This is a genomic window from Mycobacterium sp. GA-0227b (assembly GCF_001499855.1).
Classification (GTDB): Bacteria; Actinomycetota; Actinomycetes; order Mycobacteriales; family Mycobacteriaceae; genus Mycobacterium.
This window is the reverse complement of the sequence record NZ_LQIK01000034.1, coordinates 1-56626: the sequence shown is the minus strand read 5'-3', so window position 1 is coordinate 56626 and position 56626 is coordinate 1. Positions and strand designations below refer to the sequence as shown.

55 protein-coding genes, 1 pseudogene and 1 riboswitch (1 of these 57 cut by a window edge) are annotated in these 56626 nt (G+C 66.5%); of the genes and pseudogenes, 36 read left to right on the top strand and 20 right to left on the bottom strand.

Annotation, left to right across the window (positions count from 1 at the left end):
* A protein-coding gene (locus AU185_RS23480) for a Zn-ribbon domain-containing OB-fold protein (protein ID WP_059101581.1) crosses the window boundary here: on the bottom strand, nucleotides 1–363 show its 5' end (the start). 642 nt of this gene lie to the left of the window's left edge; only the first 363 of its 1005 coding nucleotides appear in the window; the start codon lies at nucleotides 361–363; its stop codon lies beyond the left edge, outside the window.
* 58 nt (nucleotides 364–421) lie between these two features.
* On the opposite strand from AU185_RS23480, the gene AU185_RS23475 reads away from it, so the two are divergent.
* The 3 genes from AU185_RS23475 to AU185_RS23465 are packed head-to-tail and all read left to right on the top strand — an operon-like array spanning nucleotide 422 to nucleotide 3406.
* Nucleotides 422–1453 (top strand): LLM class F420-dependent oxidoreductase, encoded by a 1032-nt coding sequence (locus tag AU185_RS23475; protein ID WP_059101580.1) that lies wholly within the window; start codon nucleotides 422–424, stop codon nucleotides 1451–1453.
* Nucleotides 1454–1496: 43 nt separating this feature from the next.
* Nucleotides 1497–2216 carry an acetoacetate decarboxylase family protein gene (locus AU185_RS23470; protein WP_059101579.1) on the top strand — a complete coding sequence of 240 codons (720 nt, stop codon included), beginning with the start codon at nucleotides 1497–1499 and terminating at the stop codon, nucleotides 2214–2216.
* The gene (locus tag AU185_RS23465) at nucleotides 2213–3406 is read left to right on the top strand and encodes a cytochrome P450 (protein WP_059101578.1); all 1194 of its coding nucleotides are present in this window, start codon (nucleotides 2213–2215) and stop codon (nucleotides 3404–3406) included. Before AU185_RS23470 ends, AU185_RS23465 begins: the two co-directional genes overlap by 4 nt.
* Nucleotides 3407–3487: 81 nt before the next feature.
* On the opposite strand, the gene AU185_RS23460 is transcribed toward AU185_RS23465, so the two are convergent.
* Nucleotides 3488–4288, bottom strand: a complete 801-nt coding sequence (locus tag AU185_RS23460) for a crotonase/enoyl-CoA hydratase family protein (RefSeq protein ID WP_059101577.1) — start codon at nucleotides 4286–4288, stop codon at nucleotides 3488–3490.
* A gap of 33 nt (nucleotides 4289–4321) precedes the next feature.
* On the opposite strand from AU185_RS23460, the gene AU185_RS23455 reads away from it, so the two are divergent.
* Nucleotides 4322–6010: an acyl-CoA synthetase gene (locus AU185_RS23455; RefSeq protein ID WP_172800352.1), complete on the top strand. Its 1689-nt coding sequence runs from the start codon at nucleotides 4322–4324 to the stop codon at nucleotides 6008–6010.
* A gap of 19 nt (nucleotides 6011–6029) precedes the next feature.
* Nucleotides 6030–7160, top strand: a complete 1131-nt coding sequence (locus AU185_RS23450; RefSeq protein ID WP_059101575.1) for an NAD(P)H-dependent flavin oxidoreductase — start codon at nucleotides 6030–6032, stop codon at nucleotides 7158–7160.
* A 79-nt stretch (nucleotides 7161–7239) separates the two neighbouring features.
* On the opposite strand, the pseudogene AU185_RS24905 reads toward AU185_RS23450, so the two are convergent.
* The 5 genes and pseudogenes from AU185_RS24905 to AU185_RS23430 all read right to left on the bottom strand — a co-directional run.
* Nucleotides 7240–7380: pseudogene (locus tag AU185_RS24905) on the bottom strand (LpqN/LpqT family lipoprotein); the annotation flags it as partial.
* A complete protein-coding gene (locus AU185_RS23445; protein ID WP_156425647.1) occupies nucleotides 7323–7856 on the bottom strand; it encodes a DUF6597 domain-containing transcriptional factor in 534 nt (177 codons plus the stop codon). The pseudogene AU185_RS24905 and the gene AU185_RS23445, both read right to left, overlap by 58 nt.
* Before the next feature lie 115 nt (nucleotides 7857–7971).
* The gene (gene fadD17, locus AU185_RS23440; protein ID WP_059101573.1) at nucleotides 7972–9471 is read right to left on the bottom strand and encodes a long-chain-fatty-acid--CoA ligase FadD17; all 1500 of its coding nucleotides are present in this window, start codon (nucleotides 9469–9471) and stop codon (nucleotides 7972–7974) included.
* A gap of 1 nt (nucleotide 9472) precedes the next feature.
* The gene (locus AU185_RS23435) at nucleotides 9473–10570 is read right to left on the bottom strand and encodes an acyl-CoA dehydrogenase family protein (protein WP_059101572.1); all 1098 of its coding nucleotides are present in this window, start codon (nucleotides 10568–10570) and stop codon (nucleotides 9473–9475) included.
* An 11-nt stretch (nucleotides 10571–10581) separates the two neighbouring features.
* Nucleotides 10582–11763: an acyl-CoA dehydrogenase family protein gene (locus AU185_RS23430; protein ID WP_059101571.1), complete on the bottom strand. Its 1182-nt coding sequence runs from the start codon at nucleotides 11761–11763 to the stop codon at nucleotides 10582–10584.
* Nucleotides 11764–11907: 144 nt separating this feature from the next.
* Between AU185_RS23430 and AU185_RS23425 the strand changes: the two genes are divergently transcribed.
* From AU185_RS23425 to AU185_RS23370, 12 genes are all read left to right on the top strand, one after another.
* Nucleotides 11908–12099, top strand: coding sequence for a ferredoxin (locus tag AU185_RS23425; protein ID WP_015309489.1), 192 nt, complete (start codon nucleotides 11908–11910; stop codon nucleotides 12097–12099).
* A 45-nt stretch (nucleotides 12100–12144) separates the two neighbouring features.
* Complete coding sequence (locus tag AU185_RS23420) at nucleotides 12145–13059, top strand: 3-oxoacyl-ACP reductase (RefSeq protein ID WP_059101570.1); 915 nt, start codon at nucleotides 12145–12147, stop codon at nucleotides 13057–13059.
* Between the two features lie 259 nt (nucleotides 13060–13318).
* Nucleotides 13319–14080 carry an MlaE family ABC transporter permease gene (locus AU185_RS23415; RefSeq protein WP_059101569.1) on the top strand — a complete coding sequence of 254 codons (762 nt, stop codon included), beginning with the start codon at nucleotides 13319–13321 and terminating at the stop codon, nucleotides 14078–14080.
* Nucleotides 14080–14934 (top strand): MlaE family ABC transporter permease, encoded by an 855-nt coding sequence (locus AU185_RS23410; protein ID WP_059101568.1) that lies wholly within the window; start codon nucleotides 14080–14082, stop codon nucleotides 14932–14934. Before AU185_RS23415 ends, AU185_RS23410 begins: the two co-directional genes overlap by 1 nt.
* Before the next feature lie 11 nt (nucleotides 14935–14945).
* Nucleotides 14946–16136 (top strand): MCE family protein, encoded by a 1191-nt coding sequence (locus tag AU185_RS23405; protein ID WP_059101567.1) that lies wholly within the window; start codon nucleotides 14946–14948, stop codon nucleotides 16134–16136.
* A complete protein-coding gene (locus AU185_RS23400) occupies nucleotides 16136–17170 on the top strand; it encodes an MCE family protein (protein WP_059101566.1) in 1035 nt (344 codons plus the stop codon). Before AU185_RS23405 ends, AU185_RS23400 begins: the two co-directional genes overlap by 1 nt.
* Entirely contained in the window at nucleotides 17163–18209 is a 1047-nt protein-coding gene (locus tag AU185_RS23395; RefSeq protein WP_059101565.1) for an MCE family protein, read from the top strand. Before AU185_RS23400 ends, AU185_RS23395 begins: the two co-directional genes overlap by 8 nt.
* An 8-nt stretch (nucleotides 18210–18217) precedes the next feature.
* Nucleotides 18218–19624 (top strand): MCE family protein, encoded by a 1407-nt coding sequence (locus AU185_RS23390; protein ID WP_059101564.1) that lies wholly within the window; start codon nucleotides 18218–18220, stop codon nucleotides 19622–19624.
* On the top strand, nucleotides 19621–20817 hold the full coding sequence (locus tag AU185_RS23385; RefSeq protein ID WP_059101563.1) for an MCE family protein: 1197 nt from the start codon (nucleotides 19621–19623) through the stop codon (nucleotides 20815–20817). Before AU185_RS23390 ends, AU185_RS23385 begins: the two co-directional genes overlap by 4 nt.
* Nucleotides 20817–22628 (top strand): virulence factor Mce family protein, encoded by a 1812-nt coding sequence (locus AU185_RS23380; RefSeq protein ID WP_059101562.1) that lies wholly within the window; start codon nucleotides 20817–20819, stop codon nucleotides 22626–22628. Before AU185_RS23385 ends, AU185_RS23380 begins: the two co-directional genes overlap by 1 nt.
* Nucleotides 22625–23317 carry an Rv1363c family protein gene (locus AU185_RS23375; protein ID WP_059101561.1) on the top strand — a complete coding sequence of 231 codons (693 nt, stop codon included), beginning with the start codon at nucleotides 22625–22627 and terminating at the stop codon, nucleotides 23315–23317. Before AU185_RS23380 ends, AU185_RS23375 begins: the two co-directional genes overlap by 4 nt.
* Complete coding sequence (locus tag AU185_RS23370) at nucleotides 23317–23805, top strand: mammalian cell entry protein (RefSeq protein WP_059101560.1); 489 nt, start codon at nucleotides 23317–23319, stop codon at nucleotides 23803–23805. The genes AU185_RS23375 and AU185_RS23370 overlap by 1 nt, the downstream gene beginning before the upstream one ends.
* Here the strand turns inward: AU185_RS23370 and AU185_RS23365 are convergent.
* The 4 genes from AU185_RS23365 to AU185_RS23355 all read right to left on the bottom strand — a co-directional run bounded on the left by AU185_RS23365 (nucleotide 23792) and on the right by AU185_RS23355 (nucleotide 26278).
* Nucleotides 23792–25252: an alpha,alpha-trehalose-phosphate synthase (UDP-forming) gene (locus AU185_RS23365; protein ID WP_059101559.1), complete on the bottom strand. Its 1461-nt coding sequence runs from the start codon at nucleotides 25250–25252 to the stop codon at nucleotides 23792–23794. The genes AU185_RS23370 and AU185_RS23365 overlap by 14 nt on opposite strands.
* A complete protein-coding gene (locus tag AU185_RS25255) occupies nucleotides 25253–25417 on the bottom strand; it encodes a hypothetical protein (protein WP_156425646.1) in 165 nt (54 codons plus the stop codon).
* A gap of 50 nt (nucleotides 25418–25467) precedes the next feature.
* Nucleotides 25468–25824, bottom strand: coding sequence for a hypothetical protein (locus AU185_RS23360; RefSeq protein WP_059101828.1), 357 nt, complete (start codon nucleotides 25822–25824; stop codon nucleotides 25468–25470).
* A 100-nt stretch (nucleotides 25825–25924) separates the two neighbouring features.
* On the bottom strand, nucleotides 25925–26278 hold the full coding sequence (locus tag AU185_RS23355; protein ID WP_059101558.1) for a hypothetical protein: 354 nt from the start codon (nucleotides 26276–26278) through the stop codon (nucleotides 25925–25927).
* 159 nt (nucleotides 26279–26437) lie between these two features.
* Between AU185_RS23355 and AU185_RS23350 the strand changes: the two genes are divergently transcribed.
* The 6 genes from AU185_RS23350 (at nucleotide 26438) to ctaD (ending at nucleotide 33759) form a co-directional block, all read left to right on the top strand.
* Nucleotides 26438–27370: an enoyl-CoA hydratase gene (locus tag AU185_RS23350; protein WP_059157014.1), complete on the top strand. Its 933-nt coding sequence runs from the start codon at nucleotides 26438–26440 to the stop codon at nucleotides 27368–27370.
* A 115-nt stretch (nucleotides 27371–27485) separates the two neighbouring features.
* Nucleotides 27486–28340: an SDR family oxidoreductase gene (locus AU185_RS23345; RefSeq protein ID WP_502687793.1), complete on the top strand. Its 855-nt coding sequence runs from the start codon at nucleotides 27486–27488 to the stop codon at nucleotides 28338–28340.
* A gap of 44 nt (nucleotides 28341–28384) precedes the next feature.
* On the top strand, nucleotides 28385–29911 hold the full coding sequence (locus AU185_RS23340; protein ID WP_059101555.1) for a PucR family transcriptional regulator: 1527 nt from the start codon (nucleotides 28385–28387) through the stop codon (nucleotides 29909–29911).
* Nucleotides 29912–30064: 153 nt separating this feature from the next.
* Entirely contained in the window at nucleotides 30065–31330 is a 1266-nt protein-coding gene (locus tag AU185_RS23335; protein ID WP_059101827.1) for an NAD(P)/FAD-dependent oxidoreductase, read from the top strand.
* Between the two features lie 132 nt (nucleotides 31331–31462).
* Nucleotides 31463–31939 (top strand): GreA/GreB family elongation factor, encoded by a 477-nt coding sequence (locus AU185_RS23330; protein ID WP_059101554.1) that lies wholly within the window; start codon nucleotides 31463–31465, stop codon nucleotides 31937–31939.
* A 134-nt stretch (nucleotides 31940–32073) separates the two neighbouring features.
* Entirely contained in the window at nucleotides 32074–33759 is a 1686-nt protein-coding gene (gene ctaD / locus AU185_RS23325) for an aa3-type cytochrome oxidase subunit I (RefSeq protein WP_502688002.1), read from the top strand.
* Nucleotides 33760–34099: 340 nt separating this feature from the next.
* On the opposite strand, the gene AU185_RS23320 is transcribed toward ctaD, so the two are convergent.
* The 5 genes from AU185_RS23320 to AU185_RS23300 all read right to left on the bottom strand — a co-directional run bounded on the left by AU185_RS23320 (nucleotide 34100) and on the right by AU185_RS23300 (nucleotide 39709).
* Nucleotides 34100–34570 (bottom strand): (2Fe-2S)-binding protein, encoded by a 471-nt coding sequence (locus AU185_RS23320; RefSeq protein WP_059101552.1) that lies wholly within the window; start codon nucleotides 34568–34570, stop codon nucleotides 34100–34102.
* Nucleotides 34563–35438 (bottom strand): FAD binding domain-containing protein, encoded by an 876-nt coding sequence (locus AU185_RS23315; protein WP_059101551.1) that lies wholly within the window; start codon nucleotides 35436–35438, stop codon nucleotides 34563–34565. The genes AU185_RS23320 and AU185_RS23315 overlap by 8 nt, the downstream gene beginning before the upstream one ends.
* The gene (locus tag AU185_RS23310; protein ID WP_059101550.1) at nucleotides 35435–36121 is read right to left on the bottom strand and encodes an SRPBCC family protein; all 687 of its coding nucleotides are present in this window, start codon (nucleotides 36119–36121) and stop codon (nucleotides 35435–35437) included. The genes AU185_RS23315 and AU185_RS23310 overlap by 4 nt, the downstream gene beginning before the upstream one ends.
* A 22-nt stretch (nucleotides 36122–36143) precedes the next feature.
* Entirely contained in the window at nucleotides 36144–38513 is a 2370-nt protein-coding gene (locus AU185_RS23305) for a xanthine dehydrogenase family protein molybdopterin-binding subunit (RefSeq protein ID WP_059101549.1), read from the bottom strand.
* Nucleotides 38514–38587: 74 nt separating this feature from the next.
* Nucleotides 38588–39709 carry an XdhC family protein gene (locus AU185_RS23300; RefSeq protein ID WP_059101826.1) on the bottom strand — a complete coding sequence of 374 codons (1122 nt, stop codon included), beginning with the start codon at nucleotides 39707–39709 and terminating at the stop codon, nucleotides 38588–38590.
* A gap of 480 nt (nucleotides 39710–40189) precedes the next feature.
* Between AU185_RS23300 and AU185_RS23290 the strand changes: the two genes are divergently transcribed.
* The gene (locus AU185_RS23290) at nucleotides 40190–40843 is read left to right on the top strand and encodes a M15 family metallopeptidase (protein WP_059101547.1); all 654 of its coding nucleotides are present in this window, start codon (nucleotides 40190–40192) and stop codon (nucleotides 40841–40843) included.
* A gap of 202 nt (nucleotides 40844–41045) precedes the next feature.
* Here AU185_RS23290 and AU185_RS23285 read toward each other — a convergent pair whose 3' ends face one another.
* Nucleotides 41046–42722 (bottom strand): alpha-amylase family protein, encoded by a 1677-nt coding sequence (locus AU185_RS23285; protein WP_059101546.1) that lies wholly within the window; start codon nucleotides 42720–42722, stop codon nucleotides 41046–41048.
* Nucleotides 42719–43693 carry a TIGR03885 family FMN-dependent LLM class oxidoreductase gene (locus tag AU185_RS23280; protein WP_059101545.1) on the bottom strand — a complete coding sequence of 325 codons (975 nt, stop codon included), beginning with the start codon at nucleotides 43691–43693 and terminating at the stop codon, nucleotides 42719–42721. The genes AU185_RS23285 and AU185_RS23280 overlap by 4 nt, the downstream gene beginning before the upstream one ends.
* Nucleotides 43694–43843: 150 nt before the next feature.
* On the opposite strand from AU185_RS23280, the gene AU185_RS23275 reads away from it, so the two are divergent.
* The 11 genes from AU185_RS23275 (at nucleotide 43844) to metE (ending at nucleotide 55276) form a co-directional block, all read left to right on the top strand.
* Nucleotides 43844–44080, top strand: coding sequence for a hypothetical protein (locus AU185_RS23275; RefSeq protein WP_059101544.1), 237 nt, complete (start codon nucleotides 43844–43846; stop codon nucleotides 44078–44080).
* Nucleotides 44081–44118: 38 nt separating this feature from the next.
* Entirely contained in the window at nucleotides 44119–45354 is a 1236-nt protein-coding gene (locus AU185_RS23270) for a serine/threonine-protein kinase (protein ID WP_082684053.1), read from the top strand.
* A 68-nt stretch (nucleotides 45355–45422) separates the two neighbouring features.
* The gene (locus tag AU185_RS23265) at nucleotides 45423–46445 is read left to right on the top strand and encodes an NADP-dependent oxidoreductase (protein ID WP_082684052.1); all 1023 of its coding nucleotides are present in this window, start codon (nucleotides 45423–45425) and stop codon (nucleotides 46443–46445) included.
* Between the two features lie 109 nt (nucleotides 46446–46554).
* A complete protein-coding gene (locus tag AU185_RS23260; RefSeq protein WP_082684051.1) occupies nucleotides 46555–47430 on the top strand; it encodes a cutinase family protein in 876 nt (291 codons plus the stop codon).
* Between the two features lie 33 nt (nucleotides 47431–47463).
* Nucleotides 47464–47844, top strand: coding sequence for a 4-carboxymuconolactone decarboxylase (pcaC, locus tag AU185_RS23255; RefSeq protein WP_059100287.1), 381 nt, complete (start codon nucleotides 47464–47466; stop codon nucleotides 47842–47844).
* Between the two features lie 8 nt (nucleotides 47845–47852).
* Entirely contained in the window at nucleotides 47853–48728 is an 876-nt protein-coding gene (locus AU185_RS23250) for an NAD(P)-dependent oxidoreductase (RefSeq protein ID WP_059100285.1), read from the top strand.
* A gap of 27 nt (nucleotides 48729–48755) precedes the next feature.
* Complete coding sequence (locus AU185_RS23245) at nucleotides 48756–49304, top strand: hypothetical protein (RefSeq protein WP_059100284.1); 549 nt, start codon at nucleotides 48756–48758, stop codon at nucleotides 49302–49304.
* Between the two features lie 145 nt (nucleotides 49305–49449).
* Nucleotides 49450–50871 (top strand): PepSY-associated TM helix domain-containing protein, encoded by a 1422-nt coding sequence (locus tag AU185_RS23240; RefSeq protein ID WP_059100283.1) that lies wholly within the window; start codon nucleotides 49450–49452, stop codon nucleotides 50869–50871.
* Complete coding sequence (locus AU185_RS23235) at nucleotides 50864–51394, top strand: copper chaperone PCu(A)C (protein ID WP_059100282.1); 531 nt, start codon at nucleotides 50864–50866, stop codon at nucleotides 51392–51394. Before AU185_RS23240 ends, AU185_RS23235 begins: the two co-directional genes overlap by 8 nt.
* On the top strand, nucleotides 51387–52601 hold the full coding sequence (locus tag AU185_RS23230) for a Dyp-type peroxidase (RefSeq protein WP_059100281.1): 1215 nt from the start codon (nucleotides 51387–51389) through the stop codon (nucleotides 52599–52601). The genes AU185_RS23235 and AU185_RS23230 overlap by 8 nt, the downstream gene beginning before the upstream one ends.
* Before the next feature lie 84 nt (nucleotides 52602–52685).
* A riboswitch (cobalamin riboswitch) is annotated at nucleotides 52686–52887 on the top strand.
* A gap of 121 nt (nucleotides 52888–53008) precedes the next feature.
* Entirely contained in the window at nucleotides 53009–55276 is a 2268-nt protein-coding gene (gene metE, locus AU185_RS23225) for a 5-methyltetrahydropteroyltriglutamate--homocysteine S-methyltransferase (RefSeq protein ID WP_059100286.1), read from the top strand.
* Here metE and AU185_RS23220 read toward each other — a convergent pair.
* Nucleotides 55273–55689, bottom strand: a complete 417-nt coding sequence (locus AU185_RS23220) for a DUF5313 domain-containing protein (RefSeq protein WP_059100280.1) — start codon at nucleotides 55687–55689, stop codon at nucleotides 55273–55275. The two genes, metE and AU185_RS23220, sit on opposite strands and share 4 nt — an antisense overlap.
* Nucleotides 55690–55706: 17 nt before the next feature.
* Nucleotides 55707–56207, bottom strand: a complete 501-nt coding sequence (locus AU185_RS23215; RefSeq protein WP_059100279.1) for a MarR family winged helix-turn-helix transcriptional regulator — start codon at nucleotides 56205–56207, stop codon at nucleotides 55707–55709.
* A 90-nt stretch (nucleotides 56208–56297) separates the two neighbouring features.
* On the opposite strand from AU185_RS23215, the gene AU185_RS25400 reads away from it, so the two are divergent.
* On the top strand, nucleotides 56298–56453 hold the full coding sequence (locus tag AU185_RS25400; protein ID WP_172800353.1) for a hypothetical protein: 156 nt from the start codon (nucleotides 56298–56300) through the stop codon (nucleotides 56451–56453).
* Nucleotides 56454–56626 lie beyond the last annotated feature (173 nt).

Genomic DNA, 56626 nt, shown 5'->3' with positions numbered 1-56626 from the left:
CGCGTGCAGCAGCGGGGTGTCCGCGCCGTCGAGCTTGATCAGCGCCCACGCGAACGGCCGCTCCAGCGGCTGGCCCTCGAGCGGCGTCGCCTGCCAGGTCCACGACACCACGGTCCCGACACCGGCCACCGGTACGATCTCGGTCAATCTCTCGTAGGTGACGGGGTCGAACTCTGCGGGTGGTACGAGCACCCGGCCGTCCGAACCGCGCACGCCGAGGATGCGTCGCTCGCGCAGGGCGGTGAAGAATTGGGACAGGAGTGGCCCTACTGAACGGGTGTAGTCGAATGAGAGCCTCAGCGGAGCCGAAAGTGGCCGCTGATGGGGATCGATCTGCACCGGGCTGCTTTGGCTGGTGGTCACGGCATCGAGTAGAACAGGTTCTAACAATGGTTTCAAGGACGGGTCCGGAGGCGAACTAATGAAGCTAGGTCTTCAACTCGGTTATTGGGGCGCCCAACCGCCCGAAAACCATGCCGAACTGGTCGCCGCGGCCGAGGACGCGGGTTTCGACACGGTGTTCACCGCCGAGGCGTGGGGGTCGGACGCATACACGCCGCTCGCCTGGTGGGGACGCGAGACCAAGCGGATGCGGCTCGGCACGTCGGTGATCCAACTGTCGGCGCGCACCCCCACCGCGTGCGCGATGGCCGCGCTGACGCTCGACCACCTCTCCGGCGGGCGCCACATCCTCGGCCTCGGTGTTTCGGGGCCGCAGGTCGTGGAGGGTTGGTACGGCGCGAAGTTCCCCAAGCCGCTGGCCCGCACCCGCGAGTACGTCGACATCCTGCGTCAGGTCTGGGCGCGGGAAGCGCCGGTCCGCAGCGACGGCCCGCATTATCCGTTGCCGTTGACCGGCGAAGGCACCACGGGCCTGGGCAAGAACCTCAAACCGATCACGCATCCGCTGCGCGCGGACATCCCCGTCATGTTGGGCGCCGAGGGCCCGAAGAACGTCGCGCTGGCCGCCGAGATCTGTGACGGCTGGTTGCCGATCTTCTATTCTCCGCGCATCGCGAGCATGTACAACGAGTGGCTCGACGAGGGCTTCGCCCGACCGGGCGCGCGCCGCAGCCGCGAGGACTTCGAAATCTGTGCGACGGCCCAGGTGGTCGTCACCGACGACCGCGCGGAGATCATGGAACTGATGAAGCCGCATCTGGCGCTGTACATGGGCGGGATGGGCGCCGAGGACACCAATTTCCACGCCGATGTCTACCGCCGGATGGGGTACGCCGAGGTGGTCGACGATGTCACCAAACTGTTTCGCGCCGACCGCAAGGATGAGGCGGCAAAGATCATCCCCGACGAACTGGTCGACGACTCGGCGATCGTCGGCGACCTCGCGTACGTGCAGGAGCAGATCAAGGCGTGGGAGGCCGCGGGGGTGACGATGATGGTCGTCGGCGCGCGGTCGCCCGAGCAGATCCGCGACCTCGCCGGACTTGTGTAGACACTTCTTGCTAGTTGTCTATAACGCGTTCTAGATTGACGCGATGAGTCAGCACACCATCGCGGGCACCGTCCTGACCATGCCGGTGAAGATCCGCAAGGCGCAGCAACACATGGCGATGTTCTCGGTAGACGCCGACGCCGCCCAACGGATGATCGACTACAGCGGTCTGCAGGTGTGCCGCTTTCTGCCCGGACGCGCGGTCGTCGTGCTGATGCTGATGCACTACGTCGACGGCGATCTCGGCCAGTACTACGAATACGGCACCAACGTGATGGTGAACCCGCCGGGGTCGACGGCTTCTGGCCCGCGCGCGTTGCAGGACGCCGGCGCCTTCATCCACCACCTGCCCGTCGACCAGGCGTTCACGCTCGAGGCGGGCACGAAAATCTGGGGCTATCCGAAGGTCATGTCCGACTTCACGATTCGCGACGGCCACACGTTCGGGTTCGACGTGACGATCGACGGCCAGTTCGCGGTCGGCATGGATTTCAAGCCGGGGCTGAAGGCGCCCGCGGCGTTCACGTCCAAGCCGCAGGCGCACCCCACGTACTCCTACCGCGACGGAGTGGTGCGGCAGACGGTCGGGGAGATGAAGCTGTCCGATGTGCGCTATCGGTTGGGCGGCGCACAGGTCCGGTTGGGCGAACATCCCTATGCGAAGGATCTGGCCTCGTTAGGCTTCCCGAAACGCGCGATGGTCTCCAGTTCGGCTGGCAACGTGGAGATGTCGTTCGCAGACGCGCAGGAGGTTCATCCATGACGCTTACTCGACCGGACGTCGATCTGACCGACGGGGCCTTCTACGCCGGCGACTCGCGGTCGGTGTACAAGTGGATGCGCGAGAACGAACCGGTGTTCCGCGACCGCAACGGGTTGGCCGCCGCCGCGACGTACGCCGCGGTGATCGAAGCCGAGCGCAATCCCGAACTGTTCTCCAACGCCGGCGGAATCCGGCCGGATCAGCCGGGCGTCGAAATGATGATCGAGATGGACGATCCGCAGCATCTGTTGCGGCGCAAGCTCGTCAACGCCGGGTTCACCCGCAAGCGCGTGAAAGACCTTGAGGGGTCGATCAGTTCGCTGTGCGACACGCTGATCGACAACGTCTGTGAGCGTGGCGAGTGCGACTTCGTCTGGGACATCGCCGCGCCGCTGCCGATGGCCGTCATCGGCGACATGCTCGGTGTGCGCCCCGAGGAACGCGAGATGTTCCTCAAGTGGTCCGATGATTTGGTCAGCTTCCTCAGCAGCACCGCGGACCCCGAGAAGTTCCAGATCACGATGGACGCGTTCGCGGCTTACAGCCAGTACATGATGGGCATGATCGAGGCCCGCAAGTCCGAGCCGACCGACGACCTGGTCAGTGTCCTGGTGCACGCGGAGGTCGAGGGGTCGAAGCTGGAGGACCACCAGATCGTCACCGAGGTGCTGCTGCTGTTGATCGGCGGCGACGAGACCACCCGCCATACCCTTTCCGGCGGGACGCGGCAGCTGCTGCGTCATCCGGACCAGCATCAGAAGCTGATCAACGACCTGGCGCTGCTGCCCAACGCGATCGAGGAGATGCTGCGCTGGACTGCGCCGGTCAAGAACATGGCGCGAACCGTCACCGCCGACACCGAATTTCACGGAACCGCCCTCAAGGAGGGCGAGAAAATGATCCTGCTGTTCGAGTCGGCGAACTTCGACGAGACCGTGTTCGAGGATCCGGAACGGTTCGACATCGAGCGCTATCCGAACAACCACCTGGCGTTCGGGTTCGGCACACATTTCTGCCTGGGAAACCAACTCGCCCGCCTCGAACTGTCCATTATGCAGACCAAGCTGCTGCAGCGCCTGCCCGATCTTCGGTTGGCTTCCGGCGACGAATTACCTTTGCGCCCCGCCAACTTCGTGTCCGGGCTGGAGCAGATGCCCGTGGTGTTCACGCCGACGAAACCGGTCGCCTAGCAACCCGCCTCGAGTGTGAATCTCACGACGCTAAAGCGGCGATTTGCGTCGTGAGATTCACAAACGCGGTGCCGAGAAGGCCTACTTCATCTTGAAGTTCGGGGCCCTCTTCTCCTTGAACGCCCGGGGGCCCTCCTTGGCGTCCTCGCTCAAGAACACCGGGATGCCGTTGGCGGTATCGGGCTTGAACGCCTCTTCCTCGTGCATGCCCTCGGTTTCGCGGATCGTCTTGAGGATCGCCTGCACGGCCAGCGGACCGTTGTTGTTGATCACCTCGGCGATCTCCAGCGCCTTGTCCAGCGCGGTGCCGTCGGGCACCACGTAGCCGATCAACCCGTACTCCAACGCCTCGGCGGCGGTGATGTGACGCCCAGTCAGCAGCAGATCGCACGCGATCGTGTAGGGGATCTGACGCACCAAGCGCACCGCGGAACCGCCCATCGGGTAGAGGCTCCACTTGGCCTCCGAGATGCCGAACTTCGCACTTTCGCCGGCGACGCGGATGTCGGTGCCCTGCAGGATCTCGGTTCCCCCCGCGATCGCCGGTCCCTCCACCGCGGCGATCAGCGGCTTCTTGAGGCGACGGCCCTTCAGCAGCCCGTCGATTCGCGACGGGTCGTAGCTGCCGTCCTTGAACGAGTCGCCGGGCGGCTTGGCCGTCGCGGCCTTGAGGTCCATACCCGCGCAGAAGTAGCCGCCGGCGCCGGTGAGGATGCACGTGCGGATCTCCGGATCGTTGTCGACGCGGTCCCAAGCCTCGACCATGATCGAGAGCATCTCGGTGGAAAGCGCGTTGCGCGCCTCGGGCCGGTTCAGCGTCAGGATCAAAGTGTGTCCGCGCTGCTCAATGAGCGCGTCGGGGCCCTTCGCCGGCTCACTCACAGGTGTCCGCCTCTCTCCTGATTCACCACAGACTTGAATGAAAATGTAACACGTTCTAGTTTAGGTTCCGTGGCCCTGAACATTGCCGATCTCGCCGAGCACGCCATCGATGCTGTGCCAGACCGCGTCGCCCTGATCTGCGGCGACGACCAGCTCACCTACGCCGAGTTGGAGGACAAGGCCAACCGCCTGGCCCACTATCTCATCGACCGGGGCGTCAAGAAGGACGACAAGGTCGGGCTGTACTGCCGCAACCGCATCGAGATCGTGATCGCGATGGTCGGCATCGTCAAGGCCGGCGCCATCCTGGTCAACGTCAACTTCCGCTACGTCGAGGGCGAGCTGAAGTACCTGTTCGAGAACTCCGACATGGTGGCGCTGGTGCACGAGCGCCGCTACGCCGACCGCGTCGCCAACGTGCTGCCGGAGACGCCGAACGTCAAGACGATCTTGTCTGTCGAGGACGGGTCGGACGACGACTTCGAGCGCTACGGCGGCGTCGAGTTCTACTCCGCGCTCGAGCAGGCTTCGCCTGAGCGGGATTTCGGCCCGCGCAGCGCGGACGACATCTACCTGCTCTACACCGGCGGCACCACGGGTTTCCCCAAGGGGGTGATGTGGCGCCATGAAGACATCTACCGGGTGTTGTTCGGCGGCACCGACTTCGCGACGGGTGAGTTCGTCAAGGACGAGTACGACCTGGCCAAGGCCGCTGCCGAGAACCCGCCGATGGTCCGCTACCCGATTCCGCCGATGATCCACGGTGCAACCCAGTCAGCGACCTGGATGTCGTTGTTCTCGGGCCAAACGACCGTGCTGGCACCGGAATTCGACCCCGACGAAGTGTGGCAGACGATCGAGCAGCACAAGGTCAACCTGCTGTTCTTCACCGGTGACGCGATGGCCCGCCCGTTGCTGGATGCGTTGACCAAACTGCACGACTCCGGCCAGGAGCCCGACCTGTCGAGCCTGTTCCTGCTCGCGAGCACGGCGGCGCTGTTCTCCAGCAGCATCAAGGACAAGTTCCTCGAGCTCCTGCCGAACCGCGTGATCACCGACTCGATCGGATCCTCGGAAACGGGCTTCGGTGGCACCAGCATCGTGGCGAAGGGGCAGTCGCACACCGGCGGACCGCGGGTCACGATCGACCACCGCACCGTCGTCCTCGACGAGGACGGCAACGAGGTCAAGCCCGGTTCCGGAGTGCGCGGCATGATCGCGAAGAAGGGCAACATCCCGGTCGGCTACTACAAGGACGAGAAGAAGACGGCCGAGACGTTCAAGACGTTCAACGGAATTCGCTATGCCATTCCGGGCGACTTCGCCGAGGTGGAAGCCGACGGCACCGTCACGATGCTCGGCCGCGGTTCGCAGTCGATCAACAGCGGCGGCGAGAAGATCTACCCCGAGGAGGTCGAGGCCGCGCTCAAGGGGCACCCGGACGTGTTCGACGCCCTCGTGGTCGGGGTGCCCGACGAGCGCTACGGCCAGTGTGTCGCTGCGGTGGTGCATCGCCGTCCCGGCACCCACCCGACGCTCGCGGACCTCGACACGTTCGTGCGCCAGGAGATCGCGGGATACAAGGTGCCCCGCAAGGTCTGGTGGGTCGACGAGATCCACCGGACGCCGGCCGGTAAGCCGGATTACCGGTGGGCCAAGGACATCACCGAGGAACGGGCCGCCGACGATGCGCACGCCAACCACGTCGGGACCGCGTCCTGACGCGACGGGAGAAATAGAGATGCGCACCGAACTGTGCGATCGCTTCGGCATCGAGTACCCGATCTTCGTCTTCACGCCGTCGGAAAAGGTTGCCGCCGCGGTCAGCAAGGCCGGCGGACTCGGGGTGCTGGGCTGCGTGCGGTTCAACGACGCCGACGACCTCGAGCGCGTCCTGTGCTGGATGGACGAGAACACCGACGGCAAACCTTACGGCGTCGACGTGGTGATGCCTGCGAAGGTGCCGCAGGAGGGCACGGCGGTCGACATCGACAAGCTGATCCCGCAGAGCCACCGGGACTTCGTCGCGAAAACCCTTGCCGACCTTGGGGTCCCGCCGCTTCCCGACGACGGGGAGCGCAACGAGGGTGTGCTCGGCTGGCTTCACTCGGTGGCCCGGTCGCACGTCGAGGTCGCGCTGAGGCATCCGATCAAGCTGATCGCCAACGCGCTCGGTTCCCCGCCGAAGGACGTGATCGACCAGGCGCATGCGGCGGGAGTGCCGGTCGCGGCGCTGGCCGGTAGCGCCAAGCATGCCCAGCGGCATGTCGAGAACGGCGTCGACATCGTGGTGGCGCAGGGTCACGAGGCGGGTGGACACACCGGTGAAATCGGATCGATGGTGCTGTGGCCGGAAATCGTCGATGGGCTGCGCGCGCTTGGCCATAAAACTCCGGTGCTGGCGGCCGGCGGTATCGGCACCGGCAGGCAGGTGGCCGCCGCGCTGGCGCTGGGCGCGTCCGGAGTGTGGATGGGTTCGGCGTTCCTGACGGCGGCCGAATATGACCTCGGCCATCGCAAGCCCAGCGGCGTGTCGACGATCCAGGAAGCGTTGCTACGCGCCAACTCCAGTGACACCGTGCGCCGCCGCATCTACACCGGCAAGCCCGCGCGGCTGTTGAAGAGCAAGTGGACTGACGCGTGGGATGCCCCCGATGCGCCGGAGCCGTTGCCGATGCCGCTGCAGAACATCCTCGTCAGCGAGGCCCATCAGCGGATGAACGAGTCCGACAACCCCGACACCGTCGCGATGCCGGTGGGCCAGATCGTCGGCCGGATGAACGAAATCCGCCCTGTCGCCGACATCATCGCCGAGTTGGTGCAGGGCTTCGAGGAGGCGTCCCGCCGGCTCGACGGGATCCGCGAAAGCTGACGGTCTTCACTCGCCGAGTGCACGGCTCACGTACGCCTTTGGCGTGATTCCGTACCTGGAGCGTGCACTCGGCGCGTGGTCAGAAGCCGATCGTCGTTCCGTCGTCGATGGCCAACGTCGCGGGACCGATGACGTCCGCCTGGGTCTCCAACGCGTCCGCATTCAGCTGCAGCACATAGACCCCGTCGGGGCCGGGAATGACGACGGTCTTCTGCGCGACGAGCTAACCGTGCGCCGCGACCACCCCATCTCGGCCGCCACCTGGTCGACGGTCGACCCGGCGGCCAGTTGCCCCGTCACCCGGCGCAGCAGCGGCAGCGGCCACGGCGCGGTCTCGGCTCGCGGGTCGTCGGATGCCAGCCGGACCGCCAGCTCTACCAGCGACCGGGACTGTCCCGTCCCGGGCCGCACTTCGGCCAGCGGTACCCGCTGATTGCGCAGCCGATCCGCGGGCATGCCCAATAGCCGCGGCAGCACGCCGGGCCGGAAGCGCAGCCCCAGCACCGGTTCGGTGCCGCGTACCGACGTCGCCGCGGTGGTGTCGGGGCCCGCCACGATGATCCGCCCGTCCATCCGGATGAGGTCCATGCAGCCGTCCGGCAGCACCCGCACGGGTGCGGGCGGTCCGTGCGTCACCCAGGCGCACTCGACGAGATCGCTCAGCGTCGTGGGCGACGCGAACTCGCGGTATCCCACGCCCGCCAGGCTACCGACGGGCGACGACACGAAGCCCGCGCCGGATCACCGAAACTGCACAGAGATTGCGATTCACGCCGAAATGACGATCTGTGTTCAGTTTCGGCGAAAGGGACTAGACCTCGTACACCGGGTCGGCGCATTCGGTGCCTTCGGCAGCCAACTGCCGCTTGATCACCTTGAACGTCTCGGTGCGCGGCAACGTTTCGCTGACCCGGACGAAAGACGGCCACTGCTTGGGGCCGAGGTCCGGTTGGGCCGAAAGGAAGTCGCGGAATCCGCCGGGATCGAATGCGGTGCCCTCGGCGAGCGTCACCGCGGCCATCACCTGATCGCCGACGTCCGGCGCCGGTATTCCGTACACCGCGACCTCGACGACGTCGGGATGCCTGAGCAGGACCCGCTCGATCGGTGCCGAGCCGAGGTTCTCGCCGTCGACCCGCATCCAGTCGCCGAGCCGGCCCGCGAAGTAGGCGTAGCCCTGCTCGTCGCGGTAGGCCAGGTCGCCGCTGTGGTAGACACCGCCGCGCATCCGGTCGGCATCGGCATCGGGGTCGTTGTAATAGCCCTCGAAACGTCCGGTGTCCGAGGCGTTCACGAGTTCACCGGTCACGCCGGGCGGACACGGCTCGCCGGTGTCGACGTCGACGATGTCGGTGCCCGGCGGCAGCGGGCCCAATGCACCCGGCGGCGTATCGGGCGTGCGCGCGATCGCGATACCACCCTCGGTGGAACCGAAGCCGTCCATGACCACACAACCGAATCGTTCGGCGAAGCGCTCGATGTCGGCCGGCGCGCCCTCGTTGCCGTAGACCGCCCGCAGCGGATTGTCCGCGTCGTCGGGCCGTTCGGTGGTGGCGAGCACATACGACAGCGGCTTGCCCACGTAGTTCGCGTACGTCGCACCGAACCGGCGGATGTCGGGCAGGAACTGCGATGCGGAGAACTTGCGGCGCAACGCCAGTGAACTCTGTGACGCCAGCGCCACCGACCAGCCCACCAACACAGCGTTCGAGTGGAACAGTGGCATCGAGACGTAGCAGGTGTCGGCGGGTCCGAGCGAGAAGCGTTGCGTCATCGTCACGCCCGCGATCGCGACCTTGCCCTGGCTGCACTTGACCGCCTTGGGGTCGCCGCTGGTGCCCGAGGTGTAGATCAACATGAACAGGTCGCCGGGGTCGGCGGTCCGCACCTGCACCGGCGCGTCGCGGTGCGCGTTCACCTCGGCCGCCCACTCGGGGGAGTCGACGTCTATGTGGTCGACATCGCCGAGCGCCGACGCCGACGCTGAATCGGCAAGCACCACCTGGCAATCGGCGTGTTCTATGTCGCGTCGCAGTGCCGCGCCGCGTCGCACCGGGTTCAGTCCCACCGGCACGATGCCGGTCAGCCCCGCGGCCACCAGCACCGCCGAGAAGAACGGGGTGTTCTGCAGCAGCACGCCGACATGCGGGGGCCGGTCCGGGTCGAGGCGAGCGCGCAGCGTCGCCGCCACCGCGGCGCCGTACCGAATGTGTTCACGCCACGGTGTGTACGACTCCTCGAAGTACACCCCGCGGTCGTCGACGTCGATCAGCGGCGTCAACAGTCCTGCGACGGTGGGAAGTTCGTTCACCTCAGGCGGGCGTGTCGGCCAACTCCCGGCCGATGCGCAGCAATTGTCCGGTGGCGCCGCCGACCGCGAACTCGGTCTGCTTGGCCGCCAGGAAGTAGCGATGCACCGGGTGATCGGTGTCGATGCCCACGCCGCCGTGTACGTGAACCGTGGTGTGCGCGACGCGGTGGCCCGCATCGGCGGCCCAGAACGCCGCGGTGTTCACGTCGACGTCGGCGGGGAGGTTCTCGGAGAGTCGCCACGCGGCCTGGGTGACCGTCAACCGCAGCGCCTTGACGTCGATGTAGCCGTCGGCCAACCGCGACGACACCGCCTGGAAGCTACCGATCGGCCGGTCGAACTGCTCACGTTCCCGAGCGTATTCCGCGGTGAGCTCCAAGGCGCGTTCGAGCGCACCCAACTGGAACGCACTGCGTCCCAAGGTGGTTCGCGTCACCAGCCACGCCATGGTGTCGGCATCACCGACGACGCGGTCGGCGCCCAGCTCGACACCGCGCAGCTCGAGATGCCCCACACTGCCCTGCCCGGTGGTGCTCAGCGACTCGACCGCTACCCCCGCTTCGGTCGCCGCCACCAGAAACACCTTTGTGCCCGAATCGGTTTCGGCCGGCACCAGAAACGCATCGGCGACCGGTCCGAACGGCACCAGCGTGCGTGAGCCGGTGAGCCGGAACCGAGCCCCGCTTGCTTGAGCCTGCACCGGCCCCTCACCCATTTCGCCGTCGAGCGCGATCGTCAGGATCTTCGAGCCCTTGACCGCGGGCACCGCCCACTCCTGTTGCAGCGCCTCGGTACCGAACGCGGCCAGCGCGCCCGCGCCGAGCACGACCGACTCCAGGTAAGGCACTGCAGAGAGCTGTCGACCGAGCGCGACGAGCACCGCGACCTGCTCGAGCACACCGAATCCGCCGCCGCCCACCGCTTCCGGGGATGCCGCCGACAACACGTCGGCCTCGATCAGTTTGGCCCAGAGGGTCTTGTCGAATCGTTCATCGAGGCCGTCGAGCTCGCGTTGGCGCTCCGGCGTGACGACCGAGTCGGCGATGGTGCGCACCAGCCCGCCGAGGTCCTCGGACGCTTCCGTCGTCTTGAAGTCCATGTCGACAATCCTTACCGGTTCACTCGGGGCAGGCCGAGCGCGACCATGCCGATGATGTCGCGCTGAATCTCGTTGGTGCCGCCGCCGAACGTCAGGATCAGGCAGCTGCGGTGCATCCGCTCGACCCGCCCGCGCAACAGCGCGCCGGGCGCATCGGGGCGCAGCGTCGCGGCGGTGCCCAGCACCTCCATCAGCAGGCGGTAGGCCTCGGTGGCCAACTCGGTGCCGTACACCTTGGCCGCCGAAGCGTCCGCGGGCGAGGGTGCAGCCTCGTCCGAGGACGCCAACTCCCAGTTGATCAGCTTGAGCACCTCGGCCTTGGCGTGCACCCGGGCCAGGTTCAGCTGCACCCACTCCGAGTCGATCAACCGGTTGCCGTGCACATCCTTGGTGTTCTGCGCCCATTCTCGAACGCCGTTGAGCGCCAGAAAGATCGGCTGCGCGGAGACCAGCGCGACCCGCTCGTGGTTGAGCTGGTTGGTCACCAGCTTCCAGCCGGCGTTCTCCTGGCCGACCAGGTTGGTCACCGGCACCCGCACGTCCTGGTAGTACGTCGCGCTGGTGTCCACGCCGGCCATTGTGTGCACCGGCGTCCACGAGAACCCCTCCGCCGTGGTCGGCACGATCAGCATCGAGATGCCGCGGTGCTTCTTGGCGTCCGGGTTCGTGCGGGCCGCCAGCCAGACGTAGTCGGCGTACGCGATCAGGCTGGTCCACATCTTCTGGCCGTTGATGACGTAGTCGTCGCCGTCGCGAACCGCGGTGGTGCGCAGCGACGCCAGATCGGTGCCTGCGCCCGGTTCCGAGTACCCGATCGAGAAGTGCAGATCACCCGAGGCGATCTTGGGCAGGAAGAACTTCTTCTGCTCTTCGGTGCCGAACGCCATGATGGTCGGCGCCACGCTGTTGATGGTCAGGAACGGGACCGGCACGTTGGCGAGCGCGGCCTCGTCGTTGAAGATCAGCCCGTCGATCGGCGGGCGGGCCTGGCCGCCGAACTCCTCGGGCCACGACAACGTGAGCCAGCCGTCCTTGCCCATCTGAGCGACGGTCTCGCGGTAGACATTGCCGCGGCCCATCTCGCCGTCGTTGGACGCCAGCGCCTCGGCCCGCTCGGGGGTCATCAGCTTGGTGAAGTAGGAGCGCAGCTCGCGGCGCAGCTCTTCCTGCTCTGGGGTGTAGCCGATTCGCATCGCCTTGTCCTAACTTCTGTAGAGGCACGAAGTGGCAGCCGGGAGCCAGCCCGCGTTCACCCCCGGTTGTAACACGTTCTAGTCTTGGGGTCCAGACCGGTGCCACACTGGGCTCGGAGCAGCTCTGACCGCGAGGAGGTTGTGATGAGAGTGGAAGTGGACCGGGACCGTTGCGAGGGTAACGCCGTATGCGTGGGAATCGCGCCGGACCTGTTCGATCTCGATGACGAGGATTATGCGGTGGTCAAGGCCGACCCGGTGCCTGCCGACCAGGAGGATCTGGCGGAGCAGTCGATCGCCGAGTGCCCCCGGGCCGCACTGATCCGCAGAGACTAGAGGTATTCATAAATTGACGCCGAAACCGGCCACCCGAGGAGCCGCATGAGCACTGACGCCAACGACCTGTCCGGCCGCGTAGCGGTGGTAACCGGCGCGGCCGCCGGACTGGGCCGCGCGGAGGCCATCGGCCTCGCCCGGGCGGGCGCCACCATCGTCGTCAACGACATCGCCGCGGCGTTGGACAAATCCGACGTCATCGACGAGATCACCGGCGCGGGCGTCAAGGCCGTCGCGGTCGCCGGTGACATCAGCGAACGGTCGACGGCCGACGAACTGGTCGAAACGGCCGACGGTCTCGGCGGCCTGGGCATCGTCGTCAACAACGCGGGCATCACCCGCGACCGGATGCTGTTCAACATGTCCGACGAGGACTGGGACGCGGTGATCGCCGTGCATCTGCGGGGGCACTTCCTGCTGACCCGCAACGCCGCAACGTACTGGCGGGCGAAAGCCAAGGAGAACAACGGACAGGTCTACGGCCGGGTCATCAACACCTCCTCGGAGGCCGGCCTGGTGGGGCCGGTCGGGCAGGCCAACTACGGCGCGGCCAAGGCCGGCATCACCGCGCTGACGCTGTCGATGGCGCGCGCGCTCGAACGCTACGGGGTACGGGCCAACGCCATCGCGCCGCGCGCCCGCACCGCGATGACCGCGGACGTGTTCGGCGAGGCACCGGAACTTGCAGAGGGGCAGATCGACCCGCTGTCGCCGGAGCACGTCGTGAACCTCGTCCGCTTCCTGGCCTCGCCCGCGGCGGAGGGGGTTAACGGACAGCTGTTCATCGTCTACGGTCCAACGGTGACGTTGGTGGCAGCGCCGACTGTCGAGGCACAGTTCAGTTCGGATTCCGCTGAATGGGACACGGCGGACCTGTCCGAAACGCTGAGAAGTTACTTTGCTGGACGTGATCCGCAGAAGTGTTTCGCGGCCACCGGACTGATGGCCGAGCAAGACTGACGGTCTCGGGCGTCAAACGCCGACCGGCATTAGAACACGTTCTAGAATGATTTGCATCACACCTGTCTTGACCAGCGCAAAGATCACAATTTCGACTCCTTTTCCGGTTCTTTGACACTGCGAACTTGTTCTAGTTAGTATGATCCGGCTCACTAAGAGCCACGCTTAAACAAGGGGTGGGAAGCCCGCCGCGGCAACGCGATTCGCTTTATTCGCCACGACGCACGCGCCGAGCATCTGCCGGAGAACGGAGCCGAGGTTGATCGAACAGCTCACGGTTCCGACGCGGGCTGTCGGCGGGTTCATGCAGATGTCGCTCGAGACTCTCCGGGCCGTGTTCCGTCGCCCCTTCCAGTTCGGCGAGTTCCTCGAGCAAACCTGGATGATCGCGCGCGTTTCGCTCATTCCGACGCTGCTGATCTCGATTCCGTTCACGGTCCTGGTCGCGTTCACCCTCAACATCCTGCTGCGCGAGATTGGTGCAGCGGATCTGTCCGGCTCCGGTACCGCGTTTGGCACGGTGACTCAGCTGGGTCCGATCTCGACCGTGCTCGTCATCGCCGGCGCTGGTGCGACTGCAATCTGCGCCGACCTAGGCGCGCGCACCATTCGCGAAGAGATCGATGCGATGCGGGTGCTCGGCATCGATCCGATTCAACGGCTCGTGGTGCCGCGCGTACTGGCGTCGACCTGTGTGGCGCTGTTGCTCAACGGTCTGGTGATCGCGATCGGCCTCTGCGGTGGCTACGTGTTCTCCGTGCTCCTGCAAGGAGTGAACCCCGGAGCGTTCATCAACGGTCTGACCATTCTGACCGGATTGGGCGAGTTGGTGATCTCAGAAGTCAAGGCCCTGTTGTTCGGGGTGATGGCGGGGCTCGTCGGCTGCTACCGCGGCCTCACCGTCAAGGGCGGACCCAAGGGCGTCGGAGAGGCCGTCAACGAGACCGTCATCTACGCCTTCATCTGCCTGTTCGTGATCAACGTGCTGATGACCGCAATCGGCGTTCGGGTTCTGAGCTGATGAGCCAGCTGGGGAACTACGACATCACGCTGCGGATGCGGCGGGCGTTCGGTGGGCTGGTCGACGGCGTCGACTCGTTTGGCGAGCAGGCACTGTTCTACGCCGAATCGGTCCGATACATACCAAACGCGGTGCGGCGCTACCGCAAAGAGACGATCCGGCTGATCGCGGAGATGACGTTGGGCACCGGCGCGCTGATCCTCATCGGCGGCACGGTCGGCGTCGCGGCCTTCCTTACTCTGGCATCCGGCGGCGTCATCGCGGTGCAGGGCTACGAGTCGCTCGGCAACATCGGTATCGAGGCGCTGACCGGATTCCTGTCCGCCTACCTCAACGTGCGAATCGTTGCGCCGATCATCGCCGGTATCGCGCTCGCCGCCACCATCGGCGCGGGCACGACCGCCCAACTGGGCGCGATGCGCATCAGCGAGGAGATCGATGCCGTCGAATCAATGGCCGTGCACTCGGTGTCATACATGGTGTCCACCCGCATCGTGGCCGGGCTGGTCGCGATCATTCCGCTGTATTCGTTGGCAACGCTGGCGGCGTTCTTCTCGGCCCGCACCATCACCGTGTACGTCAACGGCCAGTCCGGCGGTCTCTACGACCACTACTTCAACACGTTTCTGATACCGACAGATCTACTGTGGTCCTTCGCTCAGGCCATTGTGATGGCGGTCGCGGTGATGCTGGTGCATACCTACTACGGCTACAACGCATCCGGCGGCCCGGTCGGCGTGGGCGTCGCTGTGGGAAAGGCGGTTCGGACGTCGCTGATCGTGGTGGTCATCATTACCCTGTTCATTTCCCTGGGCGTGTACGGCGCGACCGGTAACTTCAACCTGTCGGGTTAGAGGAGAGCATCATGTCGAGGACCTCCGCGATCAGAATCGCCGCTGCAGTGCTGGCGGCGATCATCGTGGCGTTCTCGGTGTTCACCTATCTCGCCTACACCGCCGCATTCACCCCGACCGACACAGTGACGGTGACCGCTCCGCGCGCTGGTTTGGTGATGGACAAGGACGCCAAGGTCAAATACCGCGGTATCCAAATCGGCAAGGTCGAAGACATCGAGTATTCCGGTGAACACGCGACGCTGACGCTCGCGATCAACCGTGACGAGCTGGGCTACGTTCCATCGAATGCGCCGGTGCGTATCGGCAGCACAACGGTTTTCGGCGCAAAGTCGGTGGAGTTCCTTGCGCCGGAGCGCCCGTCCGATACGTCGCTACGCCCCGGCGCCGTTGTGCAGGCCGACGCGGTTCAGCTGGAAGCCAACACGTTGTTCCAGACCCTGATCGATGTACTGAACAAGATCGATCCCATCCACCTGAACGCAAGCATCTCGGCGATCGCAGAGGGCCTGCGCGGTCACGGTGACGACTTCGGCTCCACCATGGCGAATCTGAATCAGTATCTCGCCCAACTGAATCCAAAGTTGCCGACGGTCGAGTCGCTGCTCGCGCAGACGGCGACGGTGTCCAACATCTACGGCGATGCCGGCCCCGACCTGGTGACCGTGATCGAGAATGTGCCCACGATCAGTAAGACAATCGTCGATGAGCGGGAGAACCTGAACGCGACGTTGCTCGCGGCAATCGGGGTGGCGAACGAGGGATCCGCAACGCTGGAGCCCGCGGCGGACGACTACATTGCTGCGATCCAGCGGTTACGGGCGCCGTTGAAAGTGCTGGGCGACTATTCGCCGGTACTCGGTTGCATAGTGCAGGGTGTCGCGAGGGGAGCCGAGCGGGGCGCGGCCATCCTCGGTGGCTACAAGCCTGGGGCGATGGTCAGTTCCAGCTTCGTGTTGGGCGTGCCGTCGTACACCTATCCAGAGAGTCTGCCGATCGTGAACGCGTCGGGCGGCCCGAACTGCCGCGGCCTGCCCGACCTGCCCAGCAAGGAGATTGGCGGCTCGTTCTACAGGTCACCATTCCTGGTCACTGACAACGCCTACATCCCGTACGAGCCGTTCACCGAGGTGCAGGTCGACGCTCCGTCGACGTTCCAGTTCCTCTTCAACGGCGCCTTCGCAGAACGGGACGACTTCTGATGGGCCACCGAGGGATTCTGCTCAAGGTGGGCATTTTCGCGGTGGTCATGCTGATGGTTGCCGTCGGTCTGGTGGTGATCTTCGGTGAGTTCCGGTTCGCCAAGACCAACAGCTACCACGCCACGTTCAGCGACGCTTCCAAGCTGGAGGGCGGCAGCGACGTGCGCATCGCCGGGGTTCCGGTCGGCACTGTCGAAAGTGTCAAGCTGAATCCCGACAATACGGTCGATGTGGCGTTCACCCTCGACAAGAAGTACCAGATGTATACGTCGACGCGAGCCGTGATCCGCTACGAAAACCTGGTCGGCGACCGGTATATGGAGATCACCTCGGGTCCGGGCGAGCTTCGAAAGTTGCCGCCGGGTGGCATGGTTTCCATCAACCAGACCCAGCCGGCCCTGGATCTGGACGCCTTGCTCGGCGGCCTGCGCCCAGTGGTCAAGGGTCTCAATGGTGAGCAGGTCAATCAGATCAGCAATGCGATCCTCGAATTGCTCCAGGGTGAGGGTGGCGCGCTTTCCCAATTGCTCTCGGAGACAGGGTCATTCAGCCAGGCTTTGGGCGATCGCTACCAGGTGATCTCGGAGGTGATCCGAAATCTCAACGAGGTGCTGGGCACCATCGACGAGAAGAGCGTCGAGTTCGACGCCAGCGTGGACGAGCTCCAAAAGCTAGTCAGCGGACTGGCTCAGGGCCGGGATCCCATCGCCGGGGCGATTCCTCCGCTGGCTTCCGCGGAAGCGGATCTGACCGACATGCTGGTCAATTCGAGACGACCGCTCCAGGGCGTGCTCGAGAACCTTCGTCCGCTGGCAACCGAACTCGACAACCGCAAGGCCGAGGTCAACAGCGTCATCGAACCACTGGCCGAGAACTACCTGCGGCTCAATTCACTTGGTGCGTACGGGTCATACTTCAACTACTACATCTGCGAAGTGAAGCTCAAGTTCAACGGGCCCGCAGGCAGCGACATCATCCTGCCGATTATGTCTGTGCCGGACATGTCGAAGGGTAGGTGCTCAGACAATGGATAAGACGCTCCGGGCAGGCATCTTCGGAATCATCATCGTGGTGTTGGTCTTGTTCGTTGCGTTCGGCTACACCAGCCTGCCGTTCTATCCCCAAGGCAAGTCCTACGAGGCCTATTTCGCCGACGCCGGCGGCATCTCGCCGGGTAACGACGTCAACGTCTCCGGTATCACGGTCGGCAAAGTGACCGATGTTGCCCTCGCCGGCACCGTCGCAAAGGTGGCATTCACGGTTGACCGCAAGGTCAGGCTGGGGGATCAGACGCTCGTATCGATCCGGACCGACACCGTTCTGGGGGAGCGGTCGTTGGGGATCGATCCACAAGGTAGCGGATCGGTGACATCAATTCCGTTGAGCCGCACGACGGTTCCGTACACCTTGAACACCGCACTGCAAGATCTCGCTCAGAACTCCGACGCTCTAGACAAGGAGCAGTTGACCCAGGCGTTGCAGGTACTGACCGATTCATTCCGCGACGCGACGCCGGAGCTGCGCCGAACGCTCGACGGGGTGGCCACGTTGTCGCGCAGCATCAATGCCAACGATGCAGCGTTGGGCCAGCTGTTGTCGCGCGCAAAGTCGGTGTCCGCGGTGCTCGCCGACCGGGCCGGTCAGGTCAATAAACTCATCATCGACGGCAATCAGCTCTTCGCCGCTCTCGATGAACGACGGGCCGCTCTGAGTAGTTTGATCGCAGGCATCGACGATGTCTCAGAGCAGATTTCGGGGTTTGTCGCCGATAACCGCCGCGAATTCGGCCCGGCCCTGAGGAAGTTGAATCTGGTACTGGACAACCTGCTCGAACGCCGCGAACACATCAGCGAGGCGCTGAAGCGTCTGCCCCCGTACGCCACCGCCCTCGGCGAGGCGGTCGGCTCGGCGCCCGGTTTCCAGGTGAACCTGCCCAACGCGGTACCAAACAGTACGACCGAGGCTCTGCTGCTGGATCTCTACTTCCAACCGGGCAAGATCCCGGATAGCTTGGCCGACATGCTGCGCGGGTTCCTCACCGAGCGGCTGATCATAAGGCCGAAGTCACCGTGAGCCGCTGGATGCGTTATGGACTAATCGCCGCACTGCTGCTGGCGCTTATCGGTGGTGTGTCCGTGGTATGGCCACGAGCCACCACGTACAGGATCGTCGGCTACTTCGCCTCGGCGGCGGGCGTGTATCCAGGCGACGAAGTCCGCGTCGTGGGCGTTCCGGTTGGCTCGATCGAATCGATCACACCGCAGGCCGATGCCGTCAAGATCACCATGAATGTCAAGGACGGCGTAAAGGTACCCGCCGACGCCCGCGCGGTGATGATGGCGCCGAACCTGGTGGCTGCCCGGTTCATCCAGCTCACCCCCGCTTACGAAGGCGGCCCGGCGATGAAGGACGGCGGCACCATCGAACTCGACCGCACCGCCGTGCCGGTGGAGTGGGACGACGTCAAGACCGAGCTGACCAGGCTCAGCCAGCAGCTCGGACCGTCGGAAGGCCAAGTCCAGGGCCCACTGAGCAAGTTCGTCGATCAGGCCGCCGACACGCTCGACGGCAACGGCGACTCATTCCGGGAAGCCCTGCGCGAACTGTCGCAGACCGCAGGGCGGCTGGGCGACTCGAGTGCCGACCTGTTCGGCACCGTGAAGAATCTGCAGATCCTGGTCGACGCGCTCTCGAAGAGCAACGAGCAAATCGTGCAATTCAGTGGACACTTGGCCTCGGTATCGCAGGTGTTGGCCGACAGCTCGGTGGGCCTCAACGACACCCTGGGCAGCCTCAACCAGGCGTTGTCGGACGTCCGCGGCTTCCTCGACGAGAACAACCGGACGCTGGTAGGCAGCATCGACAGGCTGACCGACTTCACCAGCATCCTGACAACGCAGACCGATGACGTCGAGCAGATCCTGCATGTCCTGCCCAACGCCATGGCGAACTTCTACAACATCTACAACCCGGCTCAGGGCACCGCTAACGGCGTTCTGGGCCTGCCGGAGTTCGCCAACCCAGTGCAATTCGTCTGCGGTAATTTCGACGCCGCTGGAACGCCCGACTACGACAAGCGAACCGAGATCTGTCGCCAGCGGATGGCCCCGGTGCTGAAGCGCCTGGCGGTCAACTACCCGCCCTTCATGTCGCACGGGATCAACACGATCACCGCGTACAAGGGTCAGGTCATCTATGACACCCCGGCGACGGAGGCCAAGGCGAAGACCTACATCCCGTATTTGGAGTGGATACCGGCCGATGGGCGATTCCCGCCACGGCAGGGCGATCCGGGAGATCCCAGCGCGTTGCTGCTGCCTCAACCTGCGGTTCCGGGGCCCCCGCCACCGGCGCAGCCGTACACGCTCGGCCCAGTGGTACCGCCGCCAGGTCCCCCTCCTGGTCCGATTCCGGGTGTACCGCCTGCGCCAGCTGCACCCGGTCCACTTCCGGCCGAGGCCGCCGTCCCGCATGGAGGCGGACAATGACACGCAAGCTAGTGCGAATCAATGCGGGTCGCGCGACTCGCCGAACCCTGGCCATCGGTTCCGGCGTGGTACTGCTGGCCGGCTGTCAGTTCGGCGGGTTGAACTCGCTGAACATGCCGGGCACCGCAGGCCACGGCAAAGGCGCATTCTCGATCACCGTGGAGGTGCCCGACGTGGCCACGCTCCCACAAAACTCGCCCGTGATGATTGACAACGTCACAGTCGGCAGCGTGTCGGGAATCGAGGCGGTTCAGCGGGCCGACGGCAGCTTCTACGCCGCGGTGAAACTCGCCCTGGACGAAGACGTCAAATTGCCGGCCAACTCGACGGCGAAGGTCGCGCAGACATCGCTGCTGGGGTCGCAGCACATCGAGCTGGCACCTCCGGTCGACGAACCGCCGGTCGGTGAGCTGCGCGACGGGCTTCAGCTCCCGCTGAGCCAGGGCAGCCGCTATCCGTCTACCGAGGAAGTGCTGTCGGCGTTGGGCGTGGTTGTCAACAAGGGCAACCTCGGGGCGCTGCAAGACATCACGCAAGAGGTGTACAACGCGGTGGCCGGCCGCCAGGGCCAGTTCGCCGACCTGATACCGCGACTCGCCGAACTCGCCTCCTCACTGAATCGGCAGACCGAAGACATCATCGCGACAGCCGAGGGCCTGAACCGATTCGCGGGAGTTCTCGCGCGTAGTAAGGACAGTTTGGGCCGCGCGCTGGACACTCTTCCCGGGGCGCTCAAAGTACTCAACGAGAACCGTGCCCATATTGTCGACGCTTTCGCCGCGCTGAGGCGCCTGGCCACTGTGTCGGCGCGCATCCTTTCCGAAACCAAGGATGATTTCGCCGAGGACATCATCGATGTGTACGCGGTGATCAAGCCGCTCAACGACAATCGCGCAGATCTTGTGACCAGCCTTGACAGCTTGGCGACCTTCCCCTTCCCGGGCAAGAACCTGCATCGAGTGGCCAGGGGCGATTACTTCAACATCTTCGAAACATTCGACCTGACCATCCGCCGGCTCGGCGAAACTATCTTCACCACATCGTTTTTCGACCCGAACATGAAGCGACTCTCTGAAGTCGTCAACCCGCCGGAGTTTCTGACCGGGCAGATGGCGAACCTGTCCGGGCAGGCCGCGGACCCGTTCAAGATCCCGCCCGGCACTGCGTCGGGTCAGGAGGTGCCGCCCGAGTAATGTTCACTCGAACTACGCAAATCCAGCTGTGGGTCTTCGTCATCGTGACCGTGCTTGCGGTCGGCGCGATAGCCCTGTTGTACGTACGTATTCCCGCCCGGCTCGGCCTGGGTACGTATCAGGTGTCGGCGAATTTCGTCGCCGGCGGCGGATTGTACGAAAACGCCAATGTCACCTTCCGCGGCGTGCAAGCCGGACGCGTCGAGGGCGTGGAGCTGACCGCCGACGGCGTTGCCGCGCACATGCGGCTCAACAGCGATATCAAAATCCCGGCGAACTCCACGGCCACCGTCAAGAGCGTGTCCGCGGTCGGCGAACAATACGTAGATTTCGTTCCGCCCGATGATCCCTCCTCGGCGGTGCTGGGGGATGGCGCAACCATTCCGAAGGAGCGCACGGCGATACCACAGGAAGTCACCGAGTTGTTGCGTGAGGCAGACCAATTGGTGAGCAGCCTCGACAACACCCGGCTTCAGGACCTGTTGAGCGAGACGTTCAAGGCGTTCAACGGCTCCGGGCCCGAACTGGCGCGGCTGATCGAGTCGGCACGGAGGCTGATAGACGAGGCCAATGCAAGCTGGCCGCAGACCTCGGCTCTGATCGATCAGGCCGGGCCGCTCTTGGAAGCGCAGGTTCGCAGCGGCGATGACATCCGGTCGTTGGCCGACGGACTTGCACGCTTCACCAGCGAAGTGGCCGGTGCCGACCCGCAGCTGCGTTCGTTGCTCGCGACCGCGCCAGGGGCGGCAGCCGAAGCCAGCGAGACTTTCTCGGGCATCCGTCCGTCGTTCCCGGTGCTCGCGGCCAATCTGGCCAACTTCGGCCGCGTCGGCGTGATCTATCACAAGTCGATCGAACAGGCGCTCGTGATCTTCCCCGCCCTGCAAGCGGCGCTGTTGACAATCGGCGGCCAGCTTCCCGTTGACGAAGGTGGCAAGCAGGACTTCAAGATCTCGATCAACGACCCGCCACCCTGCAACACGGGGTTCTTGCCGCCGTCGGAGATTCGCACACCTGGCGACACGACTTTGCGTGAACTGCCGACGGACATGTATTGCAAAGTTGCGCAGAACGATCCGATGGTGGTGCGTGGCGCGAGGAATTACCCGTGCCAGGAGTTCCCCGGAAAGCGCGCGCCCACAATCCAGTTGTGCCGCGACCCGCGCGGCTACGTCCCGATCGGAAACAGTCCATGGCGCGGTCCGCCGGTGCCGATCGGCACGCCGATGGACGTCATGGAGGACGACACGCCTGAGGACGGGCGAAATATCCTGCCCCCCAACAAGTTCCCATACATTCCACCCGAGAATGACCCAGACCCGGGCTATCCCGTCGCGCCAGGTCTGGTTCCCCCGGGGGTGCAGACCGGCCCGGGCCCAGCGCCGCATCAGCCTTGGCCGTATATTCCCCCGCCGAACCAAGGGCCACCGCCGCCACCGTTGACGGCCTGGATACCGCCGGCGCCGTATCCGGAGGCATGGCCGCCGCCGGCGGTCCCGCCGGGGTGGGCGACCAACCCGCCGCCCGTGTTCGCCGGGCCCTACGGGCCCCCGCCACCGCCCGGCCCGGCTCCTGCAGCGCCGCCGCCACCTGGGGCCCCCCAGCCGCAGGCCTCGGCGCCCGCCTCACTTGCGCCGGGGGGTCAGCCACTCGCAGCGCAAGCGAACAGCACCGTCTACGGTACGTACGACCAGAACAGCGGTGTGTTCATCGACCCGGCCGGCGGTACCGGCGTATACGCGGCTGGTGCCGCTAACATCCAGCCGCAGGAGAATTGGCTAGATCTCATGCTTTATCCGAGGCAGACATGACATCGACTTCCACCCGCCCGCGTCAGGCGGTTCGCCGCCGCGCATCCCGGCCCGCCGGACCGGCCAGCGGCAAGGCCGCCGACGCCACCGCGGTGCGCGTCGGGACACCGGCTACGGCCGGCACGACACCCGCCCGCAAGACGCCTGCGGTCGCGCCACCGCCCCGCCGACCGGCGCACCGTCGGCTGGTCGTGACGCTTGTCCTGATGTTCGGGTTCGTCGCGATGAGCGCACTCGGGGGTGCGGTGGCGGTGTTGATCGTCCAGCGGAACAACGCAGAAGCGGTGCAAGCGCGCAACCAAGAGTTCGTCGACACCGCGACGCAGACCGTGGTGAACATGTTCAGTTTCAAGCAGGACACCATCGACGAGAGCGTCGACCGCTTCTACAACGGCACCAGTGGGCCGTTGCGCGACATGTTCAGCCAGGGCAACAATGTCGAGAATCTCAAGGCCATTTTCCGGGAGACCGGTGGCAGTTCGGAGGCCGTGATCAACGGCGCCGCGCTCGAGAGCATCGACAACATCAGCAATAACGCATCGGTGTTGGTGTCGGCGCGGGTCACGGCAAGCGACATGCACGGGAACAACAGACCGTCGAAACCCTACCGGTTGCGGATAATCGTCCACGAGGATGAGGACGGTCGAATGACCGCCTATGACCTCAACTATCCCAACGGCGGCAACTGATGCGCTGGATTGTGAGGTTGGTTGCGGGCCTGGTGGCTGCGGCGTTCGTGAGCCTGGCCGCGGTGGGCGGTGCGCTGTACTGGCAGCGAGTGGAGACGCGTGGCGAGCAAGCCGCCCGCGACCTGCTGGGACCGCTTGCGCAGAAGCAGATCCCGACCGTGTTCACCTACGACTACAAAACCGTCGAGCGCAACCTCACCGAGGCCTACAACCTGCTGACGCCGGAATACCGCAGAGAGTTCGAGGACAGGGCGTTTTCCGACATCATCCCGCAGGCTCGGGAGCGGGAAGTGGTGAGCCAAGCCAACGTGGTCGGCGTGGGAGTAATGGACGCGCAGCGCAACTCGGCAGCCGTGATGGTCTACATCAATCGGACGGTGTCGGAGAAGTCAAACCGCGATCAGCCGATCTATGACGGCGCGCGATTGCGCGTGGAATACAAGCGCATCGACGGCCATTGGCTGATCAACTACATCACTCCGATTTAGCTTCTTCGGTCGAGGCCAGCGCATCCAGGAACGCCCGCGCCCACCGGTCGACGTCGTGGGCAAGCACCTGCCTGCGCAGCGCCCGCATCCGGCGCCTACCCTCCTCGGGTGACTGGTTCAGCGCCGCCTCGATGGCGTCCTTGACGCCCTCCAGGTGATGCGGGTTGGCCAGGTAAGCCTGACGCAATTCGGCTGCGGCGCCGGTGAACTCGCTGAGCACCAGCGCGCCGCCCAGATCGCTGCGGCATGCCACGTACTCCTTGGCGACCAGGTTCATCCCGTCACGTAGCGGCGTCACCAGCATGACGTCGGCCGCCACGAAGAACGCGATCAACTCGTCGCGCGGCACCGGGCGGTGCAGGTAGTGCACGATCGGATGCCCGACCTCGCCGTACTCGCCGTTGATGTGGCCGACCTGGCGTTCGATGTCCTGCCGCATCTCGATGTAGCTCTCGACCCGCTCCCGGCTCGGTGTCGCGAGTTGCACGAACACGGTGTCCTCGCGGTCGGCCCTGCCCTCTGCGAGCAGTTCGGAGAACGCCCGGAGCCGTACGTCGATGCCTTTGGTGTAGTCCAGCCGGTCGACACCCAGCAAGATCTTGCGGGGATCGCCCAGCTCGTGGCGAATCTCCAAGGCTCGCTGGCGGATCGACCGCGAGCGCGCCTGCTGGTCGAGGGCCGTCGAGTCGATCGAGATCGGGAAGGCGCCGACCTTCACCGTGCGCGAGCCGACATCGATCTCACCGAACCGCGACCGGACACCGATCGTCGCACGGGAAGTGTTGGCGCCCACCAGCCGTCGCGCCAGAATGAGGAAGTTCTGCGCTCCGCCCGGCAGGTGGAAGCCGACGAGGTCCGCGCCGAGCAGGCCCTCGACGATCTCGGTCCGCCACGGCATCTGCATGAACAATTCGACCGGCGGGAACGGGATGTGCAGGAAGAAGCCGATGGTCAGGTCCGGCCGCAGCGTGCGCAACATGTTGGGCACCAACTGCAGTTGGTAGTCCTGCACCCAGACTGTCGCGCCCTGTGCGGCGTTCTTCGCGGTCGCTTCGGCGAAGCGCCGGTTCACCTCGACGTAGGTGTCCCACCACTCGCGGTGGTAGATCGGCTTGACGATCACGTCGTGGTACAGCGGCCACAGTGTCGCGTTGGAGAAGCCCTCGTAGTACTCGGCGACGTCGTCGGCGGACAAGTTGACCGGGCACAGGGTCATGTCGTCCTGCTCGATCGGCGCGTCATCGGCATCGGGTATGCCGGGCCAGCCGATCCACGCCCCCTGCCGACGGCGGAGCAACGGCTCCAGGGCTGTCACCAGCCCGCCGGGGCTTCTTTTCCAGGTGGTGCTGCCGTCAGGCAACCGCTCCATGTCGATGGGCAGCCGGTTGGCCACCACCACGAAGTCGGCGTTCCCGGAGCCGGCCCTCGGACCGCCTCCCGGCGTCACTTACGCCTCGAGCTTCGACGGTCCAATGCCGAGCATCGAGAGGAAGACCCGGCATTCGTCGGCGTCCGTCGCGTATGCGGCGACAACGCGCCGCGCCTGGCGGGCAGTGCTGTCGGCGAGCGGTTCGACGTCGCCGAGTTCGGCGGAATCTGATTTGGCAGGCATACGACAACTCTAGGCGAAGGAGCCCTCGCTGCGGTCCGGCAACCCGCTGACTAGGGGCTGTGGCTGAAGACCGGCGCCGGCGGCGGAGTCACCTGCTCGGCCTGGGCCTCCTCGGCGAGGCCGATGCAGCCACCCTGGTTGTGGCCGATGCACGGTACGCCCAGCACCTCCGGCACGTCCGGGTTACCGGCCGGAGTGGAGAACGTCGAGCCGGCGTTCGGCACCGTGTGGGGCACGCAGACACCGGTGAACGGGTCGGGCTCTTCGCCACCGGAGCAGCTCTGCGCCGCGGGCGCCACGTTCGGGACGGGGGCTACGAAGGCGGCGAGCACTGGCGCAGCGGCGATCGCAACCGCAAAGCCACCGGCAAGCATCAGTCGTTGTGCGGGGAACTTCAAGGTCGCCATCGTCACGCTTCCTGTAGTTGTCAAACCGTGTCGTCGGCATGAAGTCTATGGAAGCCGGCAGCTTTCTGCACAGCTTCACAGAGTTCGTGGGCAGCGGTGGCTACGGGCTGGAGCTGATGGTGGATCGGGGTTGCGCCGGGGGGCCCATCGCTGCCTCGTCCTCGGCCAACCCCATGCAGGCCCCGGCATTGTGCCCGATGCAGGGGATGCCGTCGATCTCCGGAACGTCCGGATTGGCCGCTGTGGTCTGGAACAACGGCGGCGAAGTCGGCACGAGGTACGGCACACACGTCGTCGTGAACTGGTCCGCTTCCTCGCCCGATTGGCAGCCCTGCGCCAGCGCGGCGTCCGGTCCGGGCGCGACAGACAGGCCGACCGCGGGCGCGGCCGCGAGGGCTGCGAGGAATGCGCCGGCGAGGACAAGGCGTCGAAGTGGGAACGAGGAATTCGCCATTGCGCGATTCTAGGAGCCTGCCTCGGTATCCGCGCTCGATTGGCGCGTCGGTGGGTCGCCATCGACCGCCGCGGGGCTCGAACCGGAAGGGGTGCAGGGCTGGGGTGGGCGGCACCGTAATGTGCAGTAAGCCGAACAACGCAAGCGAGGTGGTCCGCGATGGCGAGCCCTGATCTGACGAGCGCCGACGCCGGAGGCGATGCCGCTCAACAGGTGGCGTACGAAACGCTGGACGACGGCCAGATCGCCCGCATCTGGCTCAACCGCCCGCAGGCGCAGAACGCCCAGTCGCGCACGCTGCTTGTGCAGTTGGACGAGGCGTTCGTCCGCGCCGAGGCCGACGACCGGGTGCGAGTGGTGATCCTGGCCGCGCGTGGCAAGAACTTCTCGGCCGGCCACGATCTCGGGTCCGAAGAAGCGATGCTGGAACGCAAGCCCGGTCCGGCGCAGCATCCGACTTTCCAGTCGCACGGTGCGACCGTGCCCGCGATCGCCGAGCGCACATATCTGCAGGAGTGGCACTTCTTCTTCGAGAACACCCGTCGCTGGCGGGATCTGCGCAAGATCACCATCGCGCAGGTGCAGGGCAACGCGATCTCGGCCGGCCTGATGTTGATCTGGGCCTGCGACCTGATCGTCGCCGCCGACGACGCGAAATTCAGCGACGTGGTCGGCGTCAGGATGGGCATGCCGGGCGTGGAGTATTACGCGCACCCATGGGAATTCGGTGCCCGCAAAGCGAAAGAGCTTCTGCTGACCGGTGATTCGATCGATGCCGACGAGGCGCACCGGCTCGGTATGGTTTCGAAGGTTTTTCCGCGCGACCAACTGGAGGACAAGACGCTCGAGTTCGCCCGGCGCATCGCCGAGCGCCCGACGATGGCGGCGCTGCTGATCAAGGACTCGGTGAACGCCGCGGCCGACGCGATGGGTTTCACCGAGGCGTTGCGCCACGCTTTCCACATCCACGAACTCGGCCACGCGCACTGGGCGGCGCACAACGAGAACCGTTATCCCGTCGGGCTTCCGCCGAACGTGCCGGACTGGCGCACGCTCGGGGCGCCCAAGCCTGCCCGCCGTGACGAACCGTGACCGCGGGGTATTGCTGACGCAATGTCGGGCTGAGGGCGCTGTCGCGGCTATATATCCACCGCGACGCTCTCATACCGACATTGTGATCGGATGAGAAGTCGTTAGAAGAAATCAGATGGCGAAAGGGTCTTCGGTGGAGTTGTCGTTGGCGGGTCGGACGGTACTGGTCACAGGTGGGGGCAGCGGCATCGGCAAGGGTGTGGCGGCGGCGGTGGTGGCAGCCGGCGGAAACGCGATGCTCGTCGGGCGCAACGCCGACAAGCTCTCCACCGCGGCCGACGAGATCTCCGCTGAGGGCGGTTCGGGCTCGGTGCTCTACGAACCGGCCGACGTGACCAACGAAGACGAGGTGGCCCGCGTCGTGGAGGCCACCACGGCATGGAAGGGTCGGCTGTACGGCGTCGTGCACTGCGCCGGTGGCAGCGAGACGATCGGTCCGATCACGCAGATCGACTCGGAGCTGTGGCGCCGCACCGTCGACCTCAACATCAACGGCACCATGTACGTGCTCAAACATTCGGCGCGGGAGATGGTGCGCGGAGGCGGCGGCTCGTTCATCGGCATCTCGTCGATCGCGGCGAGCAACACCCACCGCTGGTTCGGCGCCTACGGGGTGTCCAAGGCCGGCATCGACCACATGATGCAGTTGGCCGCCGACGAACTCGGTGCCTCCTGGGTGCGGGTCAACTGCATCCGGCCCGGTCTGATCCGCACCGAACTCGTCGCGCCCGTACTCGAATCGCCGGAACTGAGCGGTGATTACGCCGCATGCACGCCGCTGCCCCGGCCCGGCGAGGTCACCGACATCGCGAACGCGTCGCTCTTCCTTCTCAGCGATGCCTCCAGTTTCATCACCGGCCAGGTCATCAACGTCGACGGCGGACAACTCGTGCGCCGCGGCCCGGACTACTCGTCGATGCTCGAACCGCTCTTCGGCGCGGACGGCTTGCGGGGAGTCGTCTCCACCTAGCCGATCCTCCCGGGCTGTCCAGCCGGCCCGGTAACGTCGGGCGCGTGGTCACCTTGGACCGGCTCGTCAACGTGCTGGGCAGTTACGGCGTGCGCCTACGCTTCTGCCCGATCCCGCGTTCCAGAGAGCTGGGCAGCGTGGTGATGCACGAAATGGCCGGCGGCCGCACGGTCACCGGTGACGTGCTGATGGCGATCGGGGCGCGAACCGTCAACGAGGCGTTGCGGTGGGCGGTTTCGGCGCGTGCGGTGGTGGTACTTCTTCGCGACGGCGACGACGACACGACGTTCGCGGGCATGGTCGAGGGTGTCGCGGTGATGGTCGTCGACCAGACGGTGTCCTGGAGCGAGCTCGCCGCCGTCGTCTACGGGCTGGTGCTCGAGGGACGCGAAACCGAATCCGGGCGGGGGCCAACGGATCTGTTCGCGCTCGCCGACAGCCTGGCCGAAGCGACGGGCGGCGGAGTCACCATCGAAGACCCGTTGTCGCGCGTGCTCGCGTACTCGACGATGCAGGAGAACGCCGACGCGGCGCGGGTGGCGACCGTCATGAGCAGGCAGGCGCCGGAGTCCCTGCGCGAATTCTTCCATGCCCAAGGCATATTCGCCCATCTGCTGAACTCCGACGAGCCGCTGTTCGTCGGACCCGACACCGGACACGGCTTGTCCGGCCGCATGGTGGTCGCCGTGCGGTCCGGGCGGGAGTTGATGGGGTCGGTGTGGGTTTCGTGCTCCGAGCCGTTGGCCGAACCCGAACGCACGGCGCTGGCCGACGGCGCCCGCACGGTGGCTCTGCATTTGCTGCGGTCCCGCGCCAGTGCAGATCTGGAGCGCCAGGTGGAATCCGAGTTGGTGCTCCGACTCCTCGATGGAAGTGCGGCCGCCGCGGCATCCGCCAGCAGACTCGGCCTCTCGCAGGGACCGATGCGGGTCATCGCCGTGCGGGCCTTCATCGGCACGGAACACGACGCCGCGCTGCTGCTGGCGTTCGAAAGGGCGACCGCCGGCTTCGGTTGGTCGCGCCCCGGGCGCAGCGCGCTGGCGGGCAACACGATTTACACCGTGCTGCCGGGCGAGCAGGCTGACCCCGCTCGCAAATGGGTCACCGGGTTGCGGGCGGCCCTGCCCGACCGGGTCACCGTGTTGGCCGGCATCAGCAAGGCCGCCGGCACCACCGACCTGCCAGCCGCGCGTGAGGAGGCTGACGAGTGCCTGGCGCTGCACGAGATCAGGCCGTCGAACGCGGTGCCCCCCGCCTACGACGAGTCGTGGGACGAGATCCTGCTGCAGCGTCTCCGCACCGCGGCTCGGTCCGGTCGTACCCCGGACCGTGGACCGGTCGCCGAACTTCGCCGTCACGATCACGACCACGCCACGGAGTACGTCTCGACGCTGAGGGCATGGTTGGAGGCGCTGGGCGACCCCGTTCAGGCGGGCGTCCGCCTGGGCGTGCACGAGAACACCGTGCGGTACCGGCTGCGCAAGATGGGTGAGATCACCGAACTCCCGCTGGACGACGCCCGCAAGCGGCTGGCCATCATGATCGAACTCGCGGCCATCGACACCGATTGAAACGGCTTCGCCGCTTCGTCCGGCCAGGTCTGGCCGTTGTCGGATCACCACAACGGCAGCGCCGCGGATTGTCCTGGCGCGGCAATTCACGGTGACGCGACCGGCGGCACCATGGGTGGACAACGCGGTGTTTCGGCGACGGAGGGTATCGAGATGGTCAGCGGCGAGCGGATGGACGGTGGGCCGCGGTCTGCGATCGTGGTCGGCGCCGGCATCGTCGGGTTGTCGACGGCATGGTTCCTGCAGGAGCGCGGTGTCGAAGTCACCGTCGTCGACCGCAGCGGGGTGGCCGCCGGCGCCTCCTGGGGCAACGCCGGCTGGGTCGCTCCCGCGCTGACCCTGCCGTTGAACTCGCCGAAGGTGCTGCGCTACGGGTTGCGCTCGTTGCGTGACCGCAGCGCCCCGCTGCACATCCCGCTGAGCATCGACGGTGCGTTGTGGCTGTTCCTGATGCAGTTCGCCGCCAACTGCCGCCCGTCGGCGTGGCGCCAGGCGGTGGAGGCCAGTGTGCCGCTGAACGAAGAATGCATCGAAGCGTTCGACGTTCTCGTCGCCAACGGTGTCGAAGCGCCGGTGACCGACGCCCCGATCACAGCGGTGTTCCGCAACACCGAGGACGCCGAGAACATGATGCGCGAACTCCGCGCCCTCGAGCGGGCCGGCCAGAAGCTGTTCGTCACCGGGTTGTCCGGTGAGGCGTTGCGCGAACAGGTGCCGCTGGCATCGCCGGCGATCACCGCCGGTATCAACATCAACGGTCAGCGGTTCGTCGATCCTGGACGGTTTGTGCAGGCCCTGGGCCGGACGGTCGAGGAGCGCGGGGCGAGCATCCTGACGCGGGACGTGCGCGGCGTGTTCAGTTCCGGCAATCAAGTGGTGGTGCAGCCCTACCACGGCAAGCATCTGACCGCGGACACCGCGGTGATCGCCACCGGTGCGTGGATGTCACGGCTGACGGGCCACCGGTTGCGCGTCCCGGTGGAGTCCGGTCGCGGCTACTCCTTCACCGTGCCGGTGGACCGTCCGATCCCCGGGCCCATCTACCTGCCCGATGTACGAGTCGCGTGCACGCCCTACCACGGTGCGCTTCGCGTGGCGGGCACGATGGAGTTCCGCGACCCACACGAACCGGTGACCGCCGAGCGGGTGGGTGCGATCGTCGCGTCCGCGAGCCCGCTGCTGCAAGGCGTCCGGTGGGCCGAGCGCAGCGACATCTGGGTCGGTCCGCGCCCGATCACCCCGGACGGCCGGCCCCTGGTCGGCGAGATGTCGCGCAATGTCTACGTCGCAGGCGGGCACGGCATGTGGGGGCTCGCGCACGGCCCGGTGACAGGCCGACTCCTGGCCGAACAGATCACCACCGGCAAGCAGCCCGAAGCACTGCGGCCCCTCGATCCGTTACGACGCGCGGTCGCCTAGACCGGCGCCAGGCGACCGAACGAAACCCGTCGCATGCTCGCCCGCCATGGGCGCTGCGAGTCGTCAGCGGCGGCGCTGTCTGCGCCCGTGGCCGCCCCTGACGGCAACCCCTTTTCCGAGAAAGGACCAGAAATGACCATCGCACAACGTGTTTGGATATCACCGGACGCCCATACGCGGCTGCAGGAGGAACTCGCCACGCTCCGTGAGCTCGTCGCAAACGCAGTCGGTGACGAAGACGCGGACGAGAACGCGACCGCCGTCAAACGCGCCCGCCAGGCGCGCATCCAGCAGATCCACGAGATGCTCATCAACGCTGTGGTCGGCGAGGATCCACCGGACGACGGCATCGCCGAACCGGGCATGGTGGTGACCGTTCGCTACGACGACACGGCCGAGGTCGAGACGTTTCTCCTCGGTGTGCGCAGCGCCGAGCACGGTGACATGGAGGTCTACTCCGCGCAGTCGCCGCTGGGCGCGGCCATCCTCGGCGCCCGCCCGGGTGAACAACGCACGTTCAAACTCCCCAGCGGGGCGGATCTGTCCGTCACGATGCTCACCGCGGTGCCATACGGCCTGCACGGCGGCGAGATGGTGCTTCGCGAATAATCTTTCGGCTCGCTCTGCGGCTAACTAGGATGGATTGACGACGACCCCTACGCCCCGCGCCGAAGGAGGGTCTTGTGACTGCCGAAGTCACCCCGGTTCCGCAACTGGAAGTCCGCAGACCCTTCCCGGCCCGAATGGGCCCGCGGGGCAACTTGGTTTACAAGCTCGTCACCACCACCGATCACAAGCTGATCGGCATCATGTACGTCGTCACCTGCTTCGTCTTCTTCTTCATCGGCGGGCTGATGGCGCTGTTCATCCGGGTCGAGCTGGGTGTACCGGGGCTGCAATTCCTCTCCAACGAGCAGTACAACCAGCTGTTCACCATGCACGGCACGGTGATGCTGCTGTTCTACGCGACGCCGATCGTGTTCGGGTTCGCCAACCTGGTGCTGCCGCTGCAGATCGGCGCGCCCGACGTGGCGTTCCCGCGACTCAACGCGTTCTCGTTCTGGTTGTTCCTGTTCGGCGGGCTCATCGCGATCGCCGGCTTCATCACCCCGGGCGGCGCGGCGGACTTCGGCTGGACGGCGTACGCACCGCTGAGCAACGCCATCCACTCACCCGGCGCCGGCGGGGACCTGTGGATTTTGGGCCTGGCCGTCGCCGGTCTGGGCACCATCCTCGGCGGGGTCAACATGATCACCACCGTGGTGTGCATGCGCGCACCCGGCATGACGATGTTCCGGATGCCGATCTTCACCTGGAACATCCTGGTGACGTCGATTCTGGTGCTGATGGCCTTCCCGATTCTGACCGCGGCGCTGTTCGGCCTGGCCGCCGACCGCCATCTCGGCGCGCACATCTACGACCCGGCCAACGGCGGGCCGCTCTTGTATCAGCACCTGTTCTGGTTCTTCGGCCACCCCGAGGTGTACATCGTCGCGTTGCCGTTCTTCGGCATCGTCACCGAGATCTTCCCGGTCTTCAGCCGCAAGCCGATCTTCGGCTACACCACGCTGGTGTACGCCACCTTGGGCATCGCCGCGCTCTCGGTGGTGGTGTGGGCCCACCACATGTTCGCCACCGGCGCGGTGCTGCTGCCCTTCTTCGCGTTCACCACCTATCTGATCGCGGTGCCGACCGGCATCAAGTTCTTCAACTGGATCGGCACGATGTGGAAGGGCCAGTTGACGTTCGAGACACCGATGCTGTTCTCGATCGGATTCCTGGTGACGTTCCTGCTCGGTGGGCTCACCGGCGTCATGCTGGCCAGCCCGCCGCTGGACTTCCACGTCACCGACAGCTATTTCGTCGTGGCACATTTCCACTACGTGCTGTTCGGCACCATCGTGTTCGCCACCTACGCGGGCATCTACTTCTGGTTCCCGAAGATGACCGGCCGGCTGCTCGACGAGCGACTGGGCAAGCTGCATTTCTGGTTGACGTTGATCGGTTTCCACACCACGTTCCTGGTGCAGCACTGGCTCGGCAACGACGGTATGCCGCGGCGCTACGCGGACTACCTGCCCACCGACGGGTTCACCACGCTCAACGTCGTGTCGTCGATCGGCGCGTTCATCCTCGGCGTTTCGGTGCTTCCCTTAACGTGGAATGTGTTCAAGAGCTGGCGGTACGGCGAGCCGGTCACCGTCGACGATCCGTGGGGTTACGGCAACTCGCTGGAGTGGGCGACCTCGTGTCCGCCGCCGCGGCACAACTTCACCGAGCTGCCCCGGATCCGTTCGGAGCGCCCCGCTTTCGAGCTGCACTACCCGCACATGGTCGATCGGATGCGCGCCGAGTCCCACATCGGCAGGCACGCCACCGCCGGCGAGTCGCCGACGGGCTTCGGCCCGCGCACCGAACCCGACCGCTAGCTAGACATTGGCGGGTCGCGCAGCTCAAATCGCTGCTTCGCGGGCGTTGTTGCGCGCGGACAACAAGTGACTCGGCGGTTGTCGTAATGGTGCAACGCCAGTTCCCTCCGAGGCGGGCACCATGGAAGGTGTTCCCCAAACCCTCAACGGAGCGGGCTTGGGGACTCCAAGCGACATGACCGAACGAGGGCAGCAGACATGACCACATCCACCGAAACTGCCGGTGGCACCGCGCTGTTGACACGACTACGTGAAAGTGGTCTACGGCACAACGATGATCACCTGCTCACCCATCAGGCGATTTCACGGTGGGAGACCGAGGGTGGAGCACTTCCGAGTGCTAGGTCATCTCGGCCGCACGATGGACGGCGTTGACGATCCCCTGGTAACCGGTGCACCGGCAGAAGTTGCCCGACAACCCTTCGCGGATCTCCTCGTCGGTCGGCTTGGGGTTGTCGCGTAGCAGCGCGGTGATCGAGGTGACGAAGCCCGGCGTGCAGAAGCCGCACTGCAGGCCGTGGCAGTCCCGCAACGCGGCCTGCACCGGCGACAGTTCACCGTCGGGGTCGCCGATACCTTCGACCGTGGTGACCTCCATGCCGTCGGCCTGCACGGCGAACATCAGGCACGCACGCACCGCGTCACCGTTGAGCAGCACCGTGCAGGCCCCGCATGCACCGTGCTCACAACCGAGATGTGTGCCGGTCAGGCCGCACTTCTCGCGCAGGAAGTCGGCGAGCGTGAGCCGCGGCTCGACGGTCGCGCTGAACGTGCGCCCATTGACCGTCACTTCGACCGGCATGTCATGCATCGATTGCCTCCGTAATGGCTGAAGCCCAGGCACGGGCGACCATCGTCGCCCCGACTTTGGCTCGGTAGCTTGCAGACCCCTGCAGGTCGGACGGAATGTCGTCGAGTCCGCTCACCGCGAGCCTGCCGAACTCCCCGGCGTCGATGTCGCCGACCGGGCGACCGACGACGGCCTCTTCGGCGGCACTGGCCCGCAGCGGTGTCGAGCCCAAACCCAAAAGCCCAATGCCACAACGGGTTATCCGGTCGTCGTCGTCCAGCTCGACCGCAACCGCCGCGCCGGCAATTGCGAAGTCGCCGTGCCGGCGCGCGAATTCCTCCACCGCGAAGCCCGTGCGTCCGCTCCAGATCGGGAAGTCCACCGCGGTCAGCATCTCGTCGGGTCGCAACGAGGTCTCCCACAGCCCGGTGAAGAAGTCCTTCGCGGCGATCTGTCGGGATCCCGTCGAGGAGAGGACGTCCATCCGCGCGTCGAGCGCCAACGCGACGGCCGCATACTCCGCCGCCGGGTCGGCGTGGGCGATGGCGCCGCCGAGTGTCCCCCTGGTGCGGATCTGGAAGTGACCGATGTGCGGCGTCGCGAGGGTCAGCAGCGGAACCGACTCCGCCACTTCGTCATCCATCCCGACGAAGGAATGCGGGGTGCCGGCAGCGACGCGTACTGCGCCGTCGACCAGGTCGATGCTGCGAAGCTCGTCGATTCGCGAGATGTCGATGAGGTTCTCGAAAAACGTCAGTCGCATCGCAAGCATCGGGACCAGGCTCTGCCCGCCGGCAAGAAGTTTCGCGTCGTCGCCGAATTCCGCGAGCATGTCCACCGCTTCCTTGACCGACTCGGGGCGGTGGTAGGCGAACGGGGCGGCTTTCATGACGACAGCAGTCGCGCCAGCGCGGCCTGCAGATCCTCGGCCACCGCCGCGGCGGGCGCCTTCCTGCGACGACGGCCCAGCAGGAGGCCGACCGCCAATCCCGCTGCGAGACCCGCCGCCACCGGGGCCGCACGCTTGGCCAGTGGTACCGCAACGACTTTCAGCATGTCTATCGACTCACCGGCTTCAGGTTGCGCAGCGGCCGCGGCCGCCTCCGTCGTCGGTGCCGCGGTCACCTTGTCACCGACCACGCTGGCCTCCAGCGACTTGGCGAACTGGCCGATCAGGTTGGAAGCCACGTCGGCGAGCACGCCGCGACCGAACTGCGCGGCCTTGCCCGAGATCGTCAGATCCGTGTTGATGACCACCCTGGTCGCGTCGCCCTCGTCCTTCAACTGCGCTGTGACGGTCGCCGCGGCGTTGCCGTTACCGCGCGTCTCCTTGCCCTCGGCCTTGAGCACGACGCGCTGCGCGGCGGCGTCCTTCTCCTGAAACGAGGCAACGCCCTTGTAGGACACCGTGATCGGGCCGACCTTGACCTTCACCGCACCGGTGAAGTCGTCGCCGTCCACGGACAGCAGTGTGGCACCGGGCAGACACGGCGCGACCCGCTCGACGTCGGTCAGCACCTCCCACGTCTTGGCGGCGGGCACCGCGACGCGGAACTCGTTGTTCAACTCCATCTTTGATCCATTCTTCGATCAATCACTTCTTGGCTTGTTCGATCGCCTCGACGATCGCGGCGGGGCTGGCCGGCAGACGGGTCAGCGTGACGCCGAGGGGTGCCAGGGCGTCGTTGATGGCATTGATCACGGCAGGAGTCGAACCGATCGCGCCGCCCTCGCCGACACCCTTGTATCCGCCGACGCCCGGTCCCGGGATCTCCACATGTCCGTACTCGATCGCGGGCACCTCGGTGGCCGTCGGCAACAGGTAGTCGACGAACGTACTCGACAGCGGGTTGCCGTCGTCGTCGTAAGCCATGTCCTCCAGCAGCGCTCCGCCGATGCCCTGTACGGTGCCGCCGGCGATCTGACCCTCGACGACGTTGGGATTGATCATCGGCCCGACGTCCTCGCTGACGATGTATCGGGTCAGCGTGACGCGGCCGGTCTCGATGTCGACCTCACACGTGCACGCGTGGGTGGCGTTCGCCCAGTGGATCGGCGCTTGCGAGGTGAACCGCGCGGTCGCCTCCAAAGACGCCGATACACCGGGCGGCAGCTGTTGCGGCTCGTAGTACGCGCGGTAGGCCAGATCGGCGAAACTGACACTCTTGTCGGCGTTCTCGCGTACCCGAACCCGTGAGTCGGCCAGTTCCAGCTCGGACTCCTCGGCCTCCAGGCGCGGCGCCGCCATCGCGAGGATCTGCTTGCGCAGCATCGCGGCGGCCTCGGCGACGGCGCCCGCGGTCATCGGTCCGCTGCGGCTGCCCTGTGTGCCCGCGCCGTACGGGGTGACCGCGGTGTCGCCCTGGATCGTCGAGACGTCCTCGATGTCGGCGCCCAGCGCGTCGGCGGTCAACTGCACGACCGTGGTCTCGAGGCTGTTGCCGGTCGAACCGCCGTTGACATAGACGTTGATCTTGCCGGTCGGCTCCATCCGGATCGTCGCGCCTTCGGTGGCGAGGTGACCCGTTGCGGCGCCGGTCGGTTCGATGTAGGCCGAGAATCCCAGTCCGAGGTAGCGGCCCTCGGCCAGTGCGTCGGCCTGCTCCTTGCGGAAACCTTCGTGGTCGAGGATCTTGACGGCCTGTTCGAAGGTGTCGGCGGGCGCGACGTGGTCGTAGGGCATGCCGTTGGGGTTGAAGTACGGCATCTCGTCACCGCGCAGGATGTTGCGCCGGCGCAACTTGACCGGATCCATGTCCATTTTTCGCGCTGCGATGTCGAAAAGCACTTCGCGCGCGAGTGTTTCGTACTGCCACGGCCCGCGGTAGGCGGCCAGTCCGGCGGTATTGGAGAAGACCGTCTTGTAATTGAAGCTGGCCTTGGGCACCCGGTACGGGCCAGGGAAGAACATGCCGACCGCAGCGGTGGTCAGCACCGGATACGGCGTCGGATAGGCGCCGATGTCGTAGGTGAAGTCGATGTCGACCGCGAGGATGTTGCCCTCGTCATCGAAAGCCGCGCGTGCGGTGCCGTCGACGTGGCGGGCCTGCCCGGCCGACATCAGGTTCTCGCGGCGGTCCTCGATCCACTTCAAGGCTGCGCCCGATTGCGCGTTCGACGTCACAGAAGGCACTTTGCGCGCCGCCAGCATGATGCACATGTCCTCGCGCATCGGCACGACCTTCTGGCCGAACCCGCCGCCGGTGTCGCGCATGATGACCCGGACGTTGTGCGCCGGGATGCCGAGCAGGCGGGCGCAGAACGCCCGTAACTCATGGGGCGTCTGCGTCGAGGCCCACATGGTCAGTTCCTCGGTCGCGGGCGTCCATTCGACGACCATGCCGCGGCACTCGATCGGCACCGGCGCGTAAATCTGCTGATAGACGTTCGCTTGGACAACATGGGGTGACGTGGAGAAGGTCTCCTCGTCGGGCGGCGCGCCGGCCATGCCGCCCGCGACATTGTCGGGATAGGCCTCGTGCACCACCGGAACGCCGGCCTCCGCACCACCGACTGCCCGGGTGAAATCGGCGATCGCGGGCAGCGGTTCGTAGTCGACTTCCACCGCGTCGGCGGCATCCTCGGCGAGGTAGCGGTTGTCGGCCACGACCAGGGCGAGCGGGTCCCCGACGAACTTCACCTCGCCCTCGGCCAGCGGTGGCCGCGGCGTGTCCGCGAGGTCTTTACCCGCGACGGCGTGCCACGCCTCTTTGACGTCGGGGTTGAGATCCTCGGCGGTGAATACCGCGTGTACGCCCGGCATGGCGAGCGCGGCCGACGCGTCGATGCCCTTGATGGTTGCCCTGGCGAACGGGCTGCGCACGAAGCAGGCGTGCAGCATGCCCGGTCGTACGACGTCGTCGACGAAAGTTCCGCGACCAGTGAGCAGCCGGTTGTCCTCGATGCGTGGCACGCGGGCCCCCGCGTAGCGGGTCGCGACTTTATCCGCTGAAGCAGAAGTCACCGGCTCACCCTTCCCCTCGCCGTGTTAAGAGCGACGTTATCGCATTCGAGAACGACATTTCCATACGTGCTGTCTCACGCCTCGTGGTGGATGCGTCCGTCGGTGTCGCTCAGCGGTCTACCGCCTCCGCCCCACCGGCGGGCGATGATCTCCGCGGCGATCGACACCGCGGTCTCCTCGGGGGTGCGGGCGCCGAGGTCGAGCCCGATCGGGCTGGCCAGCCGGCCCAGTTCGGCGTCGGTCAGTCCGGCCTCGCGCAGCCGCTGCATCCGGTCGTCGTGGGTCCGACGTGAGCCCATCACCCCGATGTAGCCGACATCGGGCAGACGCAGTGCGACCTGCAACACCGGCACGTCGAACTTCGGGTCGTGGGTGAGCACGCAGATCGCGGTGCGTGAATCGATCGCGCCGCGCTCGGCCTGCTCGGCGAGGTAGCGGTCGGGCCACATCACCACGACCTCCCCGGCGCCCGGGAAGCGTGCGGGGGTCGCGAACACCGGCCGCGCGTCGCACACGGTGACGCGGTAGCCCAGCAATGTCGCCTGTTGGGCCAACGCGCCCGCGAAGTCGATCGCCCCGAAGATCAGCATCCGCGGCGGCGGGGCGTGGCTGGCGACGAACACCTCCATTCCCGACTCCTGACGCTGACCGTCGGGCCCGTACGACAGCACGCCCGTGCGGCCGGCCGCGAGCAATCCGCGGGCGTCGTCGGTGACCGCGGCGTCGACGCGCACCGAGCCCAGCGAGCCCTCGACCGAGTGCGGTCCGATGACGAGCCGGCGGCCGATCCGGTGCGGATCGGGATGGGCGATCACCGTGGCGAGTGCGGTCGGACGGTGCGCGGCGATGTCGTCGGCGACGGCCTGCAGTTGCGGGAAGGTGTCGCATGACACCGGCTCGGCGAAGATGTCGATGACGCCGCCGCACGTGAGTCCGACGGCGAACGCGTCGTCGTCGCTGATGCCGTAGCGCTGCAGTTCGGGGCGCCCCGCCGAGACCACCTCGTTGGCCAGTTCGTAGACAGCGGCCTCGACGCAGCCACCCGACACCGAGCCGGCGACCGTGCCGTCGGGGCAGACCACCATGGTGGCGCCAGGTTGGCGGGGCGCGGAGCGGATTGTGCGCACGACGGTGGCCACACCGGCGGTGCCGCCGGCCCGCCACACGGTCAGCAACTCGTCGAGCACGTCGCGCACCGTCGCAGTGTAAGCCCGCGGCGCTGTGCGAGTGCTCAGCACACGTCAACTCGACACAAACGCTCTGCCGATCTCCTCGCTGGATCGGAAAGCCGTGCTGTGAAGGTGCGGTTATCAGGACTGCCCGCATGCGAGCATCGTGGTATCAGGTGGGAGCGGCTGGAGGGCAACGGTCACATGACAACTCGACGCAAGTCAGCGCTGGTCATGGTGAGTTTGACGGTTATGGCGGTCGTTTCGGCTCCGGCCGCCGATGCTCGACCTACCTGCCAGGACACGGGCTCGATGACGACCTGCCAAACCAACGGCAGTGTGTCGATCAAGACGCGGCCCTCGACGGTCGCACCCCCCGCCAACCAGCCGATGTTTCCCTGGGGAGTACCTCGACGTGTTCGGGCTCCCGGCGGTCGCGGCTAGCATCACGTCGCGGTGCAGATTGCGCGCGTAGCTCCACTTCTCCAGTGCGAAACGAGGCCCGCGATGCGGAGAGCCTGGACCGGTGCGGCGGCGGTCGTCCTGGCATGCGCGATGTCCGGCGTGGCCGCCGCCGACGAACCGGTGCCGCCGGTGTCCGACGCGGCCCGTGCGGCAGGTCTGGTCGATGTGCGCACCGCGGTCCCCGACGCGGTGATCGACCTGCGGTACGCGACGACCAACAACTTCGTCGGCGAGCAGCTGTATCCCGCCGACGCGCGCTGTCTGGTCGACGAGTCGATGGCGCCACGCCTGTCCGCGGCCGCTGACGCGCTGCGCCCCGGCGGCGAGGTGCTCGTGTTCTGGGACTGCTACCGGCCGCACGACGTGCAGGTGCGGATGTACGAGGCGGTGCCGGAGCCCGGTTGGGTGGCGCGGCCGGGGCCGTACGCCCGCAGCCACGAGGCCGGTCTGTCGGTCGACGTCACGTTGGCCCGCGACGGTGCCCTCGTCGACATGGGCACCGGCTTCGACGAGTTCGATCCGCGGGCGAACGCCTATGCGACCGACGGAGTCGGCGCGGCGGCCCAGGCCAACCGCGCGCGGTTGCGGGACGCGATGGCGGCGGGCGGGCTGACCGTCTACGAGGGGGAATGGTGGCATTTCGATGCGCCCGGCGCATACGAGCAGCGGCCGATACTCGATGCGCCGGTGAGGTGAGCCGAACTCAGGCCGCGGTCGGACCGACCGTCATGGCCTGGCAGTACGCACACAACTCCGGCCCGAGCGTCGGATAACCACAACCAGCGCAGACCGCGACCGCGGTGGTCTCATCGGCTTCGAGCATGTCGCATATCTACCCGCTCGTAGCCGAATCAATCCCAGATCTGGGACACATTTTCCGGAGCTGACGCACGCCGCCTCAGATGATGGGCGGGTCGCCGGGACGCAGCACCCGCAGCCACCGGTACCCGTGAGGTTCCAGGCCCACCTCGATGCGGCCCTTGTTGTCGAGCTGGTGTTCGGACAGTCCGTCGAGTAGGTCGACGAGCCGGCATTCCGGCGCTTCGTCGAGTTCGATCGGCACGATGCAGGCTTCGCCGCCGAAGTTGTGCAACGCGACCATCGCCCAGCCCGACGCTTCCCGGCAGACATGGGCCAGCACGGCGGAGTTCGGTTGCTGCAGAACCTCCGGGGTCGACCAGCCGATCTCCGGCTGTGAGCGGTAGGTGTAGATCAGATCGCGCATGAACCACCAGAACGACCGATGGTCGTGGCGCTGGTCTGCGGCGTTGACGCGGTCCGGGCCGTACATCCCGTCGGGTTGCGGGCGCGGCAGCCGGCGTTTGGCCGCGGTGGAGAATCCGCCGTTGACGTCGGCGGTCCACTGCATGGGTGTTCGCACAGCGAATCGCCCTGCCACTTCGAGGTTTTCGGCCATGCCGATCTCTTCGCCGTAGAACAGCACCGGAGTGCCGGGTAACGAGAACATCAGCGAGTAGGCCATGCGCATCCGCCGCTGGTCACCGCCGAGCATGGCGGGCAACCGTCGGCGCAGTCCGCGCCCGTAGAGTTGCATATCCGGATCCGGACCGAAGGCGTCGAAGACTTCCTGGCGCTCCTCGTCGCTCAGCTTGTCCAGGGTGAGCTCGTCGTGGTTGCGGACGAAATTGGCCCACTGGCTGGTGATGTCGAGTGTCGGGCGCCGGTTCAGGGCTTTGGCGATGGGACGCGCGTCGCCGCGGGCCAGCGACAGGTAGAGGTTCTGCATGCCGATGAAGTCGAACTGCATGTTGAGCCCGTCGCCGTCGGGGCCGCCGAAGAAGCTCTTTTGGTCCTTGTAGGGAACGTTGACCTCGCCGAGCAGGACGGCGTCTCCGACGCGGCGAGTGATGAAATTGCGTACATCGCCGAGGTATTCGTAGGGGTCGAACACGCCAGGGTCGCCCGGAGCGCCGTCGCGGGCGAACAGGAACGGAACGGCGTCGACGCGGAAACCCGACACCCCCAGCTCGAGCCAGAACCCGAGGACACGGGAAATCTCCTCCTGCACTTTGGGATTCGCGATGTTGAGGTCGGGCTGATGCTTGAGGAAGTGGTGCAGGTACCACTCGCCGCTCTTCGGGTCCAATTCCCAGAGACTGTCTTCCTGATCCGGGAAGACGACGTCTTTCGGGCTCGACTTGGGTTCGGTCGCGCTCCACACGTAATAGTCGCGATACGTATCGTCGGTGCTGCGGCACGCGGACTTGAACCAGGGGTGGCGGTCCGACGTGTGGTTCATCACGAAGTCGACGATCACCCGGATTCCGGTCGCCTTGGCGGTACGCACCAGTTCGACGAAATCGCCGTGGGTACCGAAACGCGGGTCGACACCGAAGAAGTCGGTGATGTCGTAGCCGTCATCGATGCGGCCGGTCGGGTAGAACGGCATGAGCCACAGGCAGTTGACGCCGAGGTCGAAGAGGTACTCGATGCGCTCGGTCATGCCGCGGATGTCGCCGCAGCCGTCGCCGTTCCAGTCGTAGAACGTTTCGATGTCGGCGCAGTAGAAGACGGCGTTCTTCCACCACAGGTCGCCGGTCTCGATCTTCCTCACGCGCTGACCGCCTCTGAATTCAGCTGTGAGAGCACGTGTTTGCCGAACGCGTCGATGAATGCGCTCTGCTGCTGACCCACGAAATGCAGATAGAGCTCGTCCCATCCCTGTGCGAGGTCTTGGTGGAGCCACTCGGTGTGCTGGCCCAGGTCGCTCGAGACCCGAACCGATCGGCGAACGTGCTCGGTGGAGACCTTCTCGCCGATGACGTCGAACGCCTCCACCGTCTCGATGTCCCAGCAGACCGGAGGATCGAAAACGTTGGTGCGCCACTGGTCGTGGGCGATCGCGAGGGCTTCGTCCTCCGAAGGGGCCCAGCTGAGGTGGATCTGCAGGCGCGCAGGTCCGCGGCCGCCGGCGTCGCGGTAGGAGTGCAGCACCTTCTGCAGCGCGTCTCGCGACTGGTTGACGGTGACCAGACCGTCCGCCCAGACGGCGTGCCGCGCGGCGGTCTCCGGGGTGACGGCCGGACCGACGAGGTCGGGAACCTTCTCGGGCAGCGTCCATAGCCGCGCCCGGTTGACATTGACCAGACCTTCGTGAGTTACCTCTTCGCCGCGCAGCAGGCGCCTGATCACGTCGACGCACTCGACGAGGCGCCGGTCGCGCACCTCCTTGCGTGGCCATTGGTCGCCGGTGATCCGTTCGTTGGATGCCTCGCCCGAGCCGAGCGCCGCCCAGATCCGGCCGGGGAACATCTGCGCGAGCGTTGCGATCGCCTGCGCGACGATCGCCGGGTGGTAACGCTGCCCCGGCGCGTTGACGACGCCGAAGGGCAGCTGCGTCGTGGCGAGCGCAGCGCCGAGGAACGCCCACGCGAAACCGGATTCGCCCTGTCGTTCACTCCAGGGGCTGAAGTGGTCCGACGACATGCCGGCAGTGAATCCCGCTTGTTCGGCATGTTGCACGTCGCGGAGCAACTGGGCGGGGTTGATCTGCTCGTGCGAACAGTGAAAGCCGATGACCGTCATGGCCTACCGCGTACCCGTTCTTCGGGTCTCTTACGTGACCGTCAGCAGTTGACCGCCGGTTTGACATCGCAGCGGCGCAGGGTAAGCCTGTAACCAGGTCGGGTCGTGATACCGGTCTGCCGCTGCAGGGCTGACCGAAGGGAGAACACGATGAAGACGATCAAGCGCATCGCCGGAGTCACCGCGCTTGCAGGTGCGATCGCCGGTTCGCTGTTCACCGGCGCCACCGTCGCAGCCGGCACGGCAGGTGCTGATCCGTGGAAATGCGAATCATGCGGTTATCCGTTCCCGAAGATTCCGGGCCCCGGCGACATCCCGTATTGGAATGACGTACCGGGTTGGGGCAACGCGATCCCGTGGGGCCACTTGCCCGAAGGCTGGCACTGATATCTCGCCGGATCGCCTGAACAATCGCGATCTGATCGATGTCGGCTCCCGAAGTCTTCGGCGGCCGATACGAGCTGCGAGGAGCGCTCGGTAGCGGCGGAATGGCCGTGGTCCGCGACGGCTGGGACACCCGCTTGGACCGAGCCGTCGCAGTCAAGGTCCTTCACCCGGGGATGCTCGCGGACACCGCGACCCGGCGCCGCTTCGTCGAGGAGGCACGCGCCGCGGCGGCGTTGAACCATCCCAACATCGTCGCCGTCCATGACAGCGGCGAGCACAACGGGACGCCCTACATCGTCATGGAGCGATTGCCCGGCAACAGCTTGGCGGACGCGATCGCCCAGGGGCCGCTGCCTCAACCGCTGGTGCGACGGGTCCTGAACGAGGTATTGGGTGCGCTCTCCGCCGCGCATGATGCGGGCATCCTGCACCGTGACATCAAGCCCGCCAACATTCTGTTCACGCCGAGCGGCCTCACCAAGCTCAGCGACTTCGGGATCGCCAAGAGCGCCGGTGTCGACCTCACCACCGACGGTCAGATCGTGGGCACCATGGCCTACCTGAGCCCCAACCGGATCGCCGGTGAGGCCGCTACGGTCGCCGACGATGTGTACTCGGTGGGGGTGGTCGGATATGAGGCGCTGACCGGTCGACGGCCATTCGATCAGGAGAATGTCGCCGCGTTGGCACGAGCCATCCTCGACCACCGGGCCCCTCCGGTCACCGCGCTACGGCCCGACGCCGACCCGGCATTGGCCGCGGTGGTGGCCCAGGCCATGCATCCTGATCGGGCGCGACGCTTTGGCTCGGCCCGGCAGATGCGCGCGGCACTGAACGGATTCGGTGCGCCGGTCGGCGCTCCGTTGCGACCGCCCACGGCTGTGATGACGTCTCCGGTGCCTCCGGCGACCTACATGCCGCACGCGGCTGGCGACAGCGGCTGGAAGCCGCCGAGCCGCAAGCAGACACGCATCGGCGTGGCGGCGGTCGCCGCGGTGCTGGCCCTGGCCGCCGTCTTGCTGATGATCAACTCACCGTTCGACGCGCCCCAACCGGCCTCCACGCCGACGAGCACCGCACCGCCGAGTCCGCCGCCGGCACCCGGCACCACGACGGCGCCTCCCACTCCGAGTACGCCTCCGTTGACGGAGGAAGAACTCAAGAAGCGCGAAGAGCAGCAGAAGAAACTCGAAGAGCAGCAGAAGAAACGCGAGGAAGAGCAGAAGAAGCGTGAAGAGGAGCAGCGCAAGCGCGCCGAGGAGCAAGGGCGCTAACCGCCGTCCTACCCGGGGATCGGGATGAACGACCGCTGAGCTGATTCGACCTTCGGTAGGTTGCGGTCGTGGCCGAGCTGATGAACCGCCAGATCGTGTTGCGTCGCAGACCCACCGGGCTGGTCCAGCCCGCCGACACCGAGCTGATCGCCCGCCCGGCACCGGAACCCGCCGAAGGTGAGGCGTTGGTTCGCACCACCTACATCGGCATCGACGCCGCCGCGCGCACCTGGCTCAACGACCAGCCGGGGTATCTGCCTCCGGTGCAACTCGGCGAGGTCATTCGCGCGGCGGGCATCGGCGAAGTGGTCGCCTCGCGCTGCGACGCGTACGCCGTCGGTGACGTGGTCACCACGCTGACCGGATTCCAGGAATACGTCATCAGCCGCGACGACATCTTCACCACACCCGTCGAAGGCCCCGACGTCGACCAGCTCGCGGTGATGTCGGTGTACGGACCGACCGGCGCAACGGCCTACTTCGGGATGGTCGGCATCGGCAAGCCGCAGCCGGGGGAGACCGTGGTGGTGTCGGCGGCTGCCGGTGCCACGGGTTCGGTCGCCGGTCAGATCGCCAAGATCGCCGGCGCCCGGGTGGTGGGCATCGCGGGCGGGCCGCAGAAGTGCCGGGCCGTCATCGACGATTTCGGGTTCGACGCGTGCATCGACTACCGCGCGGACGACCTGCCCGCGGCGCTGAAACAGCACTGCCCGAAGGGCGTCGACGTGTACTTCGACAACGTGGGCGGGCCGATCCTCGACGCGGTGCTCGGCCGGTTGGCCCACAAGGCCAGGGTCGTGTTGTGCGGCGTCATTTCGAGCTACCTGACCGGCGAACATCCCGGCCCGGCCAACTACGTCAACCTGCTGTCGAAGACCGCGCTCATGCAGGGATTCAACGCGCTCGACGAGTGGGGCCGTTTCGAGGAGGCGTTCGGGCCGTTGCGCCGGTGGGCGCAGGAGGGCCGGTTGGTGCACCGCCAGACCATCTTCGAGGGCATCGAGTCGTGTGTGGATGCTATGAACGGCTTGTTCACCGGTGCGAACATAGGCAAAATGCTGGTGAGGATCAGCGAGCCGAGCCGCGGATGAATCCCGCCGCGAGGCTCGTTGATTGACTGGCAAACAATGCGGGTATGACGAACCGCGACTGCCGTGGCAGTTCGGTCGATACAGCTACACACGTAGAGGGAGTGGTCGAATGGGTGCTCGTCGAATCGCTCGGATGGTTGGTCTGGTCGTGCCCTTCGCGGCGCTCGTCAGTGCAACGGTGCCTCTTGCGGCGGCCCAACCGCCGCCTCCGCCACCACCGGCGCCGCCCGCCTGCCCCGACGTGCAAGTCGTGTTCGCTCGCGGGACCGGTGAGCCAGTCGGTGTCGGCGGGGTCGGGCAGGCATTCGTCGACGCGCTGCGCGCGCAGGCCGCTCCGCGCTCGATCGACGTCTACGCGGTCAACTACCCGGCGAGTGCGGACTTCGGCGATCGGATCCAATTCGCGCGGACGGTCGTAGACGGGATCCGCGATGCGGGACGGAAAGTCGAGTCGACCGCGGCGGCGTGCCCCGATACCGACATCGTGCTCGGCGGATTCTCGCAGGGCGCCGCGGTGGCCGGTTATGTGACCTCTGCGGAGATTCCTGAGGAGGTACCCGCTGAGTACCGGCACTTCATCCCCGAGCCGATGTCCGACGAAGTCGGCGACCACGTTGCCGCCGTGGTGCTGTTTGGCCGGCCGTCGGATCGATTCCTGACCGACGCTGGCGCACCCGCGATCGCGATCGGGCCGTCGTATCAAGACAAGACGCTGAGCCTGTGCGCCGAGGGCGACACGATCTGCAACGGCGCGCCCATCGGTCTTCCGAGCTTCGCGCACAACTCGTACCTCGTGAACGGGATGGCCGCCGAGGGAGCGGCCTACGCGGTGGCACGTCTCGAGCCGGCTCCGCCTGCTCCGGAACCTGCCCCCGCACCAGCGCCGCCGGCACCGTTCGGAGCACCGGCACCAGCGCTGGGCCCAGCCCCGTTCGCGGCCCCCGCGCCGGCACCGACGCCGCCAGCGCCTGCGCCAGTCGGCTGAGTCGGCGCTGTCGCGGTCTGCCACTCTCGAGTGGTGGACCAAGACATGTACGACCGGGGCCGCGAAATCCGCACCGCGGTACTCGGTGAGGCTTATGTGCAGAAGGCCGCGGACGGCGCGGATGACTTCACGGGGCCGTTCCAGGATCTGGTGACCGAGTACTGCTGGGGCGCGGTATGGGGTCGCGACGGCCTACCCCGGAAAACCCGAAGCATGCTCAACCTTGCGATGCTGGCGGCGCTGAACCGTCCCGATGAGTTGCGCACGCACGTCAGGGGCGCTCTCACCACCGGAGTCACGCGTGAGGAGATCCGCGAGATCTTCATGCAGGTCGCCGTCTATGCGGGTGTCCCCGCAGCGGTGGCGGCGTTCCGGGTGGCGCGTGCAGCCTTCGACGACGCCGACCACCAGTAGGGCTCGGCATGGACGTCGGCTTCATCGGCCTCGGCAACATGGGATTTCCGATGGCGACTCGCCTGCGGGCGGCCGGGCATCGGGTCGTGGTGTGCGACAGGCGCATTGAGGTGGTCGACAAAGCAGTCGAAGCCGGTGCCGAAGCGGCGGCGTCGGTGCGCGAGGTCGCCGATCGCGTCGCGACGGTATTGGTCAGCTTGCCGACCCCCGCGACATCGGAGTCCGTCGCCGCCGACGTCGCGCGCGGAAGCGTCGCCGAACGCTTCGTCGACTTGTCGACGGTGGGCCGCCGAACGGCGCAGCGCAACAGCGTGCTTCTCGCCGAGCGAGGGATCGCCGCGCTCGACAGTCCCGTCAGCGGAGGCGTGCACGGAGCCCAGGCGGGCACACTCGCGGTCATGGTGTCGGGTCCGCCGGCCCACTTCGAAGCCTGCCTGCCGATCTTCGAGACCATCGGCCGAGCGACGTTTGTCGGGGAGAAGCCCGGAGCGGCACAGACGATGAAGCTGGTGAACAACCTGATCGCGGCGACGACGTTGGCGGTCACCGCCGAGGCGATGGTGGCCGGCGTGAAGTCCGGCCTCGACGCCCGGGTGATGCTCGATGTCCTGAACGCCGGGTCGGGCGGCACCCATGCCAGTCGGGACAAGTTTCCGCGGGCGGTCCTGCCACGCACGTTCGACTACGGCTTCGCCACCGGGCTGATGGTCAAGGACGTTCGGCTTTACCTCGACGAGGCGAAAGCGCTGGGGCTGCCGACCGAAGTTGCCGACGCCGTGGCGCAGGTCTGGGAGTCGACGATGGCGAGCGAGGGGGCCGACTCGGACTTCACCGCGGTGGTGAAACCGATCGAAGCCGCCGCGGGCGTCGTGGTCGAAGGGTGACCGGACCCGGCCGGTAGAGTGCGGCAAATGAGCACGCCGACATCGCGCGCACGCTGGCTGCGTGGGGGCCTGGTCGGCGCGTGCTCCGCCATCCTCACCGCGACCGCTCACACCTTCGCCGAGGGCGAGCTTCCCCGGGGGTCGGCGTTGATCGTTGCGACGCTCGTCTGCGCCACCGCGGGCACAGCGGTCGCGCGGCTCGCACTCGACGGTCGCCACGCGCGGCTGGTGGGCGCCGTCGGCGCCTTGAGCCTCGCGCAGGTCCTGGGCCACCTCTCGTTCATCGTCGCCGGTGGACACCACCACTCGGCCGCCGCCCTCGGCTTCACGCCCGCGATGGTGGCGGCGCACATCGGCGCCGCGCTCGTTCTCGGTGCGGCGATCGCCGCCGTCGAATACCTGTACGTGGTCTGCGTGTCCGTGCTGCGCTGGCTGCGGATCTTCGCCGCTCTTGCCCTGCGGCCGCGGGTGCGCCGACTGCATCGCGCCGCCAAAACCGTTGTCGCCGAATCCGTGCTGTACAACTACGGGCTCGGTATGCGCGCTCCGCCGGTCAGGTCCGCAACGGCGGCATAGCCCGCCACCTCGATTGAATTCGCCGCGGTCTCGCCGACCGCGGGTGGCTGCTTTTCGCGGCCCCTGACACCTAGTTCCCACTAGCCACCTCAATCTCCGGCGTGCCGGCGCTCGGCGCGCCACCGGCTCGAAAGCTTCCGATGCCATGACGACGACTCCCACCCGTAGCGCGCCCACGCGCCGACACCTGCGCGGGCTGCGCCCACTGCTGCTCCGATTGCATTTCTACGCCGGCGTTTTCGTCGGCCCGTTCATCCTGATCGCCGCCGCCACCGGACTGCTGTACGCGGTGATCCCCCAGATCGACAACGCGGTACACCGCCACGAGGTCACGGTCGACCGCGTCGGCCAGCAGCGGCTGCCACTGGCCGAGCAGATCCGCGCCGCGCGGGCCGCCCACCCCGAGGGGACGGTGGAAAGCATCCGCCCACCCGCCGCCGCCGACGAGACGACACGCGTGACGCTCGCCGTCGACGACGTACCGCCCGACTACGCGCGCACGGTCTTCGTCGACCCGTACAGCGGCGAGGTTCGCGGCGCGCTGACCACCTACGGCCAGTGGATGCCGCTGCGCGCCTGGTTCGACGAACTGCACCGCAACCTGCATCTCGGCGTGGTGGGCCGCAACTACAGCGAACTCGCCGCGAGCTGGCTGTGGGTGATCGCGCTGGCGGGGTTGGCGCTGTGGTACCTGCACCGCCGCGACACGAAGAAGCTGCGCCGCATCGCCGTGCCCGACCGCGACAAGACCGATCGCCGCCGCACGCTGTCCTGGCATGGCGCGGTGGGGGTTTGGGTCATCGTGGCGCTGCTGGGGTTGTCGATCACCGGCATCACCTGGTCGCGGTACGGCGGCGAGACCGTCAATCTTCTCCAGGAGCGGTTGAACACCACCGCGCCGACGGTCGACACGACGTTGGCGCAAGCGGCCGGCAGCGACATCCGGGGCGGGCATCAGCACGGTGGGGTGTCTCCGACAGGTGGTGACGCCGCGCTGCACGGCGCGGACACGGCGCTGCGCACCGCGGTCGACGCGGGACTGCGTGGGCCGATGTGGATGTACCCACCCGCCGAACCCGGCCACGGCTGGCAGGTCGCGGAGAACAAGCGCGACTGGCCGACCCGACACGATGCGATCACCGTGAACCCCCACACCGGTGCGATCACCGACCGTGTCGACTTCGCCGAGTGGCCGGTCCTGGCCAAGCTCACCGACTGGGCCATCGACGCACACATGGGCGTCCTGTTCGGCGTTCCGAACCAGATCCTGTTGGCGCTCACCGCGATCGGGCTGATCACGATTGTCGCGCGCGGTTACGTGATGTGGTGGCGACGACGACCGACGCGCGGAACGGCTTGGGCAGTGGGACGTCCGCCGCTGCGCGGCACCCTTCGCGGTCTGAACCCAGTCGCGGTCACCGCGCTGGCCGTCGTCGCGCTCGCCCTGGCCTGGGCGCTGCCGTTGTTCGGGCTCAGCCTCGCGGCATTCATGGTCGTCGACCTCTTCGTCGGCGCGGTCAAGAAACGTAAAGAAGAAAAGAAGCAGGAGACGAAAGCCCATGTCTGACAATCGGTATCGCAAAGCTTTGCTACTCGCGGCGACGGCGACGGTCGTTGCCGCGGGTTGTACGACGCAGGCCCACCACGATGAAGAGCCGATGGCGTCGGCGGTGACCATCGCCGACCAGTGGGCAAGCTCGGCGGAGACGGGTATGGCGGCGGTGTTCGGCACCTTCACCAACACCGGACACCACGACGCCCGCATTGTCAAAGGAACCTCGGATGTGGCGGGCCGAGTCGAAGTCCATGAGGTCGCGCCCGGCGCCACCGGCGTCAAGACGATGCGCCCCAAGGAGGGCGGCATGACAATCCCGGCCGACGGCTCACATGCGTTGGTGCCCGGCGGAGATCACCTGATGTTGATGGACCTCACGCAGCCGCTGCCGCCGGGTTCAGAGGTCACCCTGACCGTCGAGTTCGAGGACGGCTCGACGCTGCCCGTCACCGCGCAGGTGCGTGACTTCGCCGGGGCGGACGAGGACTATCAGCCGTCGACCGGCGGGTCGGCGCCGCACGACGATCATGGCTGAGCGCTCGACCGGCGCCTCCTTGCGGCTCAACCGCCGGCGGCTCCTCGCGGGCAGCGCCGCCGCGGTGGCGGCCGGGGCGACGCTCACACAATGCAGCATCGCGCAGTCCGCGGTCCCGGCGGAACCGTTCGACCGCGCCGTCGAACCGTTTCACGGCAAGCATCAGGCCGGCGTCGCGACGCCACCACAGACGCACGCACTGTTCGTGGCGCTCGACCTGACACCGCAATCCCGGCGCAGTCCGCGTGAGACGCTGGCCGCGGTCCTCAAACTGTGGACCTCGGACGCCGCGCGGTTGACGCAGGGCACTCCCGCGCTGGCGGATACCGAACCCGAACTGGCATACCGGCCGGCCCGCCTCACCGTCACCGTGGGCCTCGGGCCAGGTCTCTTCGACCGGATCGGGTTGGCACACCGGCGCCCGCGATCTCTGGCTGAACCGCCCGCCTTCACCACCGACCGGCTTCAACCGCAGTGGTGTGGCGGGGACCTCCTGCTGCAGATCTGCGCCAACGATCCGGTCACCGTCGCGCACACCGGCCGGGTGCTGCTGAAGAACGTCCGCACCATGACCACTCAGCGCTGGCGGCAGACCGGATTCCGCAACGCAATCGGAAACGGTGAGGGCGCCAGCATGCGCAACCTCATGGGCCAGATCGACGGTACCGCCAACATCACCGACGAGGCGGGCTTCGACCGGCACGTATGGGACGCCGGAGACGATCAGCGGTGGTTCGACGGCGGCACGATCCTGGTGTTGCGCCGGATCCGCGCCGAGATGGACACCTGGGACGAACTCGACCGCAGCAGCAAGGAACTCACGGTCGGGCGTCGAATCGACACCGGTGCACCGCTCACCGGACAGCGGGAGTTCGACGAACCGGACTTCTCCGCGACCGAGAACGGCATCCCGGTGATTCCGCCGAACTCGCACATCGCGCTGGCCCGGCACCGCAACGAGAACGAACAGTTCCTCCGCCGTCCCTACAACTTCGACGACCCTCCGCCCGCCGGACGAACAACCGAAAGCGGCCTGATTTTCGCTGCCTATCAACGTGATCCGGCCGCGCAGTTCATGCCGGTTCAGCAGCGTCTCGCGGCATCGGATGCGCTGAACGAGTGGATCACCACGATCGGGTCGGCGACGTTCGCGATCCTGCCCGGAGTCGAGCCAGGCGGATATCTCGGCCAGACGCTGCTGGCATAGCCGGCCGTGTACCCGAATGCCGGCAAGGGTAGGCTGGTCAGCGCAACTGGTTTGTCGGCGACCCGACTTCGGGGACGAAGTCGGAACATCGACATCGAGTGCCGTATGCCAGTCCGGGTGCGGCGCGAGAGGGAACCCGGTGAGAATCCGGGACTGTCCCGCAGCGGTATGCAGGAACGACCGCCGTCACCAGCACTGGCCCCGACGGGCTGGGAAGCGACGGCCACTAGGTGCGCGATCTCCTCGCGCGGGCCTGCGAGTCCGAAGACCTGCCAGCTGTACCGGACGCGCCGCGCCCGGTGGTGCATCGCCTCGTGGAATGGGCTGTGGCCGAAGCCGGTTCGATGCCGTGCTCGGCTGGACGTCTACTGGCGATGACCATCCGCTGCACCGATGAGGACGTCGTCATGACCGCAAGACCATTCACCGCCACCATCCTCGGTACGCCGCGCATCGGGCCGAACCGGGAACTCAAACGCGCCGTCGAGAAGTACTGGGCGGGCCGGGTCGACCGCGCCGAACTCGAGTCCATCGCCGCGCACCTGCGCCGCGATACGTGGCATGCGCTCACCACCGCCGGCCTGGACTCCGTTCCTGTCAACACCTTTTCGTACTACGACCATATGCTCGACACCGCCGTGATGGTCGACGCGCTGCCGCAACGGGTCGCCGAGGTGCCCGACGAAGTGGACCGCTATTTCGCGGCCGCGCGCGGCAATGACGCCATCACTCCCTTGGAAATGACCAAGTGGTTCGACACCAACTACCACTACCTCGTACCCGAACTGGGCCCGCAGACCGGTTTCGCGCTGAACCCCGCCAAAATTCTGGGCGAACTCGAAGAGGCCCGCGCGCAGGGTGTTCCGGCGCGTCCGGTGGTCGTCGGGCCGATCACCTTCCTCGCCTTGAGCAAGGCGGTCGACGGCGCGGTTGCGCCGATCGAGCGGCTCCGCGAACTCCTCGTCGTGTACGGCGAGTTGTTGCAGCTGCTCGCCGAACGGGACGTGGAGTGGATGCAGCTCGACGAGCCGGTGCTCGTCACCGACATCGTCGATAACGCAGGCGAACTCGCCGAAGAGGCCTATCAGTTCCTCGGGCGGCTGGCAAAGCGTCCGGCGATCTTCGTGGCCACCTACTTCGGCGAGCACACCGACGCGCTGCCCGCACTGGCGCGCACGCCGGTCGAGGCGATCGGCGTCGACCTGGTCGCCGGCAGTGGGTCATCGGTCGCCGCGGTGCCTGAACTCGCGGACAAGCTGCTGGTCGCAGGTGTGGTCGACGGGCGCAACGTCTGGCGCTCGGACCTCGAGGCCGCCCTCGGGACACTGGCCACGCTGCTGGGCTCTGCGGGCCACGTCGCGGTATCGACATCGTGCTCGACGCTGCACGTGCCGTACTCCCTCGACGCCGAGCCGGATATCGATGCCGCGCTGCGCAGTTGGCTGGCATTCGGATCCGAGAAGGTTGCCGAAGTGGTGACGCTCGCCCGAGGCTTGAGAGAGGGACGCGACGCGGTCTCCGGTGAGGTGGCCGCGTCGAACGCGACCGTAGAGGCGCGGCGAGCGGATCCGCGATTGAACAACGGCCATGTCCGGTCGCGGATTTCGTCGATCGTGGCGTCCAGGGCCCAGCGCGGGCCCGCGGAAGAGCGTCGCGCCGGGCAGCAGGCTCGGTTGAAGCTGCCGCTGCTTCCGACCACGACGATCGGCTCCTATCCGCAGACGTCGGCCATCCGGGTGGCACGCGCGGACCTGCGCGCCGGCACCATCGACTTCGCGGAGTATGAGCGCCGGATGAAGGCCGAGATCGCCGATGTCATCAGGTTGCAGGAGGAACTCGGTCTCGACGTGCTCGTCCACGGTGAGCCCGAGCGCAACGACATGGTGCAGTACTTCGCCGAACAACTCGACGGGTTCTTCGCGACGCAGAACGGCTGGGTGCAGTCCTACGGCAGTCGGTGCGTACGCCCGCCGATTCTGTACGGCGATGTGGCCCGGCCCAAGCCGATGACCGTGGATTGGATCGCCTATGCGCAGTCGCTCACCGACAAGCCGGTGAAGGGCATGCTCACCGGTCCGGTCACCATCCTCGCCTGGTCGTTCGTGCGCGACGACCAGCCGCTGGCCGACACGGCGGCCCAAGTCGCGCTGGCGATCCGGGACGAGACGGTCGACCTGCAGGCGGCGGGTATCGCGATCATCCAGGTCGACGAACCCGCCTTGCGCGAACTGTTGCCGTTGCGCGCCAAGGACAAAGACGACTATCTGCGCTGGGCGGTCGACGCGTTCCGATTGGCGACCTCGGGTGTGGCGGACTCGACGCAGATTCACACTCACCTGTGCTACTCGGAGTTCGGTGAGGTCATCGGCGCGATCGCGGACCTCGACGCCGACGTGACGTCGATCGAGGCGGCGCGCTCGCACATGGAGGTGCTGGCCGACCTCAACGCGGCCGGGTTCGCCAACAGCGTCGGACCTGGGGTCTACGACATCCATTCACCGCGCATCCCGGGCGTCGAGGAGATGGCGACAGCGTTGCGCGAAGCTTTGAACTCCGTTCCTGCCGAACGTCTTTGGGTCAACCCCGACTGCGGCCTCAAGACCCGCAAGACCGACGAGGTGACTGCCTCGCTGCGTAATCTCGTGGCCGCTGCCAACGAGGTCCGCGGCGGTTAGAACGGGCTGCTGTTCTGCTGCCAGCGCGCCTCTTCTGGACGGGGCCCGAAGCGGCGGGCATAGTCCTCGTGCATCCGCGCGTCCTTGCGGCGCTTGATTTCGTCGACGAGGTTCGGGTCCAGCCCGTGCTGGGCCAGGCGGTGCCGACGCCAAATCTTGTTGAGCGCCAACGCCATCAAGATAGCCCAGATGTAGATCGGCACAGTCATTTCCAAGTGCACGTAGAGCGACGCGGGAAGTAACCAGAACGGAGCCAGGACAAGCAGCGGAGGTATCGCCATCCGGATCATGTGGCGACGGAGGGCGCCCGGGCCTGCCAGGTCGCGCGCCACCCACTCGCGCATGGAGTCGGGCAGGCGGCGTCCATACGAGTAGGTCAGGTATTGGACGATGCCGGGACGAGCTGCAGCCATAGTTACTCCTCGGGTGGTCAGTCGGCTAGCGCGCCCGCAGCGAGGGCGGCGGTGTTCACGCGGGTCAGCACGTTGCGAAGGTGTTCGAGCTCGTCGAGGTCGACGCCCAGGCGCTCGACCACCGCAGGCGGGATCTTCAGCGCGCGTCGCCGGAGCCGCACACCCTCTTCGGTGAGTCGCACATCGGTGGCACGCTCGTCTTCAACGCTGCGTGATCGGGTGATCAGACCGAGCGACTCGAGTCGTTTGAGCATCGGCGACAGTGTCGCCGAGTCCAGCTGCAGCGCGCGGGCGATGTCCTTGACCGACAACGGCTTCGTCGGAGCGTCGCCGCTACCGCCGGACTTGTGATGGTCCCACAACGCCAACATCACCAGGTATTGAGGATGGGTGAGGCCGAGTGGTTCGAGCAGGGGACGGTAGACCGCCAGCACCGCCCGGTGGGTGACCGCTAGCGCGAAACAGACCTGCTGTTTGAGCGCGAGGGGATCGACCTTGGGCGGAAGCGACGTGGTCACATATCCATGGTGTCCTAATAGTTAGTGGCCTAGCAATGTACTTCTGGTCACATGGGTTTCGCCAGAGGTGGAACGGGCGACCCTGCTCGCATGTCAACGCCGAACGACCCGCCGGCCACGCCGAAGGACGCGACCAAGGTCACCGAGGAACAGCGTGCCCTGCAGGACGATCTGGATCACCGCAACGACGACCCCGAGGCGCCGGGCGGCCATCAGGATCGCCACGACGTCGCCGACGAAACCTGACTTGCTGGCAACGGGACGACGACGTAGTGGTAGGCCGCCGCGCTGACGAGGCCTGAGATCGAACCTCGCCACAGTTGGGTCCGCTCCTTCATTGAGCCCCTGTCTGACGTCGGTTGATCCTTGACGAATCTGTTTCGGTTGATCCTTGACACTCGGTGTTAGTGGTTTAGGCC

Excerpts from the sequence above, each read along its gene's own strand:
- AU185_RS23350 (WP_059157014.1), top strand. The coding sequence starts at position 26,438 with ATGGCGAGCCCTGATCTGACGAGCGCCGACGCCGGAGGCGATGCCGCT.
- AU185_RS23395 (WP_059101565.1), top strand. The coding sequence starts at position 17,163 with ATGGATAAGACGCTCCGGGCAGGCATCTTCGGAATCATCATCGTGGTG.
- AU185_RS23425 (WP_015309489.1), top strand. The coding sequence starts at position 11,908 with ATGAGAGTGGAAGTGGACCGGGACCGTTGCGAGGGTAACGCCGTATGC.
- AU185_RS23320 (WP_059101552.1), bottom strand. The coding sequence starts at position 34,570 with ATGCATGACATGCCGGTCGAAGTGACGGTCAATGGGCGCACGTTCAGC.
- AU185_RS23410 (WP_059101568.1), top strand. The coding sequence starts at position 14,080 with ATGAGCCAGCTGGGGAACTACGACATCACGCTGCGGATGCGGCGGGCG.
- AU185_RS23345 (WP_502687793.1), top strand. The coding sequence starts at position 27,486 with ATGGCGAAAGGGTCTTCGGTGGAGTTGTCGTTGGCGGGTCGGACGGTA.
- AU185_RS23380 (WP_059101562.1), top strand. The coding sequence starts at position 20,817 with ATGTTCACTCGAACTACGCAAATCCAGCTGTGGGTCTTCGTCATCGTG.
- AU185_RS23450 (WP_059101575.1), top strand. The coding sequence starts at position 6,030 with ATGCGCACCGAACTGTGCGATCGCTTCGGCATCGAGTACCCGATCTTC.
- AU185_RS23465 (WP_059101578.1), top strand. The coding sequence starts at position 2,213 with ATGACGCTTACTCGACCGGACGTCGATCTGACCGACGGGGCCTTCTAC.
- AU185_RS23435 (WP_059101572.1), bottom strand. The coding sequence starts at position 10,570 with ATGGACTTCAAGACGACGGAAGCGTCCGAGGACCTCGGCGGGCTGGTG.
- AU185_RS23235 (WP_059100282.1), top strand. The coding sequence starts at position 50,864 with ATGTCTGACAATCGGTATCGCAAAGCTTTGCTACTCGCGGCGACGGCG.
- AU185_RS23315 (WP_059101551.1), bottom strand. The coding sequence starts at position 35,438 with ATGAAAGCCGCCCCGTTCGCCTACCACCGCCCCGAGTCGGTCAAGGAA.
- AU185_RS23375 (WP_059101561.1), top strand. The coding sequence starts at position 22,625 with ATGACATCGACTTCCACCCGCCCGCGTCAGGCGGTTCGCCGCCGCGCA.
- AU185_RS23290 (WP_059101547.1), top strand. The coding sequence starts at position 40,190 with ATGCGGAGAGCCTGGACCGGTGCGGCGGCGGTCGTCCTGGCATGCGCG.
- AU185_RS23420 (WP_059101570.1), top strand. The coding sequence starts at position 12,145 with ATGAGCACTGACGCCAACGACCTGTCCGGCCGCGTAGCGGTGGTAACC.
- metE (WP_059100286.1), top strand. The coding sequence starts at position 53,009 with ATGACCGCAAGACCATTCACCGCCACCATCCTCGGTACGCCGCGCATC.
- AU185_RS23280 (WP_059101545.1), bottom strand. The coding sequence starts at position 43,693 with ATGACGGTCATCGGCTTTCACTGTTCGCACGAGCAGATCAACCCCGCC.
- AU185_RS23275 (WP_059101544.1), top strand. The coding sequence starts at position 43,844 with ATGAAGACGATCAAGCGCATCGCCGGAGTCACCGCGCTTGCAGGTGCG.
- AU185_RS25255 (WP_156425646.1), bottom strand. The coding sequence starts at position 25,417 with ATGCCTGCCAAATCAGATTCCGCCGAACTCGGCGACGTCGAACCGCTC.
- AU185_RS23220 (WP_059100280.1), bottom strand. The coding sequence starts at position 55,689 with ATGGCTGCAGCTCGTCCCGGCATCGTCCAATACCTGACCTACTCGTAT.
- AU185_RS23270 (WP_082684053.1), top strand. The coding sequence starts at position 44,119 with ATGTCGGCTCCCGAAGTCTTCGGCGGCCGATACGAGCTGCGAGGAGCG.
- ctaD (WP_502688002.1), top strand. The coding sequence starts at position 32,074 with ATGGGCCCGCGGGGCAACTTGGTTTACAAGCTCGTCACCACCACCGAT.
- AU185_RS23390 (WP_059101564.1), top strand. The coding sequence starts at position 18,218 with ATGCGTTATGGACTAATCGCCGCACTGCTGCTGGCGCTTATCGGTGGT.
- AU185_RS23400 (WP_059101566.1), top strand. The coding sequence starts at position 16,136 with ATGGGCCACCGAGGGATTCTGCTCAAGGTGGGCATTTTCGCGGTGGTC.
- AU185_RS23355 (WP_059101558.1), bottom strand. The coding sequence starts at position 26,278 with ATGGCGAATTCCTCGTTCCCACTTCGACGCCTTGTCCTCGCCGGCGCA.
- AU185_RS23310 (WP_059101550.1), bottom strand. The coding sequence starts at position 36,121 with ATGGAGTTGAACAACGAGTTCCGCGTCGCGGTGCCCGCCGCCAAGACG.
- AU185_RS23370 (WP_059101560.1), top strand. The coding sequence starts at position 23,317 with ATGCGCTGGATTGTGAGGTTGGTTGCGGGCCTGGTGGCTGCGGCGTTC.
- AU185_RS25400 (WP_172800353.1), top strand. The coding sequence starts at position 56,298 with ATGTCAACGCCGAACGACCCGCCGGCCACGCCGAAGGACGCGACCAAG.
- AU185_RS23260 (WP_082684051.1), top strand. The coding sequence starts at position 46,555 with ATGGGTGCTCGTCGAATCGCTCGGATGGTTGGTCTGGTCGTGCCCTTC.
- AU185_RS23230 (WP_059100281.1), top strand. The coding sequence starts at position 51,387 with ATGGCTGAGCGCTCGACCGGCGCCTCCTTGCGGCTCAACCGCCGGCGG.
- AU185_RS23330 (WP_059101554.1), top strand. The coding sequence starts at position 31,463 with ATGACCATCGCACAACGTGTTTGGATATCACCGGACGCCCATACGCGG.
- AU185_RS23240 (WP_059100283.1), top strand. The coding sequence starts at position 49,450 with ATGACGACGACTCCCACCCGTAGCGCGCCCACGCGCCGACACCTGCGC.
- AU185_RS23405 (WP_059101567.1), top strand. The coding sequence starts at position 14,946 with ATGTCGAGGACCTCCGCGATCAGAATCGCCGCTGCAGTGCTGGCGGCG.
- AU185_RS23475 (WP_059101580.1), top strand. The coding sequence starts at position 422 with ATGAAGCTAGGTCTTCAACTCGGTTATTGGGGCGCCCAACCGCCCGAA.
- AU185_RS23360 (WP_059101828.1), bottom strand. The coding sequence starts at position 25,824 with ATGGCGACCTTGAAGTTCCCCGCACAACGACTGATGCTTGCCGGTGGC.
- AU185_RS23335 (WP_059101827.1), top strand. The coding sequence starts at position 30,065 with ATGGTCAGCGGCGAGCGGATGGACGGTGGGCCGCGGTCTGCGATCGTG.
- AU185_RS23250 (WP_059100285.1), top strand. The coding sequence starts at position 47,853 with ATGGACGTCGGCTTCATCGGCCTCGGCAACATGGGATTTCCGATGGCG.
- AU185_RS23470 (WP_059101579.1), top strand. The coding sequence starts at position 1,497 with ATGAGTCAGCACACCATCGCGGGCACCGTCCTGACCATGCCGGTGAAG.
- AU185_RS23430 (WP_059101571.1), bottom strand. The coding sequence starts at position 11,763 with ATGCGAATCGGCTACACCCCAGAGCAGGAAGAGCTGCGCCGCGAGCTG.
- AU185_RS23385 (WP_059101563.1), top strand. The coding sequence starts at position 19,621 with ATGACACGCAAGCTAGTGCGAATCAATGCGGGTCGCGCGACTCGCCGA.
- AU185_RS23245 (WP_059100284.1), top strand. The coding sequence starts at position 48,756 with ATGAGCACGCCGACATCGCGCGCACGCTGGCTGCGTGGGGGCCTGGTC.